Below are 44,557 nucleotides of genomic sequence, written 5' to 3'. Positions count from 1 at the left end.
CTTGGGATCCGGTTGTCGATGAAATCCGTACCTACCGACTCTATTGGGGACTGCGGCCGGGAATGTATCTCTCGTTCATGGACGTCGGCACTGATACCATTTTTACCCTCGAAGGCTTGGACGATGAAGTAACCTATTATATCGCCGTAACGGCAGTCGACTTTTGGGGCAATGAAAGTCTTTTTTCGAATGAAGTTTCCACTTTGAACCAGTCGCAAACCGTCTATTATTTTCAGCTGCTCAACATTTACCCGAACCCGTTCAACCAGACAACCACCATCTTTTTTTCCGTGCCGGATGCCATGGCGATCAAATTGACGCTTTATGATGTCAAAGGCCGACGCGTGCGGGTGTTGGAGGACGGCGAGTTTGGTGCCGGCGAGTTTCAAACTCAATGGGACGGGCGAATGGATGACGGCCTGAACGCTCCGTCCGGCGTTTATATCTGCATCTTGTCGGCAAAGGAGATGCGGATCTCGCGTTCCCTTGTACTGTTACGTTGATCGCGTCAGGCATTAAACTTGCAATCAAGTTGTTATTGGTATAAAAATAGTGTCGATCAATTGAAAGCTCTGCGCTGCAGGGGCGCAAGATCATTGAATCGACGGAAATTAACCATAAAAACCGAGGTGCAATGAAGAGAAAAGGGCGGCTGTTTTGTTTCATGACGGCGCTGCTGTTGTTGACTCGGTTACACAGCGAAGAAGGTCGGCCGAACGCGCTTCTGCAGCGGGCTCTTGCCTCTGCAGAAGCGACGTCGTCCGAAGATGCAGCAATTGACTTTAAAGCTCGGCGCTTTGGTTTTCAGCTTTTTTCAGTCGCTGACGTCAGTTCCGCCCCTTTTCAGAATCGCGCTGCTTTGCAGAATTACCCTCTTGGTCCGGGGGACGAGCTGGTGATCTTTATGGGCGGGAAGGTTCAGCAGCAGCAACGGCTTCAGGTCGGCAGCGACGGCCAGCTCTTTTTGCCGACCGTCGGCATTTTGCCGGTAACCGATCTGACGATCGCTGAATTACGGGAAAAACTCGACGAACGACTCCGGAAAATCTATTCGGGATATTCGCTGGAAATCATGCTGGCTGCGCCGAAAAAAATCAGCGTTTGGGTTTCGGGAGAGGTGTCCAGACCTGGACTGCAGACCGCCGGAGCGTTCAGCTTTGCCTCGGATTTCATCGCTCAGGCAGGCGGTCCAACCGACCTTGCCGCGCTGAGGGATGTCCAGATATATCGCGCCGATACCCTCTTTGCCCGCATCGACCTCTACGATTTGATCCTCCGACCGGCATCGGTTCCCGAAATCTTTTTACGCAACGGCGACCGCATCTTTGTTCCGGTCGTTTCTTCAACCGTACAAATCGAAGGGGAGGTGCAGCGCCCTGCTGTTTATGAGCTGAATCCGCAAAAAAGTGAACGTCTCAGCGATCTCATCGCGCTGGCGGGCGGCTTTACCGCTTATGCCGATCGCCGCAACATTTTGGTCAGCAGGCTTTCGACGGACGGTCGAAGAAACGCTTTTTCCTGTTGTTTAACGGATGAATGCCTCGGCGGACCATCCGATCCGTTGATTTTGGATCAGGACCGCATCACCGTCTTTTCGATCTTGGCGCAGACACCCCGTGATTCGGTGCGAATTCACGGTGAGGTTGCCGAGCCGGGTGCTTTCCCATTCGAAAAAGGCATGCGCATCAGCGATCTGCTGCGTCTGGCGGGCGGATTGAACCGCAGCGCTTTTTTGCTCGAGGCGGACCTTGCCCGCATCAGCCCTGATCAAGCACTTCTGAAACAAAAGGTCAATCTCGAAGCTGCTCTGGCAGGAGACGAAGCGGCCGATCTGCCTTTGGCGCCCAATGACCATCTCTTCGTGCGTCGCTTGCCCGGCTGGCATACGGGACAAATGGTTCAGGTTGTCGGCGAAGTCAAATTTCCCGGCTTTTATCCAATCGTCGAGGATTCGACGACCCTTTTTCAAGTCATTCAAGCAGCCGGCGGCTTTACCGATGATGCGCTGATTCGAGAGATGCGATTGGTGCGCGAGCGCAAAGTAATGGTCGAGGACAAGGAGTATCTGCGCCTGCGCAATATGTCGCGCACCGACATGAGCGATTCCGAATACGAATACTTTGTTATGAAGCAGAACACCGGTGAAGTCAATGAGGTCGTGGTCGATTATTACAAGCTGTTCATTAAAAAAGAGCTGACCGAGGACGTGCGGCTCAAACACGGCGATGTGATCCATGTTCCGAAACGGCCGGATGTCGTCTATGTCTCCGGTCGCGTCTCCAACGCCGGCGGTGTTCCCTATCAGTCGGGAGCGCCGGTACGTTATTATATTCAAAAGGCGGGCGGTTTTACTTGGGACGCCGACAGCCGCCGCGCCAAAGTCATCAAAGTCAACGGTGAAATCAAATCCTTGAACAGCATCAACACGCTCGAGGCGGGAGACCGCATTTGGGTCCCGCGTAAAAAAGAGGTCAATTATTGGCAGGCTTTTCGTGATTTGGTCATGGTCATGGGCCAATTGGCGGCGGTTTATTTGGTCATCCAAACTGCAAAGAGCAAATGACGATGGATGAAAAAGAAACGACTCGCGAGTTCAGTCTTTATCCGGCGCTGCTGTTGATGGCGCGCTCCTGGAGACTGGTGTTGCGTAATATGTTGGCGGCCGCTGCCGTCGCCGCCGTCATTGCGTTCATTCTCCCGTCCCGCTGGCGGGCCGTCGCCACCCTCATGCCGCCGCAGGAAAAAGAGACCTCCGCCGTGGGCGCTATGCTGGCGCAGATCACACTTCCGGGAATGCAGATGCCGAAGCCGCAGTCGAATGCTCAGTTGTTTGTCGAAATCCTCAAAAGCCGCACTCTGAACGAGCGGATTCTTAATCGACGATTCGCGGTGGGAAACGATTCTTTACCGCTCTATCGCATCCTCCGTTTCAAATCGCCGGAAATCGGCTATTACCGCATGATCAAAAAAACGCAGTTCATGGTTCTGCCCAACGACATTGTTTCGGTGGCGGTTGAATTGCGCAACCCCAATTTGGCGGCGGACGTCGCCAACGCCTATATCGAAGAGCTTGACCGCCTCAACCTGGAAAAGAGCGTCTCACGAGCTAAAAACTCGCGGCTATACATCGAGTCGCAGCTGGCCGAAACCGAGCGTCGCCTGCGCGCGGCCTCGGAACGACTCGCTCTCTTTCAGCAGCAAAACAAAGCGGTCTCGTTGGAACATCAGGTTCAGGCTTATGTGGAGCAGGCGGCGGATCTGAGCGGCAAAATTTTGGCAAAAGAGATCGAAATCGGCGTAATGTTGCAGTCCATGACTTCCGATAACCCTCTGGTGGTTCGCGCGCGCAGCGAACTCGAAGAAATGCGCCGACGCGCCCGAGAGATGGAAATCGGGAAGGACCGACCGAGTATCGACGGATATTTGCCTTTTCGTGATATACCGCCATTGGCGCTGCAGCTGGCTGAACAGCTGCGCGAGGTAAAGGTGCAGGAAACGGTGTGGCAGCTGCTCACCCAGCAGTATTATCAGGCCAAAATCGAAGAAGCCCGCAATACCCCTACAGTCCAGGTGCTGGATCCGGCTGCGCCGCCGGTTTTCCGCAGCTTTCCCAACCGCAAACTGATGGTCATCGTGGCCGCTGTTCTGAGTGCTGTTCTCAGCCTGATATACGTAATTTTGCTGGACTATTTCGTCAAACTGCGCAGTCACCCCGAATCGCGGCGTCGTCTCGATCTGTTGGTTGCCGAGCTGAAAAAGGGGTGGAATTCTTTTTCGAAATCATGATCAACGGGATAGGAGGTTTAATGGAGACATATATTGCCGAATCGGCGCAGATCGGCGCCGATTGTAAAATCGGCAGGTTCGTGGTCATCGAAGAGAACGTGACCTTAGGCCCCGGCTGCGTCATCGGGCATCATGTGGTGATCCATTCGGGCACCGTCATCGGCGCGCGTGTGCGCATCGACGCCGGCAGCGTGATCGGCAAGCAGCCGATGCGCTCAAAGCGAAGCATTTTCAAAGACGAAAGTCCCCTGCCCGGAGCAGTGATCGGTGACGATTCCATGATCGGCGCCTTGGTGGTCATCTATGCCGGTTGCTCGATCGGCAATCACGTACTCATTGCCGACGGCGCCGCGGTACGGGAGAACGTCAGCATCGGCGAATATACCATCGTCGGCCGCAATGCAACGGTGGAAAATTTTACTACCATCGGCAAAAAATGCAAGCTGGAAACCAACTGCTACATCACTGCCTACTCGGAGGTCGACGATTACTGCTTCATTGCCCCCGGGGTGCACACCACAAACGACAACTTTCTCGGCCGGACGCAGGAACGCTTTAAGCATTTCAAAGGCGTAACGGTAAAACGCGGCGGCAGAATCGGAGGCGGTGCCGTGATTTTACCAGGCAAAGTGATCGGTGAAGACGGCGTAGTGGCGGCCGGTTCCGTGGTGACCAAAGACGTGCCCGCGCGAAAAATCGTCTTGGGCAGTCCCGCGCGCGTTCTCCGCGACGTACCGCCGGATCAACTGCTGGAAAATCAGGGCTGGGATTGAGCCATTCGGCGACGGAGGATGTACTATCCGCAGACGTCTTGCCACACTCTTGCTCTACTACGGGCTGGTTTCTGTTTCGCAGAGCCAGACGGTCTATGTTCCCGCCGACTATTGGGTCTATGATTTCCTGGATCGTTTGGAAAGCAAACAGGTCCTGCCGGTGGTGTTGAACGGCACCCGCCCGATGACCCGCATTGAAATTGCCGAACACTTAAAGGTGATCATCGAGCAGAACCCGGCGCTCGATCGGGTTGAGCGCGAACAACTCGATTTCCTCCGCTTCGAATTTCAAGAAGAGCTGGCGGAAAAAGCCGACGTCAATTATCCCAGCCGTATTCATAGTCTGACGAAAAACCGATGGATTGACCCTTGGCTGCCGGATTTTATTTATCCTCAGGGACGGCACTTTTTCGAGATAGATCACGGCCCGTTGAGAGCGCGTTGGGATCCGATTTTTTTACGCAGCCGCATGACCGCCGATGACGATACCGTAAAAAAAAATGAGCGGGTCAATATAGATACCAACGGCTTTCTGCTCTGGGGCACGCTCGGGAAATTGGTCGGTTACTATGCGGATGTGCGCGACACGCGCGAGTGGGGAACGCGCCTTTACCCCGGCGGCAACGCCACCGCGCCGCGGCTGGGTTTTGTGCAGGGCAACACACGGCAAATCTATCACGACGAGACGATCGCCTATGTGACCCTGCAAAAACGATGGGCCTTGTTGATGTTCGGCAAGGGCGTCAACTTGTGGGGGCCCGGTCGCTTTGGCCAATTGATGCTGTCGGATTATGCCACGAGCTATGATCAGCTCAAGTTTCAGATCACGCTGCCTCGTTTAAAGTTTACTTCAATGATTTCCTGGCTGCGCGCCTACTCGCCGGATTATTACTTTGGCGCCGACTCCCGCCGCATGATGACCGCGCATCGTTTAGAGTTTGCGCCGTTTCGCCGAATTACTTTCGGTCTTCAGGAAACCGTGGTCTTTTCTCCGAAAAATTTCGAGGCCGGATATGCAAATCCGGTCATGTTTTTTCGCTCCGCGGAGCATTATTACGGCGACAATGGTAACGCCGCCATGGGCGTCGATGCAAAGCTTAAATTAATTCGTAATGTCAAGCTTTACGGCGAACTCTTTATCGATGATCTGATGACCGGAAAATTGGGCACTCCCTATTACGGCAACAAGTACGGTTATACGATCGGCTGTCATTACACCGACTGGCTGCGCGTGCCGCAGTTGGACTTGTTTCTGGAATACTCTCGAATCAGACCCTATACCTACAGCCACAAAAGCCCGGAGAGCGTATATCAGCACTTTTCTACCGTGCTGGGACATTGGATCGGCCCTAATTCGGATCTCCTAACCGGTTCCATGACTTTTCGAACATCGCGGCGACTGCAGTTTATCTGCACCACCCAATACAGGCGACATGGCGCCAACCCGCCGGACCGCAATGTCGGCGGCGATGTCGATCGCCCGCATCAAATCCAGACCGATTCTCTCGACGCCGTCTTTTTAGATGGACTGCTAAATACCATATGGTCGTGGAAAATGAATGTCCGTTATGAGGCTCTCCGCAATCTTTATTTTAAGGTCGGCTTGGGGTGGGAACAGCGGCGAATCCAAAACGACTCGAAAGAGAATCTGCAGCAGTCGCGTCGTGAACTCGAACTCTCATTCCAGTTCAACTTTTAACTGATGAACGCTTTGCAGAAAAATTACAACGAACGCTTATTCTCGAACGGAATACGCAGCCGCTATCATTTTGCCCGTTATTATTGGCTTAAAAAAAAATTGATCAAGCTCGGCTGTCCCTGTCGCCGCGTTCTTGAACTGGGATGCTTTGACGCCAAAACCCTGAATTTTTTGCCGAAGGAGCCGGAATATTATCTCGGCTACGACGCCGATTGGGAGGGCGGTTTGCAGATGGGGCGCGCCAAATGGGCGAACCGCCGAAATGTCGACTTGAGGTTCTGCAACTCGCCGGAGCATCTTGCCGATGCCGAGCCGTTCGATGTCGCCGTCTGCATGGAAACCCTCGAGCACCTTCCCGTTCGGGACATCAAGGCCTATCTCGAATTTCTCCGGTGCATGACCGGCGACTATTGTTTTATCACGATTCCGGTTGAGCGGGGAGTGATTCTGCCTTTCAAATATGCCTACAAGTCAATCATCGGTGCCGTCACGACGCCTTATCGATTCAAAGAGCTCGCAGCAGCAACCTTGGGGCGAATGAAAAGCGTGCCGCGAATCGAAACCACCCACAAAGGCTTTGATTACCGCCAGTGTCTGCAGACAATCGGTCTCTTTTTTGATGTGATCGAAATGGAGGGTATTCCTTTCGGTTGGCTGCCTCCGTATCTGAATCCAACCATCGGAATTGTCGCAAAACCCAAAACGGGAATCAAATGACCGCTTCAGCCCCCAAAGCCCCGCTTTTGAATCCCGCTCTGCTGGCACGCAACGTCGGCTACAATCTTTTCGGCATGACGCTGCCGCTGATCGTAGCCCTCGTTGCCTTGCCGCTCTTGGTCCAAGGATTAGGAGCGGAACGGTTCGGCATATTAGCCCTTTCGTGGGTCATTTTGGGCTATTTCAGCGTGTTCGATTTCGGCCTTGGTCGGGTGGTCATCAACATGATCGGCGAAAGGTTGGGGCAGGGCCGAAACGACGAAGTTCCGGCGATTGCCTGGACCGGTCTTTTTTTCCTTGCGCTTCTCGGCGGGATCATGAGCGTTGTGCTCTATTTTGCGTCGCCGCTTCTGGTTCACAAAATCCTGAAAATTTCCGCCGAGTTGCAGCCGGAAGCGCTGCAGGCGTTTCGGGTGCTGTCCGTTTCGGTCATTTTTATTATACTGACTGTCGGACTGCGCGCGGTGCAGGAGGCGCATCAAAAATTTATTGTGCTCAACCTGATCCGATCGGCAAATGGGGTTCTGACATATCTGGCGCCGCTGGTACTGCTGCCGTTTACAAAAACTCTTTGGCATTACGTAGGCATCCTAGCCGGCGTTCGGGCTCTGGTGATGGCGGTTAACGCCCTCGCCTGCGCCCTTCAGTTTCCAGACATCCGCAATCGTGCCCAGCTCGATTTTCGTCTCGCCAAGCCCATGTTTCGCCTCGGCGGCTGGATGTCGATCAGCAACCTTATCGGCCCCGTAATGGTCTATTTTGACCGCTTTCTCATGGGGGCTTGGCTGTCGGTCGCCGCGGTCACCTTTTATGTTACCCCGTATGAAATTATCAGCAAGCTGCTGGTCGTCACTTCTGCGGTGGTGCAAGTCTTATTTCCGGCGTTTTCAATCAGCCTCGGCGCCGACCGCGCAAAAACCGCTTTGCTCTACGAGCGCGCTTTGAAGCTCTTGTTGTTGTTCTTTTTTCCGATTGCCCTTGGAGTCGTGCTCTTGGCGCGCTGGGGATTGGCGCTGTGGCTCTCGCCTGAATTTGCCGTCAAGAGCACGGGCGTCGCGCAATGGCTGGCCATAGGCATTTTCCTTAATGCACCGGGGCAGATTGCCTATATTCTTTTGCAGGCAGGCGGTCGCCCGGACATCACGGCCAAAATACATGTAATTGAAGTCCCTTTTTATTTGGTTCTGCTTTATTTCGGAGTAAAACTTTTCGGCATCACCGGCGCTGCGGTCGTTTGGACATTTCGGCTGCTGATAGAGTTGTTTGTTTTTCTCTGCCTTGCGGATAAAATTGTGCTTATGCAGGCGAAAAACAGTCAAAGATTTATCAGAACAACAGTTATCGCCTCGATTATGCTCATTTGCCTTACTTTTTTTCAGTTTTCCCTTTGGCTCGCTGCCGCGCTTTTTTTGCTCGGCATTATCCTTGCAATCAGTTTTTTGTCACCGAAACAGATAAATCTTTTCAAGCTGGTCAAAGGAGTAGTTGGGGGAAGCATATGAACTGTTTAGCATTGCTGAATAAACTAAGGTTTGCCTACTATGATCGTCGCGCCGATCGTTTTACCCGCAATCATCCGCGCTATGCCCGCTATCAAATCGGCGAATATACCTATGGGTTTCCATTGGTGTATGACTGGAACGAGGGATCGACCTTAAAAATCGGCAAATTTTGTTCGATTGCCAAAAATGTCGAAATATTTTTAGGCGGTAATCACCGTTCTGATTGGGTGACCACCTTTCCATTTCCGGAGTTCTTTAAAGTTGCGCAAGACGTCAAGGATCATATCGCCACGAAAGGTGACGTCATCATCGGCAACGATGTGTGGATCGGCCATGGAGCGCTCATCCTCTCCGGCGTGACCATCGGCGACGGCGCCGTCATTGGGGCAGGGAGCGTGGTAAGCAAATCCGTGCCGCCGTACGCTATGGCTGCGGGCAATCCGGCCAAAGTGATAAGAATGCGCTTTTCCGATCGGCAGATTGAACAGCTTTTGCAAATACGGTGGTGGGACTGGCCGACGGATAAAATTATTTCCTTTTTGCCGTTGCTCTTGTCGCCGAATATTGATGAGTTTATTGCGGCTGTACAAAGTCAGGAAAAGGCTCAGGAATGAACGCGCTGATCAAAATAAACTTGCAGGAGCTGCTGAATCAGGCGCAGCCGGTAGCAATCGAACTGGGCTGCGGACAGAACAAAATGCCCGGCTGCATCGGCATCGATATCATCGACTTGCCCGAAGTCGATATTGTGGCTGATCTCGAATGCGGACTGCCGTTTTTCCCCGACGATTCCGTCGATGTCTTTTACGCTTTTCATTTCCTTGAGCATATCGATCACTTGGCCGAACTGATGCGCGACATTCACCGCGCCCTCAAGCCTGATGGCCGATTGATCCTGCGTGTTCCGCATTTCTCCAATCCGTTTTTCTACTCGGATTTCACCCACAAGCGCTTTTTCGGATTGTATTCCTTTGATTATTTCAGCCGCTCACCCCGCTTTAAACGTCGTTTGCCGCGTAATTATGTCGATTTCTCGTTTCGAACGCAGGATCTCAAGCTCATTTTTTACAGCGATCGCCTCCCGATCAAGATCTGCAGAAAAGTTGTGCAGCATATCGTAAACTCGAGCCGCGCCTTACAAGAAATCTATGAGGAGCTGTGGAGCCGATGGATACCGTGCTCCGAAATTTATGCCGTTTTGATGCCGGAAAAGTGAGCAGCGGGATGAGAAAAAGATCGTTCACCGTTCTTTTTTTGCCCCAGACCACACCTGTCGGCGCGTCCAGCCGTGCGCGGATTTATGCCTATTTGCCGGAATTCGAAAAAGACGGATTTTCCTTTTCGGTTTATCCGGCCGCTTCCGCGGCTTTGGATTCGGCGTTTCTGCGCAGCCCGAATCTGCTGCAGAAAATCCGCTGGTTCCTGGCCCAGATTTTCGGCCGACTCGGCCAAATTCCAAAGCTGCGTCGATATGACTGTGTTTATCTTCATCGTGAAACGCTGCCTTATTTTTTTCCTTTTACGGAACTATTGCTGCGTCGTTTGGCCAGGCGGCTGATTTTTGATTTTGACGATGCCGTGTTTTACTATCCCAAGAGAGCATCGCGGCTGAAACAGCTGTTGATGGATCGACACAGCGCGAATCGTATTATTACTGCAGCCGACCGTGTGATCGTCAGCACCCCTTACTTGGCCGAACATGCGCGGCGTTTTAACAAACAGGTCATCTGCATTCCAACGGGCGTTCGTTTCGCCGACTATAAAGATGTCAAACCTCAAAAAGGCGGAAGAACTGTAATCGGTTGGATCGGCAGCGCCTCCACGCAGCACTATATTGCCCATATTGCCGAGCCGTTGAAGCGGCTGGCGCAAAAGCATGATTTTATCTTTCGGGTTATCGGAGCACAGCGCCTGAATTTGCCCGAGATTTCTGTTGAGTTGCTGCCCTGGAGCCTGGAAAAAGAAGCGCAGGACATTGCCTCTTTTACCATCGGCGTCATGCCGCTACCGGATAATCCATGGACGCGCGGGAAAGCCGGCTATAAATTGATTCAATACATGGCCGCCGGCGTACCTGCCGTCGGCTCGCGGGTCGGCGCCAACTGCGACATCATCGAGGACGGCGTCAACGGTTTTCTGGCGTCGACTGCTGAAGAATGGTATGAAAAGCTGGAGCGGCTGATCGTTGATTCGGACCTGCGGAAACGTTTCAGCGAACGCGGTCGGCAGACGGTTCGGGAAAAGTTTTCGATCGAGCGCCTTTATCCGCTGTGGTTGGAGGCGGTCACGAAATGGTAACGGCGAAAATCTTATGAAGTGCCTCAAGATTCTGCACCTCTTGACCTTGAGCGACCTCGGCGGCGCCGAACGCATGGTGCTGACGCTCGGCAGCTCTTTGGATCGCAAGTATTTCAATTCCGCGATTGCCTGCCTCCAGGGCGGCGGCCTTCTCGAGTTCGAAGCCCATCGTCTGGGATTGCCTTTTTATGTCCTGCCCTCCCGAATCCCTACTGCGTTTTACCGCTTGGTAAAATTGCTTCGTGACGAAAAGATCGACCTTTTGCAAACGCACGGCGCGCGCGCCGAATTTCTCGGCGCCTGCGCAGGTCGAGTCGCCGGTGTAAAGACTATTTCAACTCTGCATGACCTTTACGGTTTCAATAACCGGTACAAAGTGCTTCTCAACCGTTGCTGCGATCCTTTTATCAAACGCTATGTCTCGGTCAGCGAAATCGGCCGACGTTGCGCGATCGAGCGGTTCGGTATTCTTCCTCACCGCGTACAAGTGATTGAAAACGGTATCGAATTGCCCATCCGAGTTACTCAAGATAGAATCGACAATCTGAAACGATCTTTAAGAATACGTGACGAGCTGCTGGTCGTAACAGTTGCCAATCTTCGACCGGTCAAGGGCCATATCCACATTCTGCGCGCCGTTCAGTCAATGAGTCCCGAGGAACGGAAGAAATTTGTTTTCTGTTTTGTGGGCGCCGATCAAATGAACGGAGAGCTGCAGCGGATAGCGGCGGATATGCAGGTGACGGATCATATTGTTTTTGCGGGTTTTCAAGCTGATATATCCCTATATTTGGGTGCCGCGGATTTATTTTTGTTGGCATCGGAAGATGAGGGCCTGCCGCTGGCGCTTTTAGAGGCGATGGCTGCCGCTTGCCCAGTAATCGCCTGCAATGTGGGCGGCGTTCCCGAGGTGATCCAAGAAGGATTCAATGGACTGCTCATCGAGCCGCGGTCGCCGCAGGCGATCAAAGAGGCGCTTCTAAAACTTGCCGCCAAGGCCGAATTGAGACGGATGTTGGGCGACAAAGCCTCCGAGACGGCAAAAGCGCGCTTTTCAGCAGAAAACATGGTTAGTAAATATGCTGAGCTTTACCGTCGACTTGTCACTGCTTAGCAGATAAAAGTTCTGAAAAATGAAAAATTATTATAACCAAATTCGGCATGATGCATTGGCGTTACTGCCTGCCGAGTTTTTTCCGAAAACGGCCCTTGACGTGGGCTGCGGCGAAGGCAATACAGCGGCTTATCTGAAAGAAAAATTCGGAGCAGAGGTCACCGGTATCGAGATCAATGCAGAGGCAGCGACCATTGCCCGAAAAAAGCTGGATCATCTGCTCCAAGGTCCAGTGGAAAAAGCCTATGAATTGCTGAAAAACCATTTTGATCTGATTCTTTGCCTCGATGTTCTCGAGCATCTGGTCGATCCGTGGACTGTTCTAAAGCGACTGGCCGGCTGCTTAAAACCGGAAGGTTATCTGCTTATCAGCCTGCCTAACATCCAAAACTGGCGGGTGCTGATCGATTTGGCCTTCGGCCGCTGGGACTATACGGATTCCGGCCTTATGGACCGCACTCATCTGCGCTTTTTCACGGAACGTACTGCCAAGGAAATGATTTCTGCAGCCTCTTTGCGCATCGTCCGCTTCCGACGCTCCATGGGCTCGGAAATAAAGCTGTTTAATACTTTGACTCTCGGTCTTTTTCGCTCGTTTTTGACTTATCATCTTTACTTTTTAGCGCAACCGGCAAAACAATGATCGGAACAAGACAGAAGGAGTGGGTCAGCTTCCTGCCGCTCGGCGTTTGCCTGCCGGCGTTACTGATCGATCTGCAGTTGGCGACAACACTTATACTGACGACGATTTTCATCCTTATGCTTGCTCTGTTTTTGCCTTCGGACAATTATTTGCGCAAAGTATTATTGACGGCTGCAATTCTTCGGGCCGCTCTTACGATTGCTAATCATTATGTTGTGATCTTTCCTCCTCAACCCGATGCAACTATGTATAACCTTTATGCTTTGCAGATCCTCGACAACCTTGAACGCAACTTGCCTGCCTTTTATGCTTCGCCGCATTCGATGAGCATAAAAAGCTTTTCTTATTTCCTGGTGCTTTTTTATCGTTTCCTGGGCGAGATGCCGCTGCTTATCAGCATGATCAATACGATCTTTGGATTGCTCACGGCGATGCTCGCTTACCGCATCGCCCTCCTGGTGTTCGAAAACAAGCCAACGGCGCGTTTTACGCTGCTTTCTTCGCTGCTCTTCCCGTCGATGATTGCCTTTACCACCTATATGCTGCGTGACGCCCTCATCTTTTTTTTCACGTTCTTAATGCTCTACTCAGGCCTGTGTGCCTTCTTCGGTCGGCGCCGCATATCGAATCTGATTATTGCGTTAGGCTCATTTGTCATCATCGGTATTTTTCGCATACAGAACCTTTTTCTCATCGGCGGATTTTTAACCGGTTATTTCCTTATTTACCTGCTTTTGCTGAAGCGCGGCAGGGTTGTGAAATGGACTCTGTTTACGATGGCTGTTGCGGCCTTGATTTGGTTTTTGCTGAGCCATCAAGAGACGGTCAACTCGATTTTAAACTATCCGCTGCGCGCGCAACCGCTGCGCGCCGAAGGCCGATCGGTCTACTTGGCCGATATGCAGTACCGAACTCTGTTCGACATGGTCCGCTACCTGCCGATTCGGTTTGTTTTCTTTACTTTTGGACCGTTCCTGTGGAATGTATACAGTGCCGCCATGTTGTTGAGCGCTCTCGAAAGCTTGTTTGTCGTTTTTTGCGCCTTATTGACGGTCTTTTATTTTGCCGCCAAGCGGATTACCGTCAATTTGTCATCGCAGTGGTTTTTGCTTGCCTTTTGTCTGACCTGCTTGGCGGCCAATGCGCTGGTGGATTCCAATTTCGGCACCTCAGTGCGGCACCGTTTGCCCTATATCATTTTCTTTTTTACCTTCGCCGGCGCTTATCTTCGCGATGTCAAGATTAAGGTGCTGTAGTGAAAAAACCGCCCCTTTTTTCGGTCATTATTGTAAACTGGAACACCTGCCCCCTAACACTGCAGGCGATCCGGTCGGTCTACGCTCAGGGTGAGGAAGGGGTGGAGGTTATTGTGGTCGATAATGCTTCGAGCGATGATTCGGTAGAACGCATCCGTACCGAGTTTCCTGACGTGCGGCTGGTCGTCAATTCGGCGAATCTCGGTTACGCCCGCGCCAACAATCTTGCCATGCAAATTGCCAAAGGCGACTATTTCGTGCTGCTCAACAGCGACGCTGAACTGATTACCCCCGGAACCTTTGCAAAGCTGCATCAGGTTTTTCAATCGCAGCCGAATGTTGCAGTCATCGGCGCAAAACTGATTTTTCCCTCGGGCAAGGTTCAGTCAGTCGGCAGGCAATTTTTGACGCTCAAGCGGGTAATCCAAGAACAGATTTTCTTTGCTTCCGTCAAAGCCGTAAGGCCGACTCGGATCGAGTATGTCGACGGGGCTTTTATGGCTGTCCGAAGAACGGTTTTCGAGCAGCTCGGCGGCCTAAATGAACGTTTGTTTATGTACGGTGAAGACAGGGAATGGTGCTTCCGCATTCTTCAAAACGGCCGGCGCATTATTGTTTTAAAAGAAATTGTCGTCAAGCATCGGCACGGGGCGTCGACCAAACAAAATTTTCGAGAAATGTTGATGCACAGCCTGGTTAATGACTGCCGCTGGCTGGTTCGGCATGCAGGCCTTGCTGAAGCCAAGCTTGCTTACGACGTGTATTTGCTCGGTATGGCTTTGCGCATTCCGCTGTCTCTGGTGCGTCGAAAGGGTCTGGTGCGTGATTATATTTCCGGTTTGATTGCGGCGGTAAAAATGCGCCCGAGATTACGATTGGTCTTGAAAAAGCACTACACGCGCGCTTGATGCCGATCTATTATACCTAACGACAGAAAAGAATTGAAACGACTAGCAATCAATGCCCTGCTGCTGGATCCGCAGGCCGGCGGCATCGCCGTTTACATAAAAAATCTGATTGACGGCATTCTGCAGGAAAACGCCGAAGACTGGATGCCGAAAATTATCATGCGTCGGGAGATAATGCGGGCTTACGGCTATCATGGTGGGTCAGAATTTTTACCGGTTAGAGTGCCGACAAAACCTGTCTTGCGCATCTTTGCCGAAATCATATTGTTGCATAACTTGCTGCAAACCAACCGGATCGATTTACTCCATGCGCCGATCTCCTATTATTTGCCCAACGGCGGAGTGCCGACGATCATCACTGTGCATGATCTGCGAATTCTGCATTTTCCCGAAAGTTACGTTCCGATGCGCCGCTATTTTTTACAAAGAGCCATCCCTTGGGCAGCGCATCATGCTTTTCATATTATTGCCGTGTCTCACTTTACCAAAAATAACCTTATGCAGCGTTTAAATGTACCAGCGGAAAAAGTGACGGTCATCCATTCCGGAATCAGTTTTGAACGCTTTAATATTACCTTTTGTAAAGGTGAAAGAGAACGCGTGCGCAGCAGATATGGCCTGCCGGAGAAATATTTTCTTGCGGTCGGTCATTTGGAGCCGCGGAAGAATTACGAGCGACTCATAGAGGCCTTTTCGATTCTTCGACGGCGAGGCATTCCTCATCACTTGGTTATTGTCGGGCGTGAGAATTGGCAGGTTTATAGCATCTATGAGCGTGTGCGCAAACTTGGCTTGAGTGGAACTGTGCATTTTACCCGTTTTGTTGCTCCGACTGATTTGCCGATTATTTACCAATCGTCGCAGGTGTTCGTCGCTCCATCGCTCTTTGAAGGGTTCGGCTTCACTCCTTTGGAAGCCATGGCAGCAGGAGTACCGGTTGCGGTTTCAAATGCAGCCTCACACCCGGAAATATGCCAAAATGCGGCGCTTTATTTCGATCCTTTCGACCCGAAAGATATGGCCGACAAACTCGAATTACTGCTCGATGACAACTCTTTGCGACAGGAATTAATAAACCGAGGCTTTGAAAATATCAGGCGTTTCTCTTGGAAAACGTGCATATCGCAAACTTTACGGGTATATCAAAAGTGTCTCATGAGCGTCTAAAAAAGCCCATAAAAATCGTTCGGCTTCAATCCCGCATCTGCATCGGCGGCCCGTCGCTTCATACCGAGCTCCTCTCGAAATACCTGCCTGCCTTTGGATACCGTAATATTCTTATTGGCGGGGCGCTCGATCCGGGCGAATTTTGCCGTATGGACGAGCTGCGGGCGGCAGGATACGACGTCCGCTGCGTGTCATCTATGCAGCGTTCGACGTCCATTATCGCCGATTTAGCGGCTGTATATCATATTTATCGCCTGTTGCGCAAAGAAAAACCGCTGATTGTCTGCACTCATACCGCCAAGGCGGGCGCTGCGGGACGCATAGCCGCTTTGTTGGCAGGCGTCCCTTTGATTTTTCACACTTTTCATGGCCATGTTTTCCATGGGTATTTCCCAAAAATCGTTACCAAAGTTTTTCTGCTGATTGAACGACTGCTCGCGCGCTTCACGACCTGTCTTGTTGCCATCAGCCCGAGCCAGCTCCACGAATTGAGCAGTGTTTATCACGTAGCACCCGCATCCAGATTTCGAGTTATCCGGCTTGGATTCGAACTCGAACCGTATCTGCAGCTCAAGCCGACGGAGGTTTTGAAAAAAAAACTTGGGCTCAAGCCTGATGCCGTCCTAATCGGCATCATCGGCCGCCTGGTGCCGATCAAAAACCATCTCTCCGCATTACGCATTCTGCAAATTTTACTGCAAAAGGATCACCGCTATCACCTGCTTATCGTCGGCGACGGACCGGAACGGGCCAATCTAGAAGCATATGTTCAAAAGGATGGGCTTGAAAAGCATGTTCATTTCACAGGATGGAGAACGGACATGCTTTTCATTTATGAAGGCATCGATCTGCTGCTGCTCACTTCCTTGAATGAAGGGACGCCGGTAACCATTATCGAGGCCATGGCTGCCGGCGTGCCGGTCGTGGCTTCGCGAGTCGGCGGTGTTCCTGACCTGATCAAACACGGCGTAACCGGCCTCAGCTTTGCAGTCGACGATGAAAAGGCCGCAGCAGACTGCGTGGAAAAAGCAATAAATGACCGGACGCTGCGAATGCGGCTTGTCGAAGGAGCCCGACGATTTGTAGCCGGCACCTATCATTATAGACGAATGATTCATGAAATGGACGTATTATATAGGCATTTCTTGCAAAAAATAATGTAATTGTATATATTGCTAAAAACCCCATCGGGGGTCTTTCTAATCTTCATGGAATGAACAGAGACCTAAGCCGTGTTGATGAGCCCAAGAAATGATCAAAAATGTTCTCAAATGATACTTGCGGCTCTCTGCTGAACATCTTCGTCCCGCCGGAAAAGGCAAAAATCAATAATTTGGATTTGGTACGATTATTGATTCGCATAAGATTAACTTTTACCGTCGGCTATTGCCTTTTGCACCTCTAACGATGCAAGGACAATGAATGATACCGTTTTTTGCTTTGCTTGTCTCATTTATCACCGCGGTTGTGGCGACGCCGGTTTTCCGCCGATTTGCCGTCAAGCATGAGATCGTCGCCCGCCAAAATCATCGTACCATTCACAAAGGACAAATCCCCAAATTGGGAGGCGGAGCCGTAATTTTCTCCTTCCTAACGGGTGCTTTGTTCTTTTATGTGTTAAAGCCCTCTTTTTGGGCGGCAAAACAGGCTGAAATTGCGAGTCTGGTATTGGGAGCGACAGGGCTGTTCATCCTGGGCGCCTTTGACGATAAAAAGGATTTGAACTGCAATCTCAAGCTTTTTGTAGAGACGGCTCTGGCCCTGCTTGCCGTTCATTTCGGCTGGAGGATGGAAAAGCTTATCCTGCTCGCCGATCGAAGCATCGAGCTCGGCTTCTGGAGCTATCCATTGTCGATTTTATGGATCGTCGGCATTACCAATGCTTTCAATATGATAGACGGACTCGACGGCCTGGCCGGCGGCGTAGCAGTGGTGGTGCTCATCTGCTCCTCGGCCATTGCACTGTTGATGGGCAATACAGTTCTCGTTCCGTTGATGCTGAGCCTAATCGGCGCCACCGTCGGTTTCCTCCGTTACAACATGCATCCGGCTTCCATCTTTATGGGCGACTCCGGCAGTCTCTCGATCGGCTTTCTGTTGGCATGCCTCACGTTGGGCGCTTCATCGACTACCGGCAGCGTATCCCCGTTACTTTTGTTCTTGCTGCTCGGCCTGCCGATCGTCGATACTGCGCTGGCCATTTTTCGTCGCTTGCGGCGCGGCATCCATCCGTTCCATGCCGATCGCGAACACATCCATCACCGGCTGGTTGCTCTCGGCCTGACGCAGCCGGGCGCCTCTGCGACCATGATCGGCTTGTCGCTCATCCTCGGCATTATGGCCTTCTTAGCCGCCTATACCTTGTATCTCGGCTTGCACCTGATGAATTGAATCGGAACCTGTCGCGATCCGAATGCGTAAATGCTTCATCAATGGCCTATCCATTCAGGCAACAGCGTGCATAAAAAAATGCAAATCATGTCACCACCTCGAATTGTTTTCATTCTGTTGCTGAGCACTTTTCCCATTTGGGCCGCTACTTATTTTCGGGTCGTCGAAGAAACGCCGTCGCAAGTGATTGTCGAATGGACCGCGCCGTCGTCCGTCGAATGGAAGACGATGAGCGACGCGAGTGGTCAGTACGTTGTTCCCGTCGTCGGCGATCTGCCCTCGTTCTACCCCAGCGGAGCGTATACTCTGCCTTTTGATTTTTTCACTCTGTCTCTGCCTGGAGATGGTTTTTCCGTTGCCGTTCTGGACTCTGTATTCAGCGTCTCTTCGTCTCCTCAGCTGAGAATGCCGCACACTGACGGAGATCGGGCATTCGAAGACGGGGAAGCGATTCCGGATGATGCTCGATTCTTCAATTCCGCTTTCCGCATAGAAAGCGCCAAATCGCGCGGGACGACTCTTCTCAGAATTCAAGTCAATCCGGTAACCGTTGATCTCGAACGAAACGTCAGAATTTTACGCTACGCTCGTTTTGCCGTCGTCAGAGAGCCGTTGCAGAAGCTGCGAAAGGCGACGGCTCAATCAAATTTTTCCGGCTCTTTACCCGCATGCAAGCTCTATCTCGTAGAAGAAGGCGTTTATCGCGTCACCGGCCAAGACCTCGCCGATGCCGGTTTGCCGGTAAATGAAATCGATCCCCGGCTTTTATGCCTTGAAAATCGTGGAGAAAGCGTACCTTTTTACTTTTTCGGCGGCGAAGACGGACGATTCGATAACTCCGACCAGATCATTTTTTACGGCGAACGGTTGCGCGGCGAAGGGAATGAGTATTATCATGCTTGGAGCGATACGAACGTCTATTGGCTGCGCTGGGATCGCGGCGGAGAGACCTACACTCGCGTCGCTTCGTCGGAAGACGGCAAGGACTGCACCGATTTCATGGATACACGCCATTTCGAAAAAGATTTGGCTTACTACAACGGCGACAGCAGCAGCGAAATACAAGAGACCTTGACGGTTGCCGGAGAAGGATGGGTTTGGGACAGCGCCATCGATCCAGGGGAGGTCTTTTCGACTCTATTTGACCTTCCCGGCTGCCTTCCCGACGCCGATTCAGCGCGATTCACGTTTCGTTTGCGCGGAGAAACAGTCGACATCTATCCTAATTCGCATCATGTTCGGGTCCGCATCAATCGCCGAATCGTTTTTGACGGATTTTTCGACGACCGGCAGGAACTCATCGGCGGAGCAGCATTGCCCAAGAGGCTTTTGCAGGAGCAGGGCAATCAGCTGGAGATCGAATCGCTGCGGGAAAACCCCAATGTCAATTCGCGATTCTATTTTGATTGGTTCGAAGTGACTTATCGCCGCAGCATGACGGCCGAAAACGGTTTTCTGCGGCTGTCCGGCATCGCGCAGGAATCGCCGCTGCACTGTTGGGTGCAGGGCTTTTCTTCGAGTGACATCTTTGTTTTGGCACCAAGCCGACGTCTATGGATAGAACCCTTTGCCACAGGCCGCGAATGGCCGGCGACATTGGTCGTCGAGTCTGCCGGTCTCGCTGACGGAAATTTTTCCCGCTTTTCCATCAACGGTAAATTGCTTTACAACGGTACCCGCGGCATGGCCGTGGTCGTTCTCGACCATCGCAGCGGCCAGGTCAAAGCGGCAAAGAGCTTCGACACCTACGGTTCGGCAGCGGAATCCGATTCTTTGGCTGCATTTGTCAACAGTCAACCGGACAGCGCGGTAATTATGGCCGGAGTGTGCGACGACGGTGCAACCAATTTGCGGCCGCCGGCGATTGCGGCGTTTCAGGCACTCGGCAGCCGCCTGCTCGCCAATCTGCGGTACCGCGACTCTTGGGCGTTCATTGCACAAAAGGGAGTCGCAGGAGAGCCCGCCGAACAGCTCGTCGCACAGGGAGCCGGCGGCGTACGCCTGTCCAGATCATGGATCTTTACCGGCGGTACCGCACACAGCGCTCGCTTCTCCGTTCCGCCCAATGCCGGCGATACCTTGATCGTTTTTGATCGCTCTGCCGCGCGTGCGCCGCTTCGTCTTAAACCCGTGCTGAAGAGCGGCCTTGATAGCTACAGCGGAGCCGATTATTTAATCGTCACCTCTAAAAAGTTCCTCGACCAGGCCGAACGGCTGCGCCGCTATCGTGAAGCGCATAACGGCTTTACCGTTTTCATCGCCGACATCGAAGAGATTTATGATCGTTTCAATCACGGCATTCCTGAAGCAGAAGCGCTCCGTAGCTTTTTAAAATTTGCTTACGAAAACGGCTTTCCTCGTCCGTCTTTTGCGCTGCTCCTCGGCGACACCAGTTGGGACCCGAAAAAGAATTTGCCTAATTCCAAATTCAACAACGAGGTTCCCTCGCTCGGCAACCCGGTAAGCGACGTGCTCCTGGGCTGTTTTGACGGCCCCGCAGATATCTTGGCTGAGCTCAGCATCGGCAGGTTGCCGGTCAATGAACCGTCTGAGGCCGAGCAGGTTATCGACAAAATCATCGAATACGAAGCCGCTCCCTCGGCAGCATGGAAAAAGCGATTCCTCTTCATCAGCGGCGGCGCCGATGCGTCTGAGCAACGTCAGTTCGAAAGTCAATCCCAGGCTTTGGCCAAAGATTTTGTCGCTCCGCAGCCCGTCAGCGGCAGACCCCTCTTTATCAGCAAAAAGGAAGAAAATCCGCAGATTGATTATCGAACCCAAATTCTGGATGCCGTCGATAAAGGCGCGGTTTGGATCAACTTTATCGGTCACGCGGCCAGTCGCACTTGGGAGCTGATGTTCAACACGCCCGATATCGACGATCTCCAGAATAAAGGCCGCTACCCGGTCATTTCCAGCATGACTTGTCACACCGGACGCTTTGCCGAGCCCTCGCAGCAAAGCTTTTCCGAACACTTTTTGCTGGCGCGCGACAAAGGGGCGGTCGGATTTTGGGGAACTACAGGCTGGGGTTACGCTTACGAGGATTATCTCTACTTGCGCCAGCTTTACCCCATTTTTGCAAGTGATTCTCTCCGCTATCTGGGTAAAATCATCAACGAAGCGCAAAAGCGGCTGTGGCAAACCTACGGCTCCTTCGGCCATTTTCGCCACCTGATTCTCCAATACAACCTGCTCGGCGACCCCGCCATGCAGCTGGCGCTGCCGACATTGCCGGATTTGGCGCTCAGTTCTGAAAACGTGTTGATGCAGCCTTTCCCGGCGGGCGAGGCCGATTCACTGGCAACCGTCCGAGCCCTAGTGGAAAACTGGGGCATGTTCTGCCGCGACAGTTCAACGGTGCATTTTACCTTTCGCCACTTGCCGACCGGCAAAGAGATTTCCGCAGCACGCCGCATCGGTCCGGTCGCTCTCGAAGAATGGGCAGAGATTTCATTGCCGCTGCGCGGGCTCGCCGGCGTGCTGGAAACGGCAGTAAAAGTCGATGCTATGAACGAGATTCCCGAATCTGACGAACGGAACAATGAGCAGAGCACTTCTTTTGCCATCCTCAGCAGCGACCTGCAGCTGATTGCGCCGCCGCAAAACGCATGGGTGCCGGTGCAGGGGTTGACGCTGAAAGCCCAAGCGCCTCAGCAACGTTACGACGAGAGGATTTCCTATATTTTTGAAATTGACACCGCCCGTACTTTCAACAGTCCTTTGCACCTCGTTTCGCCGCCGGTACGGGCGCATCCGCTGCTTTTGAGATGGACGCCGACCGGGCTGCGTCCGGAACAGCGCTACTTTTGGCGCGTCAAACCTATGCAGCTTGAAATCCTGCATGAACCGTTCATTGCTTCCTTTACGACCCATGAAGCAGAGTCCTTGGGTTGGCTGCAGAATGGGGATTTTGACGCAACCTGCCGCTTTGAAAACACCGTCAAAAGAGGCAAAGGCGTCTCGCTTGCGGAACGCGAGATTTTGCTTCTCCTGCAGTCGTCGCGTACGGAACAGGTCGGCTATGCTCTGCTCGAAGTCGATCGCCGCAGTGTTTTAACCACAGGAAGAGGTCATAATGTGGCCATTGTCGATCCGATCTCGGGTACGGTCAAAGCCTCGGCTGTTTTTGACACCTACGGCAATCCCCAGGCCCCGCAAAATTTGGCTCAATTTATTCGCTCGGCGGAAATCGGGGATTATGTGTTGGCGGCCGTTTCCGAGGAAGGCGGCTTGAATCTAAACGAAGAGGTTTATACTGCTTATGAGTCAATCGGCAGCGTCCTTTGCCGGCAAATCGGCTTTCGTTACGCGTGGGCGATCATCGGCCGCAAAGGTGCGGCAATCGGGTCGGTTCCGGAAGGATTGCAGCCGCCGGGCGGTGAAGCTGTTATTCTAAAGGACAGTCTGCTTGTTTTTGCCCAAAAAGGAAGCATCGTTTCTGCCCGCATCGGGCCGGCAAAAGGATGGAAAAGCGCTTTTTTTGAAGGGACGGTGCCGCCCGGCGCTGCCATGACCTGCCGAGTCATCGGCCAAGCAATTGACGGCGGCGAAGCGCTCTTATGGGAAGGATCGTTGGGAAACGTGGACCTCGGCTTTATCGATCCGCATGAATATCCCTATCTGGTTTTGTCTGCAGAAATGACGCTGGGGCAGGGAAAAGATTCTCCTACGTTGACCAAATGGAGTGTCCTCTATGATCCTCCCCCCGATTTGGCGCTATCGGCTCACCTCTTCAGCATATCGGCCGATACGGTAATGGTGGGGTCAACCATCACCTTTTTCGGCGATCTCTACAACATCGGTTTGAGCGAGTCCGGTTCCACGGTTCTTGAGATTGTACAAAAGAACGGAGAGACGCGGCGAATAGTCGGCGAACTGACTATTCCGGCAATCGGCATTGACCGCTATTTTCCCTTCCGACAGCAATGGATCGCCGACAAACCGGGACGCAATGATTTTATTCTAACCGTCGATCCGCGCCGTGAGCTCATCGAGTTAACCAAGGGCAACAACCGCTTGACGGTTTCTTTGTTCGTATTGGCAGATGATAAACCTCCGCAGATTCATCTCACGGTCGATGATCGCGAGATTTTTGACGGCGACTGGGTGGCGGCGCAGCCGAAGATCAAGGCGCTTATTCTCGATAACAATCCGGAACCGTTGGCCGATACAACTGCTGTTACGGTGACCCTTGACGGGAGGCGAGTTTCTTTTAAATCCGGAGAGCTTGCTCTGGAAGCAAACGGTAACGGCTGTTGCCTTTTGCATTACTCCCCGATGCTGGCGCCCGGAGAACACCGCCTCGAAATACAAGCTGTGGACGCGGCACGAAATCGCGCTGCTGCAACGTTGCGTTTCGTCGTCGAAGATCAGCTGAAAATTCGCAATCTGTTGATCTATCCCAATCCCGTCAGCCGCGACGGTGAAATCAGCTTTGAACTCAGCGAACCGGCGGAAGTGGCGATCAAAATTTATACTCTGGCCGGCCGATTGATCGGCACGATCGAAGCGGGCATGTTGGGCGCCGGCTATCAGCGGCTGTATTGGGACGGTCTTGATGCAGACGGCGATCGACCGGCAAACGGCGTTTACATATTTAAAGCCGTCGCCTCCCGTGAGGGCAAGACGACCGAAGCTTTCAGCAAAATGACGATTATGCGCTAGTCGTTTTTTCCTCGAAAATGTGGATAACTTGTGGGTTTCCTGCGAATTTCTTCTTCCTTTGTTGTCTGATCGCCTCCGGCTATCCATCATGTTTCTACCACTTAAAAGTGAATTATTATTACCTTAATAATAGGCACTTGGAAATCTTTTGACCGCTTATCGCAATTATAATAATATCAAAATATTAGATCGTATGCTATATGGAAAATAATTTTTCATGGTTCATTAGAGAATTGTTAAGATAATCTTAAGGCACTGTTTTTTAGATGCGGCATGTAAAATATTCTATTATCGCAGAAAAAAAGCTTGATTTTTAAAATGTGGATAACTTGGGGATTTTTTACCAGAGATTGAGCGATGCCTTCTGCAGGCCTCGTATTGGCAGCGACGATTTATTTTTTGGATTTTATAGTAAAAAGTCGTAACATACGACACAATAATCATATCTTTCAGCTGCTCGTCTGAAATGACTGCAAACGATTTCAAGTACCTCTTTATTTTCGCCGGCGCTGTATTGGGGGTTTTGTTGATTGCCGAAAGCATTCGGCGCTTTTTTCATTGGTCCCCCGAAGCCACGCGTAAAATCGTTCACATGCTGGTCGGTGTATTGGTTGCCGCGACGCCGTTCGTATTGGATTCCATGTGGCCTATGGTCACATTGGGACTCTTTTTTGCCGTCGTCGACTTTATCGCCGTAAAAAGGGGATTTTTCAAGGGAATGCACGGCACGGTCCGCCACACCTACGGGACGGTATTCTATCCGATATCGTTTGTTATTTTGACCGTTACTCTGTGGAATCATCACAAGCTTGTTTTGGTCACGGCGATGTTGATCATGGCCCTTTCGGACGCTGCTGCCGCGATTGTCGGGGAGCGGACAAAGCGGCCTATCGTTTTGCATCTGGGGCCGGAAAAAAAGACGGTGCAGGGTTCTGCAACCATGTTTACGGTGACCCTGCTGTTGGTGACGGCTTCCTTTTGGGTCGCACGCCACATCAGAGTACTTGACTTGTCGGTTTCTCAGATCGTGTGGATCGCCGTCGCCGTCGCAATGATTGCCATGGCCTCGGAAATGATTTCGGCCTGGGGGTCGGACAATCTCTCGGTTCCTTTGAGCAGCGCCTTTGCGCTCTACTATCTTCTCAACGAACCGTGGTCACAAGCCCTGATGTTTTTCTTCGGCATGGCGCTCGCTGCAGGTATGGGGGTGTTATCCTATCGATTGCGCTTTTTGAACGGCGGCGGATCCGTGGCGCTCTTTCTTTTGGGTACACTGGTCTTTGGCGCCGGCGGTTGGAAGTTCGCTCTGCCCATTTTGACCTTTTTTCTCATTTCGAGCGCCATCAGCAAAATGGGCCGAATACGCAAACAAAAGCTGGAGCAGATCTTCGAAAAGGGCAGCCGCCGCGACATCGGCCAGGTGCTGGCCAACGGCGGAATTGCCGGTTTGATGCTTCTATTTTGGTATTTCAGCAAGAACAATTTTTTCTACGTCCTTTACATTGCTTCGCTGGCGGCGGTTACGGCCGATACTTGGGCGACGGAAATCGGCGTGATGGCGCGCGGTAACCCGCGTTCGATCCTGACCTTTCGGCCGGTCGCCATGGGCACCTCCGGCGGAATTTCCGCCGTCGGCACTACCGGCGCGCTGCTCGGATCGATCGTGCTGTCGACGGTCGGCTATTTGTGCAGCCCGCACGCTTCGCCGCGCGCCTTCGGCTTTGCGGAAGCAGTTGTCGTAGCCTTTGCCGGGTTGGCGGGCAGCTTTGTGGACAGCCTTTTGGGGGCAACCGTACAAGCGCAATATCAGTGCCCGAGCTGCGGTAAAACCACCGAAAAACGCATTCACTGCCGGAAACAACCGACCCTTTTTTTCCGTGGTTACCGTTGGATCAACAATGATGTGGTCAATGCTTTTTGCGCCGTCGCCGGCGTTCTCTTTGTCTGGCTGGCGGGAGTGATGGGGATTCTCTAACAGGTTAATTATTCTATTGGTGGTCGCGGGAAAAAGTTGTATATTTAACCGCAAACCATTAATTGATCAGCTTACGTTTTTAAATATCAAGGAGGCATGATGACGACTATTGTTGATGTATTCGCGCGTGAGATTCTCGATTCGCGCGGCAATCCGACGATCGAAGTAGATGTACAATTGGAAGACGGTACTTTGGGCCGCGCCGCCGTTCCTTCCGGCGCATCGACCGGCGAGAACGAAGCGATCGAACTGCGCGACGGCGATCCGAACCGCTTTATGGGCAAGGGGGTCACCAAAGCCGTCGAGAACGTCAATGAGATTATTGCCAAAGAGTTGATCGGCGAAGACGCGACGGAGCAGGTGGAAATCGACTCGCTTCTGATTGAACTGGACGGCACTAAAAACAAAGCCAAGCTTGGCGCCAATGCCATTTTGGGCGTTTCTTTGGCTACAGCAAAAGCCGCGGCCAATTACTTTGGATTGCCGCTTTACCGTTACATCGGCGGCGTCAACGCCAAGGTGCTGCCCATGCCGATGATGAACATCATCAACGGCGGCTCGCACTCGGATGCTCCTATTGCCTTTCAGGAGTTCATGATCTGTCCCGTCGGCGCTCCTTCTCTCAAAGAAGCTGTCCGGTGGGGTGCCGAAGTCTTTCATACCCTCAAAAAGGTACTCAAAAGCCGCGGATTGAGCACCGCCGTCGGCGATGAAGGCGGATTTGCACCGCTTTTGAAAGGCACCGAGGATGCGCTCGAAAGCATCGTTGCCGCGATCGAAAAAGCGGGCTACAAACCGGGGAAGGATATCACCATTCGCCTCGATCCCGCCGCTTCTGAATTTTTTATCGACGGCGTTTACGACTATACTAAATTCGAAGGACCCAAGGGCGCCAAACGCACGCCTCAGGAACAGGCCGAGTATCTTGCTTCGCTGGTGGCTAAATACCCCATCGATTCGATCGAAGACGGAATGGCCGAAAATGACTGGACCGGCTGGAAGATTTTGACCGACATGCTCGGTAATAAAATCCAACTGGTCGGAGACGACATTTTCGTGACCAACGTCGAGTATCTGGCGCGCGGCATCAAGGAAGGATGCGCCAATTCAATTCTCATCAAAGTCAATCAGATCGGCACGCTGACCGAAACGCTGGACGCCGTCGAAATGGCGCACCGCGCCGGCTGGACGACGGTGATCTCCCATCGTTCGGGCGAAACCGAGGACTCGACCATTGCCGACATTGCCGTAGCCGTCAATGCCGGACAAATCAAGACCGGTTCGATGAGCCGTTCCGACCGAATCGCCAAGTACAATCAGCTCATCCGCATCGAAGAGGAACTCGGCGATACGGCCGTTTACGGATACAAAAAAGTAAAGTAAATCCAACTGCGTCGAGGCAAATCTGCCTCGACGCTTTTTTCGGATTGTCGAATGAGACACCGCTTTTGGTCATTTCTGGTTCGGCTGCTAACCAATCCGCGGACATGGCTCGCCATCGGGATCGGGCTCGTCATCTATTCTTTCGTTTTCGAAAGAGCGGGTTTCATCAATCAGGCACGGTTAAAGCATGAAAACATCGTCCTGCAGAAACAGTTAGAGGAAGCGCAAGCCCGTATGAAAGCTCTGCAGGCTGAAATCGATGCTCTGCGTTCCGATGTTCGACGCCTCAAGGAGGAGGCAATCCGTAACGGATATGCCGAGCCCGATGAAGTCATCGTCCGCATTCAATAGGCCGCTTTCTTTTTCCTCGTCATGCCCCGCAACACGATAAAGTCCTTACCGGTAAAACTTCGTAAAACCTTGACCGCCGGATTGTTTTCCCTCGTCCCCATCGTGGTGACGGCTTGGATCGTCATACGGCTTTTTTTGTGGCTGGACGGCCTGCTCAACGAGCCGGTCAGCCGATTGTTGTCGCCGATTATTTGGCCGAATGAGCCGGTTCGGACTATTCCTGGAGTCGGAATTCCCGCCCTCTTGTTGGTGCTGCTGCTGACCGGTATAACGGCACGCAACTTTGTCGGCCGTATGCTGCTGCGCTGGAGCGACCGGCTGCTGCACAAGCTGCCGATCATTCGGCACATTTATTCAACGCTGCGCCAGATCGCTTTTGTTTTTTCTCCCGAAAAAAAGGAAACGATGCAGCGCGCCGTCCTCATCGAATATCCGCGGCCTGGAATGTATGCCGTGGGATTCATTTCTCAAGAAGCCGGCGGCGCCGTACAACAGACGATCCGGCGGCATTTCAATCAAGAATGCTACAGTGTTTTTTTGCCTACAACTCCCAATCCTACTTCCGGCTTTTTGCTTTTCGTTCCCAAAAAGGATGTTTATGAGCTGGACCTTTCACTAGAGGAGGCTCTAAAACTCATTATCTCGGGAGGTGCGGTCCTCCCCGAAGAACCGCAAAATTCGGAAACCGATCGCCGTTCAACTGAGGAAAAGTCGGGATGAAGGCAGAATTGTCCTTGGCTTTTTCATCACTCCGGATTGACCCCTAAAGGAGCCCATTTTGCGGCGGCATGCGCACATTTCTCTTTTGTGGATAGTTTTGTACTCCAATTTGCATGCCCAAGAAACGCCTGTTTCATCTTACGAGCGGCAGGCCGGTGTCGGCTTTCGTCAGGAATTCAATTCTTATTTGTGGACTGCCGATCTGAATTGGCTGCAAATGCTGTCTCCCAAATGGCAATTTGTTATTCAAGAGTCCTACAAATCTTCTCTTCTCCATACCACCTCGGAAGGGAATCGCTGGAAAGATGATCAAACTTTACATCTCGAGGCAGCCTACATCTTTAGCCCAAAGTTGAGAGCTTTTGCCCGCGCCGGCAGCCTGCAGTTTTTTGACAAGCAGTCCGGCTATGCCAACGACCTCGAGAGCGCTTCAGCACTGCTCGGCGCGCAGTGGAAGCCGGTACCGAAAATCGCCGCCCGTTTTGCTTTCGGACCGAAGCGCGAGCAACGACTGAGCCACGACGACCGCGGCGTCTGGTTTGGGGGCGAAGTCCGCGGCGACACCCTGCGGTGGCACGACTATGATCACCGATTGGCCTTTTCGATCGATCAAGATCGCTTCCCGCAGCGGCGTAACGCCAACTTGTCGACTTTGTACAAGGTCGGCAGAACTTTTGCCCCCGGCGTTGCCGATTCGATCAGCCTCATTGTCTCGGACCGGCGTAGGGACAACTATATTTCCGAGGCTGCGGACGTCGAAAGCCAACGCGAAACCGTCAAAGGCGGCAGCAATACGCTGCATTACCGCCTCAGTGAGAGGACGCGCTTTTCCTACAACACGCAGTTGGAGTTTAAAACCGTTGAGTTGGCGCTGCTTCGGGAAAAGGAACAGGCGCGTCGTCGCCGACGCCTCGATCAACGAATTGCCAACGACGCTGCGGTAGAATGGCAAAATTCTCCTTGGCAGGCGCTGATCAGTCTATCTCATCTGATTCAGCAGCAACATTATGATTTGGCCGCTGACGGCGACCGTCCCTTCTCCTCACGAATCGCTTTTGTTACACCGGACAACAACAGCTCGCGATTGGTGCTCAGCGCTTTTTTGCGCCGGTACGCCCGGCGTGACTCGTTAACTTTTTTTGTTTCGGCCAACAAGTTTCGTTACGATACGCCGGATACTTCCAATTATGACGATCGCGACGAGCTGCGCATCAATACCCGTCTCCTTTGGGTACATCGATTGTCGCCGGAATTGGTCGCTGAATGGGCAACGGGGGTGAACCTTTACCACATGGTCTATATCTACGGTGAACGCAGCGCCGACAATAACTGGAACCGCATTCTTTTTATGAAACCCCGTCTGGCATTTTCTCCGTCACAACAGTTCAGCTTTCACCAATCGTTGGAAGTTCTTGCCAACTATGTGGATTATGATTTTGAAGAAAGTTTTGTCAGTACACGCAGTTTTGTCTTTCGCAAATTTTCTCTCGGCGACAGCCTGTATTGGCAATTAATGCCGCATTCGGCATTGATCGTTGACTATCGGCTGCAGCTGGAAGAGAATGGTCAGCTTTATTGGCAAAAGTGGAGCGAGCGCATCGTCGGCACCCGATCCCTGCAGTGGTTGCAACTCTCGTGGCAGTACAGCCGCGGTTTCTTACGCAGCCGCGCCGGTTATGCCGTATTTAAGCGCGATGAACATCGATATCTGAACGATGCATTCGGCAACAGCCGTAAAGAGCCCGCCGGATCGTATCTCAGTCGCGGTCCGGTCTTGAGCATCGGCTACTATTCTTCCACACGCCTTCGCCTGCAAATCGAGGCCGCCCGCAGCCGCGTGCAGGTCTCGGCGCAAAAACCGTATTATGTCAACAGTATCGACCTGTCTGTACGCTGGCTTTTTTGATCGTAGAAATCGAAAAGGAAATAGTGCGCCGCAAAATTGCGTTTGCATGGAAGGTAAAGTTTGTAAAATGAGAACGCCGTGAGCCGTCAGGACGTCTTGAAAATGGCCATCCGGTCGAATCCGTGCGAGATTCACCACGTCGAAAAGCGGCTGGAGAATTTTCTGCGCGCCGCCGGACTGTCTCAGGATGAAATTGAAAACATCGGCATTGCAGTGACCGAAGTGGTCAATAACGCCATCCAGCACGGCAATAAGAACGATCAAAGCAAAAAGGTCTATCTTGAGTTCAGCAGGCTGCAGGATCGCATTGAGATTCGCATTCAGGATGTCGGCGGCGGTTTTGATCCGGCAAGCATCGCCGATCCGCTGCAACCGGAAAACATTCTTAAAGAAAGCGGCAGGGGCATTTTTATCGTCAAAGCACTGATGGACCAGGTTCGTTACTCTTTTTCCGAAAAAGGCACAACGGTTGAATTGGTCAAATTTCTGCACTCGAACGGATAGGCAGTGTTTGTGCTCCGCATAAAGACTTTTTGCGCTTTTCTTTTGGGAATTGTCATATATTTCATATTTAATTCCTCCGGCTTGGCCTTTAGTGCGGCTCCTGCTTCGGAAGAGCGTTCGTTGGAAGGCAGAATCATCACCGGCATCGTCATCATGGGCAACGAGCGCACGCACGAAGAGGTCATTCGTCGCGAGATGAAGACTCGTATCGGAGACATCTATCGCGCCGATCGACTGGAAGAGGATCGCAAGCGAATCCAAAATCTCGCTCTTTTTACCCGCGTTGAATATGTACCGGCGCCTGCACCGAATGAGGGTGTAACGATCGTCATCATCGTCGCCGAGCGCTGGCATTTTTTTCCTTATCCGCTCGTTTTCCGCAACGAGCGCTCATGGCAAAAGTGGTCGTACGGGCTCGGCGTCATTCACAACAATATCGCCGGATGGAATCAAAAAGCCGTCGGCGAGCTCTGGTTCGGCTATAATCCGGGGGGCCAGTTCGCCTACCTCAATCCATGGATAGGGGGCGATCGCCATTTTTTTTATAAAATTCAGGTTCTAAGCGCCGCACAACGCAGCAAGATGCTGAACATGGAGCGCTTTGACGAAACGCATCGCGGCGTCGGTTTGATTTTCGGCAGGCAGTGGGGTTATCATACCAGCTTGTATCTTCAAGCCGCCTACGAAGAAATCGGCTATCCGGCCGATAAACGACATCTGCTCCCCTCGGGATCATCGCGCCAGTCGCTGCCCTCGATCGGCGCCGCGTTTCTATACGATCGCCGCGACCTCTACGAATATCCCCGCTCGGGTTATTATTTTCGTTTGTTCGCAGAGCAATATTATTGGCCGGAGCAGGTCAACTGTCTGCTTTACGGCGCCGACTGCCGCAGCTATTTCAAGCTTACCTCGGCTTTGTCATTGGCTCTGCGTTTGGACCTCGAGCTTTCAGCCGGTGAGGTGCCCGTCTTTAAACGGCGTTACCTGGGATATCTTGAACGAGTACGCGGTCGGTTTTTCGAAGCACGGGAAGGGGAGAACCTCGCTTTGTTTAGTTCCGAGTTTCGTTTTCCCATCCTGCCGATTCGGTATCTCGACTTGAGCGGCACCGGCATCGATTTGGGCAAATATCAGCGCGATCTGCCCTTCGGACTCAGCGGCGCCTTTTTCTTCGACGCCGGCGAGGTTTGGTGGAACCGACCGGCGTTTAATGCAAGCAGCGGCCTGGCCGGTTACGGCGCCGGTCTTCACGTCCACCTTCCTTATGTCGAGCTGCTGCGCATCGAGTATGCTTTCGGCATTCGGGCCGGCAAACAATGGATCATCGACCTGCAGGTGTCTTTTTGAAGCGCACGGACTTTGTTCAATTTTTCGTAAGACCGGCCGCCGTGAGCGATCGGTATTTTTACCTTGAGAACGAAGAAGCACATCACGCTTTACGGGTTTTGCGTAAACGCGTCGGCGAGACGCTCTTCGCCGCCGACGGCTGCGGCAACCTGTATGAAGGCCGGATCGAATCTGTCGAGCCGATGCGCGTATGTGTCGAGATACTCAAGCATGAGGTCGGCGTCGGCGAGCCGCGCATGCGTCTTACGCTTGCCGCTGCGCCGCCCAAAGGAGAATCTTTTGACTGGGTGGTGGAAAAGGGGACCGAATTGGGTGTGGCGGTTTTTCAGCCGCTCATCACGCAGCGGACGATCATCGAGCCGCAAAGCCGGCTGCGCCGATGGCGGCAAAAGGCGCTCAGCGCTATGAAACAGTGCGGACGCTCCGTTCTGCCTGAGGTGCGTGAACCGGTCCCGTTTGCCGAATTCTGCCTTCGGCTGCCGAATCCGGCGTTCATTGCGCACGAAGAGGCCGATACGCCGATACACGAGTTCGCTGCAGCGCTGCGCCGTGCCGAAGAAGCGGCCGTCTTGATCGGTCCGGAAGGCGGTTTTACGGATGAGGAGATCGAAACGGCGGTGAAAGGCGGCGCCGAAGTCATTTCGCTCGGCCCACGCCGTTTGCGCAGCGAAACGGCGGCATTGGCTGCAGTCATCAGGCTTTTGGCAATTGCGGAAGAAAACGGATAAAAAGTCGAACGAGGAACAGATGAGCTGTATTTTTTGTCGCATCATATCCCGTCAGTTGCCGGCGGATATCGTCTTTGAGGATGAGCAGCTGCTGGCTTTTCGGGATATTGCGCCGCAGGCCCCGAAGCATATTCTTATTATTCCCAAGCGGCATATTGAAAGCGTCAATGACTTGCGGCCGGAGGATGCTGAACTGGCCGGCAAAATGGTTCTTTTGGCGCGCGATCTGGCGAATCGTGAAGGATTCGACCGGCGCGGATACCGCCTGGTGATGAACTGCAATCATGACGGCGGTCAGTCGGTCTATCATTTGCATCTGCATCTGCTTGGGGGCCGAATTTTCCGTTGGCCGCCCGGATGAGTTTCATGAAAATGCTTGCGTATCTGGTCATAAATGATTAAATTTTAGTGCATAAAAATAATGAGAGAAAGGAGGTTGAAGACTGAATGCCTGCTGTACGTGTTCGCGAAGGCGAGTCCTTTGAAAAAGCATTGCGTCGATTCACCAAAGCGTGCGAAAAGTCCGGTTTGATGTCGGACATTAAAAAGCACCAGCAGTATGAAAAGCCCAGCGAGGCGCGTCGACGCAAGCTGAACGCTGCCCGACGAAAAATGCGCAAGCTGATGATGATGGAGCGCTGATCTGTTCCGATAGTGTGAGGCAACCATGAGCCTTTTCGATCAGTTGACGGAAGACATGAAGGCCGCTATGAAAGCCGGTGATAAGGATCGGCTTTCGGCCATACGCCTGCTGCGCGGCGCGCTCAAGAACGAGGCGATCGACAAGCGGCGCGATCTAACGGCGGAGGAAGAGATCGCCGTCCTTGCCGCTGCCGCCAAAAAGCGCCAAGAGTCTATCGATGCCTATCGACAGGCAGGAAGAGAAGACCTGGCGCAAAAGGAAGAGCAGGAGTTGGCCCTCATTCGTTCCTATCTGCCGAAACAGCTTTCGCGCGAAGAGCTGCTCAACATTATCGATGCAGCAATCGCGCAAAGCGGCGCCAAAACCGTCCACGATCTCGGAAAGGTAATGCCCATCGTCATGCAGCAGGTCAAGGGTCGGGCAGACGGTCGCGAGGTCAATGCCCTTGTCCGCGAAAGGCTGAGCATTTAATCAACCTCATGAAATAATCCGGTGTGAACAAAGCGGCTAACCCGCTTTGTTCACTTTGTTTTTTGGGGGCACCCTTGGGAAAGGTCGACTATGGTGATCGACATCCTAATTCTTCTTGTGGTTTTTACCTTTGCCATGCGCAGTTATGCAACCGGATTACGGGGTGAATTGCTCGGTGTGACCGGTTGGTTTATGACTTTTCTTCTGGCATTCGTTCTGAATGACCGCTTTGCCGAAGCCTTGGAAAGCATCATCCGCAAGAACGCCTTCTCGACCATCAGCAACTATTTTTCCTTTCTCTTTCTGGTTGTCTTTCTGCGATTGGTGATCACCATGACGGCTCTCGCTGCAACCGAGAACGGCAAACCCAAAGGCGGTCTGCTGTTCAATACCGTCGCTGTTATTGCCGGCATGTTTCGCGGCTTGTTCTTTCTGAGCGTCTTTTTTCTTGCCGTCTACCTTTCTCCCATGCAGCCCAAAATGAACGCCATGGCTCAGGGTTCCAGACTCTACCCTTATGCCAAAGAGTTCTCACGTAAGGTTGTCAAAGGAGTTGTCCGGTACGTCCCAAGTCTCGATGAGGCTATGAAGCAGTTGACCAACAGTCGAGATGCCATCCGCAAAGTCGATCTCACTCCATGAGTTCTGCAGAATTATCCGCATTTTACGGTCTTTACCATACCATCGAATTCGACTCTATTCTGGCTAAGGTCAAATCGCTGCTTTACTCGGTTCCAGCCGAAGAGCTGCTTGCTGCGGTCGAGCCGTTGTCCTTACCCCAGCGGTCGCTCGAGCTGACGCGCGTTACCGAAATGCGCCGCCTGCTCGACTTTTACCAGCCGCCGCCCTTTGAAACGCTGACGGATGTACGGCCGTTGCTCAAAAAGGCGCAAATTCGCGGCAGCCTGCTGTCTCTGCACGAATGCCTGGACATCCATCGCCTGCTCTTTCTTGTTCGCCGTTTAGCCGACTATTTTCATGAACTCGACTCCGGTTTGGATGCCCTGCGCGAAATCGTCTCGCGGTTGCGTCCAATAAAAGCATTGGAGGATGAAATCATCCGCTGCTTGGATCCGGCGACATTGGAGGTTCGGGATCAAGCCTCACCGGCTTTGACGGCGGTGCGCAGGGCGATTCGTCAGGCTGAAGCCGCCGCCCATCGCAAAATGGAGGAGCAGCTGCGCCGACTTGCCGCAGAAGGAGTTCTGCAGGAAAACATTATTGCCGTCCGCAACGGCAGATTGGTCCTGGTGGTGAAAGAAGAGCATCGCCGCAAGGTCAAAGGCTTGGTTCACGATCGCTCTTCGACCGGTGCAAGCTTTTTTATCGAGCCGCTTGAGGTGGTGGAGGACAATAACCGCATTCGCGAACTCTATGCCGAAGAAGAACGCGAGATCGAAAAAGTGCTGCGGGCTTTGACCGATGAGATCCGCCGACACCTGCCGAACCTCGAGGAAAGTCTTGCTGCCTTTTCAGAGCTCGACTTTATCCATGCCAAGGCGGTTTTTTCACAGAAAATCGGCGGCTGCGCGCCGGAGCTTTGCGAAGAACCGATGATTCGCCTCCGTAAGGCGCGTCATCCTCTGCTGCTGTTGAGGCTGGGAATTAACCAAATCGTTCCCTTGGATGTTGATTTGGATGAAGAACGCAGAATCCTCATCATCAGCGGTCCGAACGCCGGCGGCAAAACCGTAGCCTTAAAGACGATCGGCCTCCTCGCCCTGATGACCCTGTGCGGCTTTCACATTCCCGCTGCACAGACTTCCTGCATCGGCGAGTTTGGTGAGATTCGCGCCGCCATCGGCGACGAGCAATCCCTGGAAAACGATTTGTCGACTTTTTCGTCCCACGTGCAGAAGCTGAACGAGCTTGCTCAGGCCAAACCGAAGAGCCTGCTGCTTGTCGACGAAATAGGCGTCGGTACCGATCCCGAGGAAGGGGCGGCTCTGGCTACGGCCTTTCTGGAAAAGTTTGCCGAAAACCGTTGTTTGGCAGTCGTTACGACTCATTACGGCGCCCTCAAAGCCTTCGGGCATCAGGCACCCTATGCGCTCAACGCATCGATGGAGTTCGATGCCGAAACGCTGCAGCCGACCTTTCATTTTCGCAGCGGCATTCCCGGGTCGAGTTACGCCTTTGAGATCGCCAAACGTTACGGCGTGCCGAACGACCTCATCGAGCGAGCCCGAAGCCTCGTAGGCGCGCAAAAAAGTCGGCTCGAAGAACTGATTCTCGAACTGGATCAAAAAGTTCAGCAATATAAAAAGCTGGTTAGGGAGGCTGATCTGCGGGAGACCGAGTATCGCGGCCTGCTGAAGCTTTATGAAGAAAAGAACAAGAATCTGGAGAGGGAGCTCAAAGCTGTAAAACGCCGCGCTGCCGAAGAGGCGGAAGCCATATTGACGGATGCCAATCGGTTGGTTGAGCAAACCATACGTGAAATCCGTGAATCTCAGGCCGAAAAGCAGACGGTTCAGGCTGTGCGCGCAAAAATGAAGGAGCAGCTCGAACGGGTGAGAAAGATCAAGGAAGAGACGCAGCCTGCGGAAATGGTCGAGGCTGCGCCCGCTGAGCCGCTTGCCGAGGGCAGCCTGGTGATATGGAAGCAGACAGGGGCTTCGGGCCGCATTATTTCGGCGCCCGATAAAAAGAACCGCGTCATTGTGCAGTTTGACGGCGGCGTCAAGGCGACGCTGCCTTTGAACGAGTTGGTCAAAGGAAAAAGCAGATCGATTACCGCACAACCGACGCGCGTCTTCGTTTACGAGGAAAAGCCGTTCAAGCCGGAGATCGATTTGCGCGGCCTGAGCGGGGAAGAGGCTGTGGAGCAGACGGCCAAGTTTATCGACGAAGCGTTGGTGCGCGGCCTCGGGCAGATCAGCGTCATCCACGGCAAAGGCACCGGCAAGCTGCGCAAGACCATTGCCGACTTTTTACGGTCCCATCCGCAGGTGGTCGAATTCCGTTTGGGCAATTGGAACGAAGGCGGTGACGGTGTGACCGTCGTCTATTTTACCGAAAGACCAAAGGAGATGGAACGAATCGATGAACAAGTTTAAGGAAACGGCTATAGCGGCGGCCCGCGCCGGCGGCAAGATTCTCCTGGATAATCTGGGTAAACTTGCACCGAACGAAATCAGCGGCAAAGCTCAGTTCGATTTCGTCACTCGCGTCGATAAAGAGTCGGAGCAATGTATTATTGGTATTTTACGGGAAGCGTTCCCCGAACATTCTTTTTTGGCAGAAGAGATGCACCGTGATACTATCGGCGGATACCGCTGGGTCGTCGATCCCCTTGACGGAACAACCAATTACATTCACGGCGTGCCGATTTTTTCGGTTTCGATCGCCCTCGAGAAGGACGGCGAGCCGATCTTGGGCGTCGTTTTGGACCCCATTCGCGACGAGTTGTTTTATGCTGAAAAAGGCGCGGGTGCATGGTTGAACGGCCGGCGAATTCAGGTTTCGTCGGTAAGCAATCCGGAATTTGCCCTGTTGGCAACAGGCTTTCCTTTTCGCGTCAAGCATCTTTTGGAAGTTTATCAGCGCTCTTTTAATCGCTTGTTCATGCAGGTCAGCGGCATACGGCGCGCAGGCTCTGCGGCGCTCGATCTTTGCTACGTTGCCTGCGGTCGATTCGACGGTTTTTGGGAGCTGAATCTTAAACGCTGGGACATCGCCGCAGCCCTGGTTATTATTCGCGAAGCCGGCGGTGAAATTACTGATTTTGCAGGCGGCGCAGAGGTGCTCGAGACCGGCAACACCATCGCTTCAAACGGTTTGCTGCATCCATGGATTGTACAGATTGTCAAGGAAACTTTTGAGGGCATCGTTGAACGTTGACCCGGGCAGAACCTTGCGCATTGCCGCTTATTTTATTTTTTTGATCGGACTGGTACTCTACAGCGGCTTGAAAAATCCTCTTATTACGCTCGCAAAATGTCTCGACAATCCGGAAAAGTATGACGGCTCGATCATTGTCATCGGCAACGAAACCATCGTAACTGCAGTTGCCGATTCTTTTTTCGTCATCGATTATCTCCATCGTCGAATCCCGATACGGGGCCGGATGTCGCCTGACGCTGTCGGGCAGTTTGTCGTCATCAAGGCGCGATTTACCGCACCCGACCGCATCGAAGCCTTGGAATATAGAGTCGCGGAAGGACGCCGCGCCAAAATCTTTCTATCCATTCTGCCGACGCTTGCCGCAGCGTGGCTCTTTTTCAAGCGGTATCGCTTTTCTTTCAAGACCTTTCTCTTTGTGGAACGTAAATGCCCGACTTGATTACTCATGCCGTCTCCGTTTATCCTTTCTGCAAATTGCGGCACTTTAAACGCTATCGTCTTTTTTTACTTATAGGCGTGCTGTTGCCGGATTTGCTTGGACGGCCGATCCATATTTTGTTTCCCCGCCTTATGCCCTATACCCTTGCCGTACATACGCCTGTTTTCATGATCGTTTTCATTCTGCTTTTGGCCGAATTTTTTGAGAAAGGCGAGCGGGCTTTGGTGATCAAGTTTACCGCCGCCGGTGTTCTTTGTCATTTCATTTTGGATATGCTTCAACGCCATATCGGCAGCGGCTATTTTTGGTTTTTCCCTTTTTCGTGGAAATCTTTTGAATGGGGCTTGTTTTGGCCGGAAGATTCGATAAAATGGATCCCCTTATGGCTCATTTTAATTCTTGCAGCAGAAGCGGTCGTTCGGATAATAAAGGGAAGAAAAATTTTTTGATGCACTGCGGGCAAGATAATGCTTGCGAATGACCGCATAGATTGATATATTGTCATTGAAGGAGGAGTTTTCTCTGAGACTTTGACTGATCCCGTTCTTTTGACGCCTTTCGTTCTGGTCCCTGAGATATTCCCCGTAACAACAACATGAACCAATTATAGGAGTTGACGACCTATGCAGATTGAAAAGCATATGGTGGTTTCGATGCATTACTCTCTCACCGACAGCGAGGGAAATCTCTTGGACACCTCAGAAGGCCGTCCGCCGCTGCAGTTTTTGTGCGGGGCCGATCAGATCATTGCCGGGTTGGAAAACCAGATGCTCGGCATGCAGGTGGGCGAGAAAAAATCCATTATCGTTCCCGCCGTCGAGGCGTACGGCGAGTACGACGACGAGTTGGTACAGGAATGGGAGCGCAGCGCATTTACGGATGCGGATCAGTTGGAAGAAGGCGAGGTTTTGGAATTCGAGACAGATGACGGTCATGTGGTCGAAGGCCGCATCGCCGAAATCGACGACGATACGGTAGTCATCGATTTTAACCATCCTCTTGCCGGCGAAGAGCTGCATTTTCAAGTCGAAATTATGGACATTCGTCCCGCTACCCCCGAAGAAATTGCGCACGGACATGTTCACTAACTCAAAAGTCAAGACCGGCGGAAGAATTCCGCAAAAAAGGCAAAAGATCAAAACATTATAAAGGAGTTTTCCATGAATCTTTACGTAGGTAATCTGTCTTATGATGTCGTTCAGACAGACCTCGAAAAATTGTTCGGCGCAATCGGGACGGTCAAATCGGCAAAAGTTATTCGTGATCAAAGCAGCGGCGAATCCCGCGGTTTCGGTTTTGTCGAAATGGAGTCGGTTGAGGAAGGTAAAAAGGCCATTGAGGAGCTGAACGGGAAGGAAGTAAAAGGACGAGCCATCGTCGTTAATGAGGCACGGCCGCGTCGCGAAGATAATCGCGGCGGTCGACAGAGCGGCGGATACGGCGGCAGCAGTTACCGTTCCGGTAATCGCTCAGGCGGCTATCGACGCTAAGTCCTGTTCATTTTGATCGCCCCGTCCCTTAACCGGCGGGGCGTTTTTTTTGCCGGTTATTGCAGTTTATTGATGTCGGTTTGCTTTGGTTTCCTGATTCCGAATTAACAGCCTATATTTTCAGGTCATGCAGGCGAATAGGCAACGCAAGATGATATTTCCCTTGATTTATTTCTAAAAACGGCTTAAATTTTTACAGTATATAAGCCACCTTGGCTCAGTCGGTAGAGCGGCTCACTCGTAATGAGCAGGTCGTCGGTTCGATTCCGACAGGTGGCTCTCACTTCAGTAAAATCGGGCATTTGCATGAAAACCGGGCGTTTTCTGCTTTTCTTCACGGCAGCAGCTTCTTCACTTTTCGCAGAATCCTCAGCCGGAACGTCCGGCTTTCAATTCCTCAAAATGCAGGTAAGCGCGCGGGCTGCGGGAATGGGGGGCGCGTTTGTCGCCGTACCTGCCGATCTTCATGCCCTTTATTACAATCCCGCGGAAATCGCCGCTGTTGAGAATCGCACGGCTGCACTTTCCTACCAGGACGATCTGCTCGACTTGAGCTCCGGATTTATCGGCTATGTCCATCCGCGCCTCGGTATCGGCAGCGCGGGCGGTTATATCCTTTATCGCAATTACGGCGCCTTTAAGCGCACGGATGCATCCGGTCAGGAGCTCGGCGAGTTTTCAGCGAACAGCTTTGTCTTGGGAGGAGCTTATGCGCTGTCGCCGGTCGAAAACCTCCGCGCGGGTGCAACGATCAAATACATCCATTCTGCAATCGACGCTTACACCGCTTCCGCAGCCGCGGTGGACATTGCGGCCTCTTTTCGTATTCCAAAACACGATCTCACTTTGGGAGTAGGCATCTTTAACCTCGGAACGCAGCTGACGGCATTTCTTACAGAGAAATATCCGCTCCCGCTGCAGGTTCGCGCCGGTTTTTCGAAACGGCTGGCGCACTTGCCTCTATTGTATGCAGTCAACTTTTATAAATATAACGACAGCCGATGGCTTTTCGCGCTCGGCGGCGAATTTACGTTGACGCCGTCGCTTTTCCTGCGCTTCGGCTATGACCGTTACGGCGCAGAAATGGCCGTCGATTCTTCCAAGGATACTTTGGCCGGAGCCGCGGTGGGCTTGGGCTTTATTTGGCAAAAATACGCATTTGATTATTCGTTTACCTCTCTGGGAGCTTTGGGCTCTCTTAACCGTTTTACCTTTTCCGGGCATTTTTAAGCAGGTTTACGCGTTAGGTAATGAGGACGAGAAAAGAGAGGTTTGCCGATATGAAACGAATCGTCATAGTTTTATCATTGATTTTTCCATTAACCGCTTTTGCGCAATTCAAGGGGCAGATTGGAGCGCGCAACTTTGGTACCGGGATGCGAACCGCCGGTCTGTTGGATATGCTGGGCTTGGATCCATCACGTTTTTCTATGACGCAAAGCTATACTCTTAGTTATGCGGCTGTGGGTAACCGAGGCTTTACGCAGGGACTTTATCTGAATACCTTGCGTTATCAGTTTTCCGAGCCTTTAAGCGTTGCCGTGCAGGTCGGTATGGCGCATCAGCCTTTGGCTATTCCGGGTGCTGCGCCGATTCTAAATAACGGCCTGTTTCTTTCCGGCGCTCAACTGCGCTGGCAGCCGTCAGCCAACACCGTGCTGCAACTCGATTTTCACCGGTATCCCGTCATCACCGGCTTTCGCAGCGCCGTCGGCTACCCCTTTATGAATTATAACGAATAGGCAGGTGAGATCTTGAATCGCAAGTTGACAAGCAGCAGGCGAAGGCGGACAAGCAGCTCCAAAACGCCTTCCGTTACATGGCCGATTCGGCCGTCACTGATTTTCATCTATCTGTTGGTAGCCGTCAATCTTGTGCTGATTTTTTCGTCTGCAAAGAGCATTTTCCAAAAAGCCCAGATCGGCAGCATTCCTCCCTCCTCGATTAAAGGGGATCAAAGCGTATTGACTTTGGAAATTCAGAACGGCTGCGGTGTTGCCGGGATCGCCAAACGTGTCGAGACGAATTTAGCGGGAAAACCTTATCAGGTTATTGGAACAGGCAACGCAGACCATTGGAATTATGAGCATACCACGTTAATCGATCTCAAAGGAACCAATAAGGCGGCCATCGAGCGGCTTCGCAAAGAGATAGGCATCGACAAAGAATATGTCTTTCAAGTCAAGGAGTCGGGCAAAGATCAGGTCGATGCGCGGCTTATTATCGGCAAGGATTACTCATCGTTAAAAATTTTCAACGCGCAGCCCTAATTCTCAACCTCAGGCATGCTCTCACTTTTCATCATTTTTTATAATATTGTCAGAATCCCGCTGCTGCCCATGGTTGCGGCAGCGGGATTTTTTCATGCCAAGATTCGACGGACGTTATGGGGCAGAAGGCGGCTGTTTAGGAATCTGCGCCGAGAGCTAAAGTCTGTTCCCGCACAGGCAAGACGTCTGTGGCTGCATGCCTCCTCGATGGGAGAGTTCGAACAAAGCATTCCTCTTATCACCGAACTGGCCGACCGCTTTCCAAACGATTGGATCATCGTCAGTTTGTTCTCGCCGTCGGTCTATGATCATCTTTCCTGGCGCCATCCGCGCGTTATCTTTACCTATCTCCCCTTGGACGGCTTTTTTACATCCGCCAAGTTTATCGATCTCATCAAGCCCGCGGTGCATATCATCGTCCGTCATGACGTCTGGCCGAATATCCAATGGCGATTACGGCGACGAGGCATCCCCTCCCTGCTGATCAACGGCAGTATTTCCGATAAACGCCATGCATCCATTCGGAGGTACAAATGCGCTCATCGTCTGCTCATGGATTCCTTTACGGCTGTTTGTGTTGTTTCGGAACCGAACCGAGAACGATTCAAGCTTGTTTCACCGCATGCAGAAATTTATGTCTGCGGCGATACCCGTTACGACCGAGTTCATCAGCGGTCAACGGAAATAAGCCCTATCCAATTTTTGCTTGACTGCGGTTGTTTTTTGCGCTCCGCGACCTGCGTTGCCGGCAGCACCTGGCCGTCGGATGAGGCCGTTATTTTAGAGCCGCTCATTGAGCGGATTCGGATACAGCCCGATTTTAAACTCATTTTGGCTCCGCATGAAATTGATAAGGAACATTTGCAGGATCTCGAAAATCGATTTTCGGCCGAGGGCATTACTTGTACAAGACTTGCCGATTTTGAACAAGGGAGGGGCGAACAATTTCGAGTGTTGCTGATTGATCGCATCGGCATTTTGGCAAATCTCTACGCTTTGGGTGCGGCAGCAGTGGTGGGAGGGTCTTTTGGACCCGGAGTTCACAGTGTATTGGAACCTGCCGCCCATGGATGCGTTGTGTGTTACGGTCCTCGTCACCTCAATTCTCCTGAAGCTAAGGAGATGACTGCTAAAGGCTTGGGTTATCCTTTCGAATCCGCTGATGATTTTCGGCGCTTATTGGCGCTTTTTTTCGAAAATCCGCAAGAATGCAGAGAACGTGGAGAACGGGTAAGGGCTTTCGTCCGTGAACGCTTGGGTGCAGCTCGTCGCACAGCGGATGTGGTGGAAAAATATTTGCATTGAGCGAACGGAAAAAACAGGTCGGCGATGGATGAGTTAAAGGCAGTCTCTTGGCATGACGGCAAGGTTCGCATACTGGATCAGACCAGACTTCCTGAAGAGCTGGTCATTTTGGAGATTTCCGATTATTACGGCGTAATCGACGCCATCCGCAGCCTGGCGGTTCGAGGTGCGCCGGCAATCGGAATAGCCGCGGCATTCGGCGTCGTATTGTCGATCTGGCGGGCAGACGAAGCGGATCGACCGACATTTTTAATGCGCATTAATCGCGCCATGGACGAGTTGGCGGCTTCGCGACCGACGGCTAAAAATCTCACGTGGGCATTGGCTCAGATGCGAAGCGTTTTGACCAGGCATTTGAATCGCCCTTTACGGGAGATCAAACAGGCCCTTTTGGCCGAAGCCCAGCGCATTTTAGACGATGACGTGCAGCGATGCAAATTAATCGGTAAACATGGCGCTTCATTGCTTCCTGTAAGAGCGGGTGTCCTTACCCACTGCAATACCGGCTTTTTAGCCACCGGCGGCTACGGCACGGCTCTGGGTATCGTACGGTCGGCCGTTGAAAGCGGCCGCAAGGTGCAGGTGTATGTCGATGAGACTCGGCCGCTGCTTCAGGGCGCCCGGCTGACCACCTTCGAGCTGATGGAGGACGGGATTCCGGTCACGCTGATTACCGACAATATGGCCGCTTACGTCATGAAAAAGGGCTTGATCGACGTGGTCATCGTCGGCGCGGACCGCATAGCCAGAAACGGTGACGTCGCCAACAAGATCGGGACCTACGGACTTGCGGTTTTGGCAAAAGAACATAAAATTCCCTTTCTGGTGGCGGCACCGCTGTCTACATTCGATAAGGAAACGGCAACCGGCGATGAGATTGTCATCGAAGAGCGAAGCGGGGATGAAATCCGAAAGATCGGCGATAAATGGATCGCCCCCGAAGACGTACCGGTACTGAATCCGGCTTTTGATGTAACGCCGCATCAGCTTATTTCCGCCATCGTATCCGAAAAGGGCGTCATCAAATTCCCCGATGAATCCAAATTATTGGAATGGCTAAAATAATACTTGATAAAGTCGCATTTTAACTGTAAATTTCTAGTCAGCCAATCAACTTTATAAAGGAGATTTTTGCAATGAGAACATTTGTGCGCTTGGGCGCCGTCTTGATGATCATCGGCATCCTTTTCGTGGCCTGCCAGACCAAAGAAGTAACGTCGGCAAAGGTCTATATTCAGCAGGACAATTGGGATAAAGC

General features: G+C 52.3%; 40 protein-coding genes, 1 tRNA gene and 1 pseudogene. All 42 read left to right on the top strand.

What is annotated here, in order from left to right:
• Window positions 1–503 (top strand): T9SS type A sorting domain-containing protein (locus ONB24_07675; GenBank protein MDZ7315985.1); only part of this gene is annotated, 503 nt, incomplete at its 5' end.
• Between the two features lie 131 nt (window positions 504–634).
• A complete protein-coding gene (locus ONB24_07670) occupies window positions 635–2,563 on the top strand; it encodes an SLBB domain-containing protein (protein ID MDZ7315984.1) in 1,929 nt (642 codons plus the stop codon).
• A gap of 2 nt (window positions 2,564–2,565) precedes the next feature.
• On the top strand, window positions 2,566–3,786 hold the full coding sequence (locus ONB24_07665; GenBank protein ID MDZ7315983.1) for a Wzz/FepE/Etk N-terminal domain-containing protein: 1,221 nt from the start codon (window positions 2,566–2,568) through the stop codon (window positions 3,784–3,786).
• Between the two features lie 20 nt (window positions 3,787–3,806).
• The gene (locus tag ONB24_07660) at window positions 3,807–4,559 is read left to right on the top strand and encodes a DapH/DapD/GlmU-related protein (GenBank protein MDZ7315982.1); all 753 of its coding nucleotides are present in this window, start codon (window positions 3,807–3,809) and stop codon (window positions 4,557–4,559) included.
• A 49-nt stretch (window positions 4,560–4,608) separates the two neighbouring features.
• Entirely contained in the window at window positions 4,609–6,258 is a 1,650-nt protein-coding gene (locus tag ONB24_07655) for a capsule assembly Wzi family protein (GenBank protein MDZ7315981.1), read from the top strand.
• Window positions 6,259–6,270: 12 nt separating this feature from the next.
• The gene (locus ONB24_07650; GenBank protein ID MDZ7315980.1) at window positions 6,271–6,975 is read left to right on the top strand and encodes a class I SAM-dependent methyltransferase; all 705 of its coding nucleotides are present in this window, start codon (window positions 6,271–6,273) and stop codon (window positions 6,973–6,975) included.
• Complete coding sequence (locus tag ONB24_07645; GenBank protein ID MDZ7315979.1) at window positions 6,972–8,477, top strand: flippase; 1,506 nt, start codon at window positions 6,972–6,974, stop codon at window positions 8,475–8,477. Before ONB24_07650 ends, ONB24_07645 begins: the two co-directional genes overlap by 4 nt.
• Window positions 8,478–8,779: 302 nt before the next feature.
• Window positions 8,780–9,091, top strand: a pseudogene (locus ONB24_07640) (CatB-related O-acetyltransferase).
• Window positions 9,088–9,693: a methyltransferase domain-containing protein gene (locus tag ONB24_07635; GenBank protein MDZ7315978.1), complete on the top strand. Its 606-nt coding sequence runs from the start codon at window positions 9,088–9,090 to the stop codon at window positions 9,691–9,693. Before ONB24_07640 ends, ONB24_07635 begins: the two are co-directional and overlap by 4 nt.
• A gap of 8 nt (window positions 9,694–9,701) precedes the next feature.
• A complete protein-coding gene (locus ONB24_07630; GenBank protein MDZ7315977.1) occupies window positions 9,702–10,775 on the top strand; it encodes a glycosyltransferase family 4 protein in 1,074 nt (357 codons plus the stop codon).
• Window positions 10,776–10,788: 13 nt separating this feature from the next.
• Window positions 10,789–11,889, top strand: coding sequence for a glycosyltransferase (locus ONB24_07625; GenBank protein ID MDZ7315976.1), 1,101 nt, complete (start codon window positions 10,789–10,791; stop codon window positions 11,887–11,889).
• A gap of 19 nt (window positions 11,890–11,908) precedes the next feature.
• Window positions 11,909–12,532 carry a class I SAM-dependent methyltransferase gene (locus tag ONB24_07620; protein MDZ7315975.1) on the top strand — a complete coding sequence of 208 codons (624 nt, stop codon included), beginning with the start codon at window positions 11,909–11,911 and terminating at the stop codon, window positions 12,530–12,532.
• On the top strand, window positions 12,529–13,788 hold the full coding sequence (locus tag ONB24_07615; GenBank protein ID MDZ7315974.1) for a hypothetical protein: 1,260 nt from the start codon (window positions 12,529–12,531) through the stop codon (window positions 13,786–13,788). The genes ONB24_07620 and ONB24_07615 overlap by 4 nt, the downstream gene beginning before the upstream one ends.
• Entirely contained in the window at window positions 13,788–14,696 is a 909-nt protein-coding gene (locus ONB24_07610) for a glycosyltransferase family 2 protein (protein ID MDZ7315973.1), read from the top strand. The genes ONB24_07615 and ONB24_07610 overlap by 1 nt, the downstream gene beginning before the upstream one ends.
• Before the next feature lie 33 nt (window positions 14,697–14,729).
• Entirely contained in the window at window positions 14,730–15,863 is a 1,134-nt protein-coding gene (locus tag ONB24_07605; GenBank protein MDZ7315972.1) for a glycosyltransferase family 4 protein, read from the top strand.
• Window positions 15,845–17,026: a glycosyltransferase gene (locus tag ONB24_07600; protein ID MDZ7315971.1), complete on the top strand. Its 1,182-nt coding sequence runs from the start codon at window positions 15,845–15,847 to the stop codon at window positions 17,024–17,026. Before ONB24_07605 ends, ONB24_07600 begins: the two co-directional genes overlap by 19 nt.
• 259 nt (window positions 17,027–17,285) lie before the next feature.
• Window positions 17,286–18,254 carry an undecaprenyl/decaprenyl-phosphate alpha-N-acetylglucosaminyl 1-phosphate transferase gene (locus ONB24_07595; protein MDZ7315970.1) on the top strand — a complete coding sequence of 323 codons (969 nt, stop codon included), beginning with the start codon at window positions 17,286–17,288 and terminating at the stop codon, window positions 18,252–18,254.
• Between the two features lie 87 nt (window positions 18,255–18,341).
• Window positions 18,342–23,921 carry a C25 family cysteine peptidase gene (locus ONB24_07590; protein MDZ7315969.1) on the top strand — a complete coding sequence of 1,860 codons (5,580 nt, stop codon included), beginning with the start codon at window positions 18,342–18,344 and terminating at the stop codon, window positions 23,919–23,921.
• Between the two features lie 466 nt (window positions 23,922–24,387).
• Complete coding sequence (locus tag ONB24_07585; GenBank protein MDZ7315968.1) at window positions 24,388–25,896, top strand: DUF92 domain-containing protein; 1,509 nt, start codon at window positions 24,388–24,390, stop codon at window positions 25,894–25,896.
• A gap of 99 nt (window positions 25,897–25,995) precedes the next feature.
• Complete coding sequence (gene eno / locus ONB24_07580) at window positions 25,996–27,279, top strand: phosphopyruvate hydratase (protein ID MDZ7315967.1); 1,284 nt, start codon at window positions 25,996–25,998, stop codon at window positions 27,277–27,279.
• A 51-nt stretch (window positions 27,280–27,330) separates the two neighbouring features.
• A complete protein-coding gene (locus ONB24_07575) occupies window positions 27,331–27,630 on the top strand; it encodes a septum formation initiator family protein (GenBank protein MDZ7315966.1) in 300 nt (99 codons plus the stop codon).
• A gap of 69 nt (window positions 27,631–27,699) precedes the next feature.
• Complete coding sequence (locus ONB24_07570; GenBank protein MDZ7315965.1) at window positions 27,700–28,350, top strand: DUF502 domain-containing protein; 651 nt, start codon at window positions 27,700–27,702, stop codon at window positions 28,348–28,350.
• 58 nt (window positions 28,351–28,408) lie between these two features.
• Complete coding sequence (locus tag ONB24_07565) at window positions 28,409–30,256, top strand: hypothetical protein (GenBank protein ID MDZ7315964.1); 1,848 nt, start codon at window positions 28,409–28,411, stop codon at window positions 30,254–30,256.
• 78 nt (window positions 30,257–30,334) lie between these two features.
• Entirely contained in the window at window positions 30,335–30,760 is a 426-nt protein-coding gene (locus ONB24_07560; GenBank protein ID MDZ7315963.1) for an ATP-binding protein, read from the top strand.
• 120 nt (window positions 30,761–30,880) lie between these two features.
• Window positions 30,881–32,107 carry a BamA/TamA family outer membrane protein gene (locus ONB24_07555; protein MDZ7315962.1) on the top strand — a complete coding sequence of 409 codons (1,227 nt, stop codon included), beginning with the start codon at window positions 30,881–30,883 and terminating at the stop codon, window positions 32,105–32,107.
• The gene (locus ONB24_07550) at window positions 32,077–32,835 is read left to right on the top strand and encodes a 16S rRNA (uracil(1498)-N(3))-methyltransferase (protein MDZ7315961.1); all 759 of its coding nucleotides are present in this window, start codon (window positions 32,077–32,079) and stop codon (window positions 32,833–32,835) included. The genes ONB24_07555 and ONB24_07550 overlap by 31 nt, the downstream gene beginning before the upstream one ends.
• Before the next feature lie 19 nt (window positions 32,836–32,854).
• Complete coding sequence (locus ONB24_07545) at window positions 32,855–33,196, top strand: histidine triad nucleotide-binding protein (GenBank protein ID MDZ7315960.1); 342 nt, start codon at window positions 32,855–32,857, stop codon at window positions 33,194–33,196.
• An 86-nt stretch (window positions 33,197–33,282) separates the two neighbouring features.
• The gene (rpsU, locus tag ONB24_07540) at window positions 33,283–33,477 is read left to right on the top strand and encodes a 30S ribosomal protein S21 (GenBank protein MDZ7315959.1); all 195 of its coding nucleotides are present in this window, start codon (window positions 33,283–33,285) and stop codon (window positions 33,475–33,477) included.
• A 25-nt stretch (window positions 33,478–33,502) separates the two neighbouring features.
• Window positions 33,503–33,949 carry a GatB/YqeY domain-containing protein gene (locus tag ONB24_07535; GenBank protein ID MDZ7315958.1) on the top strand — a complete coding sequence of 149 codons (447 nt, stop codon included), beginning with the start codon at window positions 33,503–33,505 and terminating at the stop codon, window positions 33,947–33,949.
• 90 nt (window positions 33,950–34,039) lie between these two features.
• Complete coding sequence (locus ONB24_07530) at window positions 34,040–34,591, top strand: CvpA family protein (GenBank protein MDZ7315957.1); 552 nt, start codon at window positions 34,040–34,042, stop codon at window positions 34,589–34,591.
• The gene (locus ONB24_07525) at window positions 34,588–37,008 is read left to right on the top strand and encodes an endonuclease MutS2 (GenBank protein ID MDZ7315956.1); all 2,421 of its coding nucleotides are present in this window, start codon (window positions 34,588–34,590) and stop codon (window positions 37,006–37,008) included. The genes ONB24_07530 and ONB24_07525 overlap by 4 nt, the downstream gene beginning before the upstream one ends.
• Complete coding sequence (locus ONB24_07520; protein ID MDZ7315955.1) at window positions 36,995–37,792, top strand: inositol monophosphatase; 798 nt, start codon at window positions 36,995–36,997, stop codon at window positions 37,790–37,792. Before ONB24_07525 ends, ONB24_07520 begins: the two co-directional genes overlap by 14 nt.
• Entirely contained in the window at window positions 37,782–38,234 is a 453-nt protein-coding gene (locus tag ONB24_07515; protein ID MDZ7315954.1) for a hypothetical protein, read from the top strand. The genes ONB24_07520 and ONB24_07515 overlap by 11 nt, the downstream gene beginning before the upstream one ends.
• Entirely contained in the window at window positions 38,222–38,683 is a 462-nt protein-coding gene (locus tag ONB24_07510; GenBank protein ID MDZ7315953.1) for a zinc dependent phospholipase C family protein, read from the top strand. Before ONB24_07515 ends, ONB24_07510 begins: the two co-directional genes overlap by 13 nt.
• A 174-nt stretch (window positions 38,684–38,857) precedes the next feature.
• On the top strand, window positions 38,858–39,322 hold the full coding sequence (locus ONB24_07505) for a peptidylprolyl isomerase (protein ID MDZ7315952.1): 465 nt from the start codon (window positions 38,858–38,860) through the stop codon (window positions 39,320–39,322).
• Between the two features lie 72 nt (window positions 39,323–39,394).
• Window positions 39,395–39,724 carry an RNA-binding protein gene (locus ONB24_07500; protein ID MDZ7315951.1) on the top strand — a complete coding sequence of 110 codons (330 nt, stop codon included), beginning with the start codon at window positions 39,395–39,397 and terminating at the stop codon, window positions 39,722–39,724.
• A gap of 206 nt (window positions 39,725–39,930) precedes the next feature.
• A tRNA-Thr gene (locus ONB24_07495) sits at window positions 39,931–40,003 on the top strand.
• A gap of 27 nt (window positions 40,004–40,030) precedes the next feature.
• Complete coding sequence (locus ONB24_07490; protein ID MDZ7315950.1) at window positions 40,031–40,954, top strand: PorV/PorQ family protein; 924 nt, start codon at window positions 40,031–40,033, stop codon at window positions 40,952–40,954.
• A 50-nt stretch (window positions 40,955–41,004) separates the two neighbouring features.
• Window positions 41,005–41,466: a hypothetical protein gene (locus tag ONB24_07485; protein MDZ7315949.1), complete on the top strand. Its 462-nt coding sequence runs from the start codon at window positions 41,005–41,007 to the stop codon at window positions 41,464–41,466.
• Between the two features lie 12 nt (window positions 41,467–41,478).
• Window positions 41,479–41,994, top strand: coding sequence for a LytR C-terminal domain-containing protein (locus tag ONB24_07480; protein MDZ7315948.1), 516 nt, complete (start codon window positions 41,479–41,481; stop codon window positions 41,992–41,994).
• A 69-nt stretch (window positions 41,995–42,063) separates the two neighbouring features.
• Complete coding sequence (locus ONB24_07475; GenBank protein ID MDZ7315947.1) at window positions 42,064–43,299, top strand: hypothetical protein; 1,236 nt, start codon at window positions 42,064–42,066, stop codon at window positions 43,297–43,299.
• A gap of 24 nt (window positions 43,300–43,323) precedes the next feature.
• Window positions 43,324–44,364 carry an S-methyl-5-thioribose-1-phosphate isomerase gene (gene mtnA / locus ONB24_07470; protein ID MDZ7315946.1) on the top strand — a complete coding sequence of 347 codons (1,041 nt, stop codon included), beginning with the start codon at window positions 43,324–43,326 and terminating at the stop codon, window positions 44,362–44,364.
• Window positions 44,365–44,557 lie beyond the last annotated feature (193 nt).

It is taken from the genome of candidate division KSB1 bacterium (assembly GCA_034505495.1).
Taxonomy (GTDB): Bacteria; Zhuqueibacterota; Zhuqueibacteria; order Residuimicrobiales; family Krinioviventaceae; genus Fontimicrobium_A.
The sequence above is the reverse complement of the archived record's forward strand: the minus strand, read 5'-3'. Positions and strand labels throughout refer to the sequence as shown.

Bases quoted from the DNA above. Each gene is read 5' to 3' on its own strand.
- ONB24_07660 (MDZ7315982.1), top strand. From the start codon at position 3,807: ATGGAGACATATATTGCCGAATCGGCGCAGATCGGCGCCGATTGTAAA.
- ONB24_07635 (MDZ7315978.1), top strand. From the start codon at position 9,088: ATGAACGCGCTGATCAAAATAAACTTGCAGGAGCTGCTGAATCAGGCG.
- ONB24_07620 (MDZ7315975.1), top strand. From the start codon at position 11,909: ATGAAAAATTATTATAACCAAATTCGGCATGATGCATTGGCGTTACTG.
- mtnA (MDZ7315946.1), top strand. From the start codon at position 43,324: ATGGATGAGTTAAAGGCAGTCTCTTGGCATGACGGCAAGGTTCGCATA.
- ONB24_07550 (MDZ7315961.1), top strand. From the start codon at position 32,077: ATGGATCATCGACCTGCAGGTGTCTTTTTGAAGCGCACGGACTTTGTT.
- ONB24_07645 (MDZ7315979.1), top strand. From the start codon at position 6,972: ATGACCGCTTCAGCCCCCAAAGCCCCGCTTTTGAATCCCGCTCTGCTG.
- ONB24_07490 (MDZ7315950.1), top strand. From the start codon at position 40,031: ATGAAAACCGGGCGTTTTCTGCTTTTCTTCACGGCAGCAGCTTCTTCA.
- ONB24_07665 (MDZ7315983.1), top strand. From the start codon at position 2,566: ATGGATGAAAAAGAAACGACTCGCGAGTTCAGTCTTTATCCGGCGCTG.
- ONB24_07485 (MDZ7315949.1), top strand. From the start codon at position 41,005: ATGAAACGAATCGTCATAGTTTTATCATTGATTTTTCCATTAACCGCT.
- ONB24_07475 (MDZ7315947.1), top strand. From the start codon at position 42,064: ATGGTTGCGGCAGCGGGATTTTTTCATGCCAAGATTCGACGGACGTTA.
- rpsU (MDZ7315959.1), top strand. From the start codon at position 33,283: ATGCCTGCTGTACGTGTTCGCGAAGGCGAGTCCTTTGAAAAAGCATTG.
- ONB24_07575 (MDZ7315966.1), top strand. From the start codon at position 27,331: ATGAGACACCGCTTTTGGTCATTTCTGGTTCGGCTGCTAACCAATCCG.
- ONB24_07525 (MDZ7315956.1), top strand. From the start codon at position 34,588: ATGAGTTCTGCAGAATTATCCGCATTTTACGGTCTTTACCATACCATC.
- ONB24_07625 (MDZ7315976.1), top strand. From the start codon at position 10,789: ATGAAGTGCCTCAAGATTCTGCACCTCTTGACCTTGAGCGACCTCGGC.
- ONB24_07630 (MDZ7315977.1), top strand. From the start codon at position 9,702: ATGAGAAAAAGATCGTTCACCGTTCTTTTTTTGCCCCAGACCACACCT.
- ONB24_07510 (MDZ7315953.1), top strand. From the start codon at position 38,222: ATGCCCGACTTGATTACTCATGCCGTCTCCGTTTATCCTTTCTGCAAA.
- ONB24_07520 (MDZ7315955.1), top strand. From the start codon at position 36,995: ATGAACAAGTTTAAGGAAACGGCTATAGCGGCGGCCCGCGCCGGCGGC.
- ONB24_07530 (MDZ7315957.1), top strand. From the start codon at position 34,040: ATGGTGATCGACATCCTAATTCTTCTTGTGGTTTTTACCTTTGCCATG.
- ONB24_07545 (MDZ7315960.1), top strand. From the start codon at position 32,855: ATGAGCTGTATTTTTTGTCGCATCATATCCCGTCAGTTGCCGGCGGAT.
- ONB24_07595 (MDZ7315970.1), top strand. From the start codon at position 17,286: ATGATACCGTTTTTTGCTTTGCTTGTCTCATTTATCACCGCGGTTGTG.
- ONB24_07505 (MDZ7315952.1), top strand. From the start codon at position 38,858: ATGCAGATTGAAAAGCATATGGTGGTTTCGATGCATTACTCTCTCACC.
- ONB24_07590 (MDZ7315969.1), top strand. From the start codon at position 18,342: ATGTCACCACCTCGAATTGTTTTCATTCTGTTGCTGAGCACTTTTCCC.
- ONB24_07615 (MDZ7315974.1), top strand. From the start codon at position 12,529: ATGATCGGAACAAGACAGAAGGAGTGGGTCAGCTTCCTGCCGCTCGGC.
- ONB24_07585 (MDZ7315968.1), top strand. From the start codon at position 24,388: ATGACTGCAAACGATTTCAAGTACCTCTTTATTTTCGCCGGCGCTGTA.
- ONB24_07670 (MDZ7315984.1), top strand. From the start codon at position 635: ATGAAGAGAAAAGGGCGGCTGTTTTGTTTCATGACGGCGCTGCTGTTG.
- eno (MDZ7315967.1), top strand. From the start codon at position 25,996: ATGACGACTATTGTTGATGTATTCGCGCGTGAGATTCTCGATTCGCGC.
- ONB24_07500 (MDZ7315951.1), top strand. From the start codon at position 39,395: ATGAATCTTTACGTAGGTAATCTGTCTTATGATGTCGTTCAGACAGAC.
- ONB24_07535 (MDZ7315958.1), top strand. From the start codon at position 33,503: ATGAGCCTTTTCGATCAGTTGACGGAAGACATGAAGGCCGCTATGAAA.